General features: G+C 67.4%; 47 protein-coding genes, 3 tRNA genes and 6 pseudogenes (2 of these 56 only partly in view). 29 read left to right on the top strand and 27 right to left on the bottom strand.

Features of this window, described 5'->3' with window-relative positions; genetic code table 11:
- The 3 genes from ACZ1HC_RS09465 to ACZ1HC_RS09475 form a co-directional block, all read left to right on the top strand.
- Window positions 1-763 carry the 3' portion of an MFS transporter gene (locus ACZ1HC_RS09465; RefSeq protein WP_472699760.1) on the top strand. The gene continues 500 nt to the left of window position 1, outside the view, so only the last 763 of its 1,263 coding nucleotides appear in the window; its start codon lies off the left edge, out of view; it ends in the stop codon at window positions 761-763.
- 67 nt (window positions 764-830) lie between these two features.
- Window positions 831-2,222, top strand: a complete 1,392-nt coding sequence (gene lpdA / locus ACZ1HC_RS09470) for a dihydrolipoyl dehydrogenase (RefSeq protein WP_472699761.1) — start codon at window positions 831-833, stop codon at window positions 2,220-2,222.
- Window positions 2,223-2,330: 108 nt separating this feature from the next.
- The gene (locus tag ACZ1HC_RS09475; protein ID WP_472699762.1) at window positions 2,331-4,622 is read left to right on the top strand and encodes a glycosyl hydrolase family 28-related protein; all 2,292 of its coding nucleotides are present in this window, start codon (window positions 2,331-2,333) and stop codon (window positions 4,620-4,622) included.
- A gap of 411 nt (window positions 4,623-5,033) precedes the next feature.
- On the opposite strand, the gene ACZ1HC_RS09480 is transcribed toward ACZ1HC_RS09475, so the two are convergent.
- From ACZ1HC_RS09480 to ACZ1HC_RS09500, 5 genes are all read right to left on the bottom strand, one after another.
- Window positions 5,034-5,423, bottom strand: coding sequence for an AAA+ family ATPase (locus tag ACZ1HC_RS09480; RefSeq protein WP_472699763.1), 390 nt, complete (start codon window positions 5,421-5,423; stop codon window positions 5,034-5,036).
- 138 nt (window positions 5,424-5,561) lie between these two features.
- Entirely contained in the window at window positions 5,562-5,765 is a 204-nt protein-coding gene (locus ACZ1HC_RS09485; protein WP_374300879.1) for a hypothetical protein, read from the bottom strand.
- Window positions 5,766-5,963: 198 nt separating this feature from the next.
- Entirely contained in the window at window positions 5,964-6,746 is a 783-nt protein-coding gene (locus ACZ1HC_RS09490) for a metal ABC transporter permease (RefSeq protein ID WP_472699764.1), read from the bottom strand.
- Entirely contained in the window at window positions 6,746-7,495 is a 750-nt protein-coding gene (locus tag ACZ1HC_RS09495) for a metal ABC transporter ATP-binding protein (RefSeq protein ID WP_472699765.1), read from the bottom strand. The genes ACZ1HC_RS09490 and ACZ1HC_RS09495 overlap by 1 nt, the downstream gene beginning before the upstream one ends.
- Window positions 7,492-7,986, bottom strand: coding sequence for a Fur family transcriptional regulator (locus ACZ1HC_RS09500; RefSeq protein ID WP_472699766.1), 495 nt, complete (start codon window positions 7,984-7,986; stop codon window positions 7,492-7,494). The genes ACZ1HC_RS09495 and ACZ1HC_RS09500 overlap by 4 nt, the downstream gene beginning before the upstream one ends.
- A gap of 90 nt (window positions 7,987-8,076) precedes the next feature.
- Here ACZ1HC_RS09500 and ACZ1HC_RS09505 point away from each other — a divergent pair, with 90 nt between their 5' ends.
- Together ACZ1HC_RS09505 and hemP are read left to right on the top strand one after the other, a co-directional pair.
- Window positions 8,077-9,003, top strand: a complete 927-nt coding sequence (locus ACZ1HC_RS09505) for a zinc ABC transporter substrate-binding protein (protein WP_472699767.1) — start codon at window positions 8,077-8,079, stop codon at window positions 9,001-9,003.
- Window positions 9,004-9,096: 93 nt separating this feature from the next.
- Entirely contained in the window at window positions 9,097-9,273 is a 177-nt protein-coding gene (gene hemP, locus ACZ1HC_RS09510; RefSeq protein ID WP_472699768.1) for a hemin uptake protein HemP, read from the top strand.
- Window positions 9,274-9,300: 27 nt separating this feature from the next.
- On the opposite strand, the gene ACZ1HC_RS09515 is transcribed toward hemP, so the two are convergent.
- Complete coding sequence (locus tag ACZ1HC_RS09515) at window positions 9,301-10,770, bottom strand: pseudouridine synthase (protein WP_472699769.1); 1,470 nt, start codon at window positions 10,768-10,770, stop codon at window positions 9,301-9,303.
- A gap of 80 nt (window positions 10,771-10,850) precedes the next feature.
- On the opposite strand from ACZ1HC_RS09515, the gene ACZ1HC_RS09520 reads away from it, so the two are divergent.
- On the top strand, window positions 10,851-11,333 hold the full coding sequence (locus ACZ1HC_RS09520; RefSeq protein ID WP_472699770.1) for a nucleoside deaminase: 483 nt from the start codon (window positions 10,851-10,853) through the stop codon (window positions 11,331-11,333).
- 40 nt (window positions 11,334-11,373) lie between these two features.
- Window positions 11,374-11,447, top strand: a tRNA-Gly gene (locus ACZ1HC_RS09525).
- 41 nt (window positions 11,448-11,488) lie between these two features.
- Here the strand turns inward: ACZ1HC_RS09525 and ACZ1HC_RS09530 are convergent.
- The 6 genes and pseudogenes from ACZ1HC_RS09530 to ACZ1HC_RS09555 all read right to left on the bottom strand — a co-directional run bounded on the left by ACZ1HC_RS09530 (window position 11,489) and on the right by ACZ1HC_RS09555 (window position 17,722).
- On the bottom strand, window positions 11,489-11,806 hold the full coding sequence (locus ACZ1HC_RS09530) for a hypothetical protein (protein WP_472699771.1): 318 nt from the start codon (window positions 11,804-11,806) through the stop codon (window positions 11,489-11,491).
- A 64-nt stretch (window positions 11,807-11,870) separates the two neighbouring features.
- Window positions 11,871-12,773, bottom strand: a complete 903-nt coding sequence (gene mmsB / locus ACZ1HC_RS09535; protein ID WP_472699772.1) for a 3-hydroxyisobutyrate dehydrogenase — start codon at window positions 12,771-12,773, stop codon at window positions 11,871-11,873.
- Window positions 12,770-13,825, bottom strand: coding sequence for an enoyl-CoA hydratase/isomerase family protein (locus tag ACZ1HC_RS09540; protein WP_472700819.1), 1,056 nt, complete (start codon window positions 13,823-13,825; stop codon window positions 12,770-12,772). The genes mmsB and ACZ1HC_RS09540 overlap by 4 nt, the downstream gene beginning before the upstream one ends.
- Window positions 13,799-14,926: pseudogene (locus ACZ1HC_RS09545) on the bottom strand (acyl-CoA dehydrogenase family protein); the annotation flags it as partial. The gene ACZ1HC_RS09540 and the pseudogene ACZ1HC_RS09545, both read right to left, overlap by 27 nt.
- A gap of 40 nt (window positions 14,927-14,966) precedes the next feature.
- Entirely contained in the window at window positions 14,967-16,121 is a 1,155-nt protein-coding gene (locus ACZ1HC_RS09550; protein ID WP_472699773.1) for a carboxylate-amine ligase, read from the bottom strand.
- Between the two features lie 101 nt (window positions 16,122-16,222).
- Window positions 16,223-17,722, bottom strand: a complete 1,500-nt coding sequence (locus tag ACZ1HC_RS09555) for a CoA-acylating methylmalonate-semialdehyde dehydrogenase (RefSeq protein ID WP_472699774.1) — start codon at window positions 17,720-17,722, stop codon at window positions 16,223-16,225.
- Window positions 17,723-17,822: 100 nt separating this feature from the next.
- Between ACZ1HC_RS09555 and ACZ1HC_RS09560 the strand changes: the two genes are divergently transcribed.
- The 3 genes from ACZ1HC_RS09560 to coaD all read left to right on the top strand — a co-directional run bounded on the left by ACZ1HC_RS09560 (window position 17,823) and on the right by coaD (window position 19,831).
- Window positions 17,823-18,734: a LysR family transcriptional regulator gene (locus ACZ1HC_RS09560; RefSeq protein ID WP_472699775.1), complete on the top strand. Its 912-nt coding sequence runs from the start codon at window positions 17,823-17,825 to the stop codon at window positions 18,732-18,734.
- 59 nt (window positions 18,735-18,793) lie between these two features.
- The gene (locus tag ACZ1HC_RS09565; protein ID WP_472699776.1) at window positions 18,794-19,255 is read left to right on the top strand and encodes a CBS domain-containing protein; all 462 of its coding nucleotides are present in this window, start codon (window positions 18,794-18,796) and stop codon (window positions 19,253-19,255) included.
- 81 nt (window positions 19,256-19,336) lie between these two features.
- Window positions 19,337-19,831 carry a pantetheine-phosphate adenylyltransferase gene (gene coaD, locus ACZ1HC_RS09570; protein WP_472699777.1) on the top strand — a complete coding sequence of 165 codons (495 nt, stop codon included), beginning with the start codon at window positions 19,337-19,339 and terminating at the stop codon, window positions 19,829-19,831.
- Between the two features lie 41 nt (window positions 19,832-19,872).
- Here the strand turns inward: coaD and ACZ1HC_RS09575 are convergent, their stop codons facing one another.
- The 5 genes and pseudogenes from ACZ1HC_RS09575 to ACZ1HC_RS09595 all read right to left on the bottom strand — a co-directional run bounded on the left by ACZ1HC_RS09575 (window position 19,873) and on the right by ACZ1HC_RS09595 (window position 24,984).
- Entirely contained in the window at window positions 19,873-20,595 is a 723-nt protein-coding gene (locus tag ACZ1HC_RS09575; protein ID WP_472699778.1) for an SDR family oxidoreductase, read from the bottom strand.
- A gap of 1 nt (window position 20,596) precedes the next feature.
- Complete coding sequence (locus ACZ1HC_RS09580) at window positions 20,597-21,445, bottom strand: fumarylacetoacetate hydrolase family protein (RefSeq protein WP_472699779.1); 849 nt, start codon at window positions 21,443-21,445, stop codon at window positions 20,597-20,599.
- Between the two features lie 177 nt (window positions 21,446-21,622).
- Window positions 21,623-22,126 carry a bactofilin family protein gene (locus ACZ1HC_RS09585; protein WP_472699780.1) on the bottom strand — a complete coding sequence of 168 codons (504 nt, stop codon included), beginning with the start codon at window positions 22,124-22,126 and terminating at the stop codon, window positions 21,623-21,625.
- Window positions 22,116-23,400: pseudogene (locus ACZ1HC_RS09590) on the bottom strand (DUF5930 domain-containing protein). The gene ACZ1HC_RS09585 and the pseudogene ACZ1HC_RS09590 overlap by 11 nt, the downstream one beginning before the upstream one ends.
- 186 nt (window positions 23,401-23,586) lie before the next feature.
- A complete protein-coding gene (locus ACZ1HC_RS09595; protein ID WP_472699781.1) occupies window positions 23,587-24,984 on the bottom strand; it encodes a helix-turn-helix domain-containing protein in 1,398 nt (465 codons plus the stop codon).
- Between the two features lie 176 nt (window positions 24,985-25,160).
- Between ACZ1HC_RS09595 and ACZ1HC_RS09600 the strand changes: the two genes are divergently transcribed.
- The 10 genes from ACZ1HC_RS09600 (at window position 25,161) to ACZ1HC_RS09645 (ending at window position 33,215) form a co-directional block, all read left to right on the top strand.
- Window positions 25,161-26,432: a short-chain fatty acyl-CoA regulator family protein gene (locus ACZ1HC_RS09600; RefSeq protein ID WP_472699782.1), complete on the top strand. Its 1,272-nt coding sequence runs from the start codon at window positions 25,161-25,163 to the stop codon at window positions 26,430-26,432.
- Between the two features lie 63 nt (window positions 26,433-26,495).
- The gene (locus ACZ1HC_RS09605) at window positions 26,496-26,852 is read left to right on the top strand and encodes a response regulator transcription factor (RefSeq protein WP_472699783.1); all 357 of its coding nucleotides are present in this window, start codon (window positions 26,496-26,498) and stop codon (window positions 26,850-26,852) included.
- 5 nt (window positions 26,853-26,857) lie between these two features.
- Window positions 26,858-27,139 carry a hypothetical protein gene (locus tag ACZ1HC_RS09610; RefSeq protein ID WP_472699784.1) on the top strand — a complete coding sequence of 94 codons (282 nt, stop codon included), beginning with the start codon at window positions 26,858-26,860 and terminating at the stop codon, window positions 27,137-27,139.
- A complete protein-coding gene (locus ACZ1HC_RS09615) occupies window positions 27,129-29,783 on the top strand; it encodes an ATP-binding protein (protein WP_472699785.1) in 2,655 nt (884 codons plus the stop codon). The genes ACZ1HC_RS09610 and ACZ1HC_RS09615 overlap by 11 nt, the downstream gene beginning before the upstream one ends.
- Before the next feature lie 87 nt (window positions 29,784-29,870).
- The gene (locus ACZ1HC_RS09620; RefSeq protein WP_472699786.1) at window positions 29,871-30,920 is read left to right on the top strand and encodes a FliM/FliN family flagellar motor C-terminal domain-containing protein; all 1,050 of its coding nucleotides are present in this window, start codon (window positions 29,871-29,873) and stop codon (window positions 30,918-30,920) included.
- 86 nt (window positions 30,921-31,006) lie between these two features.
- The gene (gene infA / locus ACZ1HC_RS09625) at window positions 31,007-31,225 is read left to right on the top strand and encodes a translation initiation factor IF-1 (protein WP_036636451.1); all 219 of its coding nucleotides are present in this window, start codon (window positions 31,007-31,009) and stop codon (window positions 31,223-31,225) included.
- Window positions 31,226-31,238: 13 nt separating this feature from the next.
- Window positions 31,239-31,847 carry a Maf family protein gene (locus ACZ1HC_RS09630; RefSeq protein ID WP_472699787.1) on the top strand — a complete coding sequence of 203 codons (609 nt, stop codon included), beginning with the start codon at window positions 31,239-31,241 and terminating at the stop codon, window positions 31,845-31,847.
- Window positions 31,844-32,893, top strand: a complete 1,050-nt coding sequence (locus ACZ1HC_RS09635; RefSeq protein WP_472699788.1) for a ribonuclease E/G — start codon at window positions 31,844-31,846, stop codon at window positions 32,891-32,893. The genes ACZ1HC_RS09630 and ACZ1HC_RS09635 overlap by 4 nt, the downstream gene beginning before the upstream one ends.
- On the top strand, window positions 32,893-33,099 hold the full coding sequence (locus tag ACZ1HC_RS09640; protein ID WP_472699789.1) for a DNA gyrase inhibitor YacG: 207 nt from the start codon (window positions 32,893-32,895) through the stop codon (window positions 33,097-33,099). Before ACZ1HC_RS09635 ends, ACZ1HC_RS09640 begins: the two co-directional genes overlap by 1 nt.
- A 40-nt stretch (window positions 33,100-33,139) precedes the next feature.
- Window positions 33,140-33,215, top strand: a tRNA-Phe gene (locus ACZ1HC_RS09645).
- 279 nt (window positions 33,216-33,494) lie between these two features.
- On the opposite strand, the gene ACZ1HC_RS09650 is transcribed toward ACZ1HC_RS09645, so the two are convergent.
- From ACZ1HC_RS09650 to ACZ1HC_RS09665, 4 genes and pseudogenes are all read right to left on the bottom strand, one after another.
- A complete protein-coding gene (locus ACZ1HC_RS09650) occupies window positions 33,495-34,208 on the bottom strand; it encodes a hypothetical protein (RefSeq protein ID WP_472699790.1) in 714 nt (237 codons plus the stop codon).
- A 29-nt stretch (window positions 34,209-34,237) separates the two neighbouring features.
- The gene (locus tag ACZ1HC_RS09655) at window positions 34,238-35,998 is read right to left on the bottom strand and encodes a hypothetical protein (protein ID WP_472699791.1); all 1,761 of its coding nucleotides are present in this window, start codon (window positions 35,996-35,998) and stop codon (window positions 34,238-34,240) included.
- Window positions 35,999-37,208: 1,210 nt separating this feature from the next.
- On the bottom strand, window positions 37,209-37,865 hold the full coding sequence (locus ACZ1HC_RS09660; protein ID WP_472700820.1) for a PBECR2 nuclease fold domain-containing protein: 657 nt from the start codon (window positions 37,863-37,865) through the stop codon (window positions 37,209-37,211).
- A 997-nt stretch (window positions 37,866-38,862) separates the two neighbouring features.
- Window positions 38,863-39,510: pseudogene (locus ACZ1HC_RS09665) on the bottom strand (phage portal protein family protein); the annotation flags it as partial.
- On the opposite strand from ACZ1HC_RS09665, the gene ACZ1HC_RS09670 reads away from it, so the two are divergent.
- Both ACZ1HC_RS09670 and ACZ1HC_RS09675 read left to right on the top strand, forming a co-directional pair.
- A complete protein-coding gene (locus tag ACZ1HC_RS09670; RefSeq protein ID WP_472699792.1) occupies window positions 39,404-39,676 on the top strand; it encodes a type II secretion system F family protein in 273 nt (90 codons plus the stop codon). The pseudogene ACZ1HC_RS09665 and the gene ACZ1HC_RS09670 sit on opposite strands and share 107 nt — an antisense overlap.
- Before the next feature lie 11 nt (window positions 39,677-39,687).
- Complete coding sequence (locus ACZ1HC_RS09675; protein WP_472699793.1) at window positions 39,688-40,119, top strand: hypothetical protein; 432 nt, start codon at window positions 39,688-39,690, stop codon at window positions 40,117-40,119.
- 646 nt (window positions 40,120-40,765) lie between these two features.
- Here the strand turns inward: ACZ1HC_RS09675 and ACZ1HC_RS09680 are convergent.
- Window positions 40,766-40,993 carry a hypothetical protein gene (locus ACZ1HC_RS09680; protein WP_472699794.1) on the bottom strand — a complete coding sequence of 76 codons (228 nt, stop codon included), beginning with the start codon at window positions 40,991-40,993 and terminating at the stop codon, window positions 40,766-40,768.
- Between the two features lie 644 nt (window positions 40,994-41,637).
- Between ACZ1HC_RS09680 and ACZ1HC_RS09685 the strand changes: the two genes are divergently transcribed.
- The 4 genes and pseudogenes from ACZ1HC_RS09685 to ACZ1HC_RS09700 all read left to right on the top strand — a co-directional run bounded on the left by ACZ1HC_RS09685 (window position 41,638) and on the right by ACZ1HC_RS09700 (window position 48,005).
- A complete protein-coding gene (locus ACZ1HC_RS09685) occupies window positions 41,638-44,316 on the top strand; it encodes an AMP-binding protein (protein WP_472699795.1) in 2,679 nt (892 codons plus the stop codon).
- A 372-nt stretch (window positions 44,317-44,688) separates the two neighbouring features.
- A pseudogene (locus tag ACZ1HC_RS09690) lies at window positions 44,689-45,887 on the top strand (IS256 family transposase).
- Window positions 45,888-46,305: 418 nt separating this feature from the next.
- Window positions 46,306-46,659 (top strand): annotated as a pseudogene (locus tag ACZ1HC_RS09695) (transposase); the annotation flags it as partial.
- Window positions 46,660-46,806: 147 nt separating this feature from the next.
- Window positions 46,807-48,005, top strand: a pseudogene (locus ACZ1HC_RS09700) (IS256 family transposase).
- 354 nt (window positions 48,006-48,359) lie between these two features.
- Here ACZ1HC_RS09700 and tnpC read toward each other — a convergent pair.
- Genes tnpC through tnpA form a run of 3 tightly spaced genes read right to left on the bottom strand, consistent with a single transcriptional unit; the run spans window position 48,360 to window position 50,784 of the window.
- Window positions 48,360-49,982, bottom strand: a complete 1,623-nt coding sequence (tnpC, locus tag ACZ1HC_RS09705) for an IS66 family transposase (RefSeq protein ID WP_472699796.1) — start codon at window positions 49,980-49,982, stop codon at window positions 48,360-48,362.
- 59 nt (window positions 49,983-50,041) lie between these two features.
- Window positions 50,042-50,392 (bottom strand): IS66 family insertion sequence element accessory protein TnpB, encoded by a 351-nt coding sequence (gene tnpB / locus ACZ1HC_RS09710; protein WP_472699603.1) that lies wholly within the window; start codon window positions 50,390-50,392, stop codon window positions 50,042-50,044.
- Entirely contained in the window at window positions 50,389-50,784 is a 396-nt protein-coding gene (tnpA, locus tag ACZ1HC_RS09715) for an IS66-like element accessory protein TnpA (RefSeq protein ID WP_472699017.1), read from the bottom strand. The genes tnpB and tnpA overlap by 4 nt, the downstream gene beginning before the upstream one ends.
- Before the next feature lie 64 nt (window positions 50,785-50,848).
- Here tnpA and ACZ1HC_RS09720 point away from each other — a divergent pair, with 64 nt between their 5' ends.
- Together ACZ1HC_RS09720 and ACZ1HC_RS09725 are read left to right on the top strand one after the other, a co-directional pair.
- On the top strand, window positions 50,849-51,214 hold the full coding sequence (locus ACZ1HC_RS09720) for a hypothetical protein (protein WP_472699797.1): 366 nt from the start codon (window positions 50,849-50,851) through the stop codon (window positions 51,212-51,214).
- A gap of 169 nt (window positions 51,215-51,383) precedes the next feature.
- Window positions 51,384-52,153, top strand: a protein-coding gene (locus ACZ1HC_RS09725; protein ID WP_472699015.1) for an IS5 family transposase whose coding sequence is annotated in 2 segments (ribosomal slippage) — window positions 51,384-51,720 and window positions 51,720-52,153 — 771 coding nt in all. Because the reading frame shifts where the segments join, the coding sequence is not laid out codon by codon here.
- A 189-nt stretch (window positions 52,154-52,342) separates the two neighbouring features.
- Here the strand turns inward: ACZ1HC_RS09725 and ACZ1HC_RS09730 are convergent.
- A complete protein-coding gene (locus tag ACZ1HC_RS09730) occupies window positions 52,343-53,530 on the bottom strand; it encodes an AIPR family protein (protein WP_472699798.1) in 1,188 nt (395 codons plus the stop codon).
- A gap of 852 nt (window positions 53,531-54,382) precedes the next feature.
- Window positions 54,383-54,458 (bottom strand) — tRNA-Ala (locus tag ACZ1HC_RS09735).
- 380 nt (window positions 54,459-54,838) lie between these two features.
- Here ACZ1HC_RS09735 and ACZ1HC_RS09740 point away from each other — a divergent pair.
- Window positions 54,839-55,060, top strand: partial view of an HdeD family acid-resistance protein gene (locus tag ACZ1HC_RS09740; protein ID WP_472699799.1) — the 5' portion only. The gene runs 387 nt beyond the window's last position; only the first 222 of its 609 coding nucleotides appear in the window; the start codon lies at window positions 54,839-54,841; the stop codon falls past the right edge of the window.

Consider the following 55,060-nt stretch of genomic DNA (forward strand, 5'->3'; position numbering starts at 1 on the left):
GGTGTCCTTCGCCTTCATGCCGATCCTGCTGTCCGCGCGGCCCGCGCCGCAGTTCCAGACCATCAAGCGCATGAGCTTTCGCCGCCTGTATCAGGCATCCCCGCTGGGCTGCGTGGGGATATTCCTGATGGGCGGGGTCTTCGCGGTGCTGTCGGGGATGTCGTCCGTCTGGGGCGCCAGCATCGGCCTGTCGGTGGCGCAGATCTCGCTGTTCGTGGCGGCCAGCTACGCGGGCGGGCTGGTGCTGCAATATCCGCTGGGCTGGATCTCGGACCGCTACGACCGGCGCCGGCTGGTGCTGATGCTGGCGGCGGTGGGCGCGGCGACCGGGCTTGCGGTGATCGTGGCCCAGCCGGGAACGCTGGGGCTGGTGATCGCCGGGGCGCTGATGGGCGGCGTCGCCAACCCGATCTACGCGCTGCTGCTGGCCTATACCAACGACTACCTGGACCAGTCCGACATGGCCTCGGCCTCGGCGGGGCTGCTGTTCATCTATGGCATCGGCTCGATGGGCGGGCCGATCATCACCGGCTGGCTGATGGAGGTCATCGGCCCGGACGGGTTCTGGGTCTATATGGGGGTGCTGCTGGCGCTGCTGACCGTCTATGCCGGCTGGCGCACGACGCGGCGCCGCGCCCTGACGCCCGAGGAGCAGGGCAGCTTCGCCGTCATCACCCCCAACGCCACCCCCATCGCCGTCGAGGCCGCCCTGGACGAAAAGCAGTCCGATCCGTCCGAACGGCGGTCGGCCAACGCGGCGTGACCGGGCTGCTTGTTCGCCTGGGCCGAATGATTTAACGCTGAACCATCGTGACCTGACGGGGGAAGCTATGGCCCAGAATTTCGACATGGTGGTGATCGGCGCCGGTCCCGGCGGCTATGTCGCCGCGATCCGGGGCGCTCAGTTGGGCCTGAAGGTGGCCTGCATCGAGCGCGAGCATCTGGGTGGCATCTGCCTCAACTGGGGCTGCATCCCGACCAAGGCGCTGCTGCGGTCGGCCGAGGTGTTCCACCTGATGCACCGCGCCAAGGACTTCGGGCTGAAGGCCGAGGGCATCGGCTTCGACCTCGAGAAGGTCGTGCAGCGGTCGCGCGGGGTAGCCAAGCAGCTGACCGGCGGCATCGGGCACCTGTTCAAGAAGAACAAGGTCACCACCATCATGGGCGAGGCGCGGCTGACGGCCCCCGGCACCGTCAGCGTCAGGACCGACAAGGGCACCGAGGAGGTCACCGCGAAGAACATCGTCCTGGCCACCGGCGCGCGCGCCCGCGAACTGCCGGGGCTGGAGCCGGACGGCAAGCTGGTCTGGAACTACAAGCACGCGCTTATGCCGCCGCACATGCCCAGGAAGCTGCTGGTCATCGGCTCGGGCGCCATCGGCATCGAGTTCGCCAGCTTCTTCAACACGCTGGGCGCCGAGACCACGGTGGTCGAGGTGATGGACCGCGTGCTGCCCGTCGAGGATGCCGAGATCAGCGCCTTCGCCAAGAAGCAGTTCGTCAAGCAGGGCATGACGATCCTGGAAAAGGCCACGGTCAAGGCCCTGGACCGCAAGGGCGGCACGGTGACCGCGCATATCGAGACCGGCGGCAAGACCCGGATGCAGGACTTCGACACGGTGATTTCCGCCGTGGGCATCGTCGGCAACGTCGAGGATCTGGGGCTCGAGGATCTGGGCGTCAAGATCGACCGCACCCATGTCCTGACCGACGAATACTGCCGCACCGGGGTCGAGGGGCTTTTTGCCATCGGCGACGTGGCGGGCGCGCCGTGGCTGGCGCACAAGGCCAGCCATGAAGGGGTGATGGTGGCCGAACTGATCGCCGGCGGGCATCCCCATCCGGTGAAGCCCAGCAGCATCGCGGGCTGCACCTATTGCCACCCGCAGGTGGCCTCCGTCGGCCTGACCGAGGCCAAGGCCAAGGAACTGGGCCATCAGGTGAAGGTCGGCCGCTTCCCCTTCGTGGGCAACGGCAAGGCCATCGCCCTGGGCGAGCCCGAGGGCATGATCAAGACCGTCTTCGATGCCGAGACCGGCGAATTGCTGGGCGCGCACATGGTGGGCGCCGAGGTGACGGAACTGATCCAGGGCTATGTCATCGGCCGCCAGCTCGAGACGACCGAGCAGGATCTGATGGAGACCGTCTTCCCCCATCCCACCCTGTCCGAGATGATGCACGAATCCGTCCTGGACGCCTATGGCCGGGCGATCCATTTCTGAAAGCGTTGCGCGGGGCGTGGCCGCAACGCCCGCCCCGTCAAGACGGCGTTAACCGTTCGGTAACTATCCCTTCACCCATGCGCCTGCCGCGGCTGAGGGAGATAGGTCATGAACATCGCGATCACCAACGGGCTTTTGCTGATGCCGCCCGCCTTCCGGGGCGGCCTGGGCGCCTGGTCGCGCAGCGACGGCACGCCCGGCAGCCCCAGCTGGGCGTCGGCCGACAACGCAGCGCTTGTTCCCGCCGACCAGGACTTCGGCACCTGCCTCGAGGTGATGAAGCAGCAGACCACCACCAGCGTCCGCTTCATGGGCGAGACGCCGATGATCCCGGGCGTCTATCTGCGCGTCTCGGCCCGCGTCAAGGCGGTGGCCGGGGCGCTGTGTTCGGCGCGGATCGCCGGCTGGGCGGGCAACGGCTCGCGCGCGCATGTGACCGGCCTGGTCGAGGTCGGGCCGACCGTGCCCCTGACCGCCTATGGCGAGGTGGTCGAGATCAGCGCCATCGTCGGCGTCGGATCGCGGCGCGGCGTGGACATGGCCTGGGGCACGGTGCCCGTCTATGGCCACTTCGGGCTGGATCTGGTGGGCGCGAACGGCGGCGCCTTCCGCATCGAATCGGTGCGCATCGAGGACGTGACCGCGGCCTTCATCCCGTCGCTGATCGACTGGGTGGACGTGCGCGACTTCGGGGCGCGGGGCGACAACGCCACCAACGACCGCGCGGCCTTCGTCGCCGCCGACCAGGCCGCCAAGGGCGGCTCGATCCTGGTGCCCGAGGGGACCTTCTTCATCAGCGGCGATCTGGGCATCAACAGCCCCATCCGCTTCAAGGGCACCATCCGCACGCCGGTGGACACGCGGGTGTCCTTCCTGCAAGGCTTCGACTTCCCGACCTATGCCGCCGCCTTCGGGGACGAGACCCTGGGCATGAAGAAGGCCCTTCAGGCGCTGTTCGGCTATACCGACCACGTGTCGCTGGACCTGTGCGGGCGGCGCGTCGATCTGCTGGAACCGCTGGTCGTGGACGCCTTCGCGCCGGATCTGGCGGGCTTTGCCAACCGCCGCGTGATCTGCAACGGCTCGATCAGCGCCAAGGCCGGGCCCGCCTGGGACACCGGCCGCTGGACCAGCACCGCCAGCTATGACCCCGACCGGCCGCTGCTGCTGACCAACGTCGCCAACGTCGCCGCGATCGAGGTCGGCAGCCGCGTCATCGGCCCGGGCGTCGGGCGCGAGGTCTATGTCGGCGCCCGCGACATCGCCGCCCGCAGCCTGACCCTGTCGCAGCCGCTCTATGGCGGGGCGGGGACGCGCAGCTACAGCTTCGAGCGCTATCGCTATCTGTTCGATTTCTCGGGGGCCGAACTGTCGCGGCTGAACTTCGTCGATCTGGACCTGAACTGCGAGGGCGTCGCCAGCGGCATCATGCTGCCGCCCAAGGGCGAGATGATCGCGCTGCGCGACTGCTATGTGACCAGGCCCAGGGACCGCGGCATCACCTCGATCGGGCGGGGCTGCCAGGATCTGCTGGTGGACCGGTGCCAGTTCCTGTCCAACGAGATGGACCTGCCCGCCCAGAGCCGCACCACCATCGCCCTGAACGTCAACGCCAACGACGTGAAGATCCGCGACAACCGCTTCGTCCGCTTCGCGCATTTCCTGGTGGCCGATGGCGGCGGGCACATCATTTCGGGCAACCACTGGTTCCAGGGCGACGGATCGGGCGACGGGCTGCGCTATGCGGGGCTGGTGCTGACGCAGCCCAACGTGCAGACCACGATCAACGGCAACTACATCGACAACGCCTCGATCGAATGGACCAACGAACACAGCGCCCGGCCCGACTTCACCGGCAACGAGTTCAGCTTCGGCGGGCTGACCATCACCGGCAACACCTGCCTGTGTTCCAACACCGCGGCCTGGTTCACCTGGCTGACGGTCAAGCCCTATGGCAGCGGCCATTTCATCCACGGCCTGACGGTGACCAGCAACGTCTTCAAGGCGCTCTACGGCGAGGTCGAGCGGATCGAGCGCGTCGATACCGCCATCGCCGATCTGGACTACAACAACATGCGCAACCTGCAGTTCGAGGGGAACACCTTCAACGGCGTGAAAACCTACGTCTCGAACCCGCTGATGGTGCAGCATAACCAGGCCTCAGCCTCGGCGGCGTGGACGCTGCCGGTGATCGAGGGGCTGCCCTTCAAGGGATGGGCGAAGTCGGTGCAGTCGGTGGTGGCGGAAAGCGCCATCGTCAACGGCTCGGGCGCGCAGGTCGATGCCGCGCCCTGGGTGCAGACCGAGATCGGCACGACCCGCCGCCAGATCCGTCTGAACTGGCCCATGGCGGTGCGGGGCAGGGTCACGGTCTATGCGCGGATGGACCGCCCGCAATAGCGTGCCCCTTCCCGCCGGGCCACAGGCCGCCGCGATCCGTCGCGGCGGTCTTGTGCGTGACGGGGCCCGGCCGGTCAGCGGGCGCGGGCCTTCCAGGCCGACCACAGGCCCAGCCCGATGGCGACATAGGCCCGCGTTGACCAGCAGGCCCGCGACGATCTGCCGGGCCAGCGGCTCGGGCCGGGGGGTGGTGCCGGTCAGCGGAATGATGACGGCGACGAAAACCGCGCCTGCGGCCAGGGGCAGCGCCATGCCGGTGATCGGCCGGTTGCGCAGCGTCGTCAGCAGCAGCGCGATCAGCAGCCCGATGCGAAAGACGTCCCCCGCCTGCGCCGCCAGCAAGTCACCCATGCGCCCCGTTCCCCTGCCTTTTCCGCAGCCTAGCGCGGGCGTCGGGTCCAGGTCCAGATCCTAGAGCGAGATTTCCGGTTGATCGGGATCCACCGGCACGGCGGGAGCCGGGTCGTCCTGCCGCGGCGCCAGATCGTCCAGCGGCGGGGCGGGCGGCGCATCGGCCTTGCGCCGGATCAGGATGTCGCCGTTCTCCAGCCGCTGCGGCCGGTCGTAATTGGCGAGGTCGTCCACCAGCACCGCCAGATCCTCCAGCACCGGTGCCAGTTCCCCCAACGCGCCGCCCATGTCCTGGCCCAGCCGGTCAAGCTGGGGGCCAAGTTCGGTCCACAGGTTCCGGCCGATGATGCCAAGCCCCCGTTCGATGAGGCCGAGGCCCTCCTGCGTGTCGGATTGCGCCAGGGCCGCCGGGGGAAAGGCCAGCAGGCCCAGGATCAGAAACCGGCGCATGATGATCCCCCCAGCCCGCCCGTTGGATGCGGGTCATGCTACGCCCGCGCCGCGGCCCTGTCGAGCCGCGCAAAGAAAAAGGGCCGGCCCAAGGCCAGCCCTTTGTATCCTGAACGGAACCCGGGTTCCGTCTGGACATCAGCTGTCGTCGTCGTCCGAAGCAACGGCGGCGATGACGCCCAGCAGCAGCAGGGCGGGGACAACCAGGCCGGCGTTGGTCGAAGCGGGTTGCTCTTCCACAACGACGGGCTCGACGTCGACGACGGGGGCGACATAGCCACCGGCCAGAGCCGAGGAGGCGGTCAGGCCGAGAGCGGCAGCGAAGGTAGCGAATTTGGTCATGATCATGCTCCGTTTCGTTGAAGGCTGCCGTCACCGGCAACATCGAGGCGACAGTTACACAATCCCTAGACGTTTGAAAGCTGCATTGGTTCAAATCCGTCGCGGGTTCATGCCGACTGTTGCATATTGGCCAACCCCTCTGCGCAACCTTGGTTCCGGGGCCCGAAAGGGTGCCGCCAGAGGTGTTGCAATCCTGCACTAGCTGCGCCGAACCGCTTGGGAAACCATGAAAAAGCCCGCCGCCGCCGCGATGATCGACGGCCCCGCCGGCGTGTCCAGATGCAGGCTTGCCCACAGGCCCGCCATCACCGACAGCGCGGCCACCAGGATGGCCGTTCCGGCCATGCCTTCAGGGCTGCGCGACAATCCGCGGGCGGCTGCCGCGGGGACGATCAGCATGGCCGAAATCAGCAGGGATCCGACCACTCGAATCGACAGCGCGACCATGATCGCCAGGGCGACCGACAGGACCAGCCGTTCCACCCGGGGGCTGATGCCCGCAGCCATCGCCAGCTCCTCGTTCAGGGATGCCGTCAGCAGCCGCTGCCAGCGCCAGGCCAGCAGCGCCAGGACGCCCGCCGCCCCCGCCCAGATCAGGGCTAGGTCGCCCCGGCCCACCGCCAGGATGTCGCCGAAGAGATAGGCCGACAGGTCCGACCGCGCCGAGGGCACGAAGCTGATCGCCACCAGCCCGACCGCCAGCGCCGAATGGGACAGCACCCCCAGCATCGTGTCCATCGCCTGTCCCCGCGACACCAGGGCCGAGATCGCCGCGGCCATCGCCGTCGCCACCAGGATGGTGCCCGCATAGATCGAGATCTGGAAGGCCAGGCTGATCGCCACCCCCAGGATCGCCGCATGGGCGGTGGCGTCGCCGAAATAGGCCATGCGCCGCCAGACGACCAGGCTGCCCAGTGGGCCCGCCACCGCCGCGATGCCCAGCCCCGCCAGCATCGCCCGCACGAAGAAGTCGTCCAGCATCAATGGGTTCCGGCGTGAAGGTAGCGGTGGTGGTCGTGGTCGTGGTCGTGGTGGTGCCGGTAGAGGGCCAGCGTCCCCTCGGCCTCGGCCTCGAACAGGGCGCGGTATTCGGGGGCGCTGCTGACATGCTGGGGCGTGCCCTCGCAGCAGACATGGCCGTTGAGGCAGATCACCCGGTCGGACGCGCGCATCACCACCAGAAGATCGTGGCTGACCATCAGCACGGCGGCGCCGGTCTGGCGGCGCACCTCCTCGATCAGCTTGTAGAAGGCGACGATGCCGGGCTGGTCAAGCCCCTGCGTCGGCTCGTCCAGGACCAGCAGCGCGGGGTCGTGCAGCAGGGCGCGGGCCAGCAGCACCCGCTGGAACTGGCCGCCTGACAACTGCGACAGTGGCCGCGACTCCAGCCCCTCGACGCCGGTGCGCGCCAGGGCCAGGCTTGCCTCGGGGTCGCCCACGCGGCGGGGCAGGGACAGGAAGCGCCGCACGGTCATCGGGATCGTCGGCTCCACCTGCACGCGCTGCGGGACATAGCCGATGCGCAGCCCCGGCTGGCGCGTCACGCGCCCTGCGGCAAGCGGCATGTGCCCCAGAAGCGCGCGCACCAGCGACGACTTGCCCGAGCCGTTGGGCCCGACGACGGTGACGATCTCGCCGGCGCGGATCCGGAAATCGACGCCCTCGAGGACGGTCTCGGTCCCGCCGGGGCGCAGGATGGTCAGGCCCTCGGCCCGGATCAGCGCGGTCATGGCCGCGCCGCCCGCGCGCAGGCCGGGCACAGTCCCAGCGCCTCGATCGTGACGCGTTCGACCAGAAAGCCGGTTTCCGTGGCAAGGCCCGTCAGGGCATCGCGCACCGGCGCGGCGGGCAGTTCGGCCAGCGTGCCGCAGGCCCGGCAGATCAGGAAGGCGGGGGCGTGATCCTGGCCGGGATGCAGGCAGGCGGCGAAGGCGTTCAGCCGCTGCAGCCGGTGCGCCAGCCCCTGTTCCACCAGGAAATCCAGCGCCCGATAGGCGACCGGCGGCTGGCGGCCGAAACCTTCGGCGGCCAGCCGGTCCAGCACCTCGTAGGCGCCCATCGCGCGGTGCGATTCCAGCAGGATCTCCAGCGTGCGCCGCCGCACCGGGGTCAGCCGGGCGCCGTTCTCGGCCAAGCGCCCGTGGGCCTGGTCAAGGGCGCGGGCCTCGCAGGCGCGGTGGTCGTGGGGCGCGAAGGCCGAGAGGGGATCGGGATCGGGCAAGGCTGTTACTTTATCACATTCCAGTTGACTTGTTATCTTGTAACATGAAAGGAAGCCCACCACAACGAACCGACCGAACGAGGTGATCCGATGCGCATGACGCTTTTTGCCCTTGGCCTTCTGGCCGCCGGCCCGGTCCTGGCCGCGCCGCCGCAGGTGGTCGCGGACACGCCGGTGACGGCGTCCCTGGTGCAGCAGGTGCTGGGCGATCTGGGACAGGTGCAGGTGCTGCTGCCCAAGGGGTCAAGCGCGCATCATCACCAGATGCGGGCGTCGGATGCGCGGGCGCTGCAAGAGGCCGGGTTGCTGGTCTGGACCGGACCCGGCCTGACGCCGTGGCTGGAACGCGCGGCCTCCTCGGTCGCGGGGGACGTGGCGCAGCTGCGCCTGCTGGAGGTGCCGGGCACGCATCTGCGGGAATACGGCGCGGGCCATGAGGGCCACGCGGAGGGGGACCACGACCACGCGCCGGACGGGGAACCGGATCCCGGCCATGCCGATGTCGATCCCCATGCCTGGCTGGACCCGGCGAACGCGCGGGTCTGGGTGACGGCCATCGCCGATGCGCTGGCAGAGGCGGATCCGGGCAATGCCGAGGCCTACAGGCGCAACGCGGCGGCGGCTGCGGGCGGGATCGACAGCTTGGATCGCGATCTGCGCGCCCGCCTTCAGCCCCACGCCAAGCAGGGCTTCGTCGTCTTTCACGATGCCTATGGCTATTTCACCGACCACTTCGGCCTGACGCCGGCGGTCGCGGTGACGCTGGGGGATGCGACCGCGCCCTCGGCCGCGCGGCTGGACGAGATCCGGGCGCGCATCGCCGGTTCCGGGGCGGCCTGCGCCTTCCCCGAACAGGGCAGCGACCCGAAACTGGTCGAGGCCGCGATCGAGGGCAGCCCGGTGCGGATCGGACAGCCGCTGTCCCCGGAAGGCAGCGACCTCGAGGCGGGTCCGCAGCTTTACGGCCAGGTCATGACCCGGATGGCGGATGCCATCGCGGACTGCCTGGCAGGCTGACGCCGGGGGCTTCGGGAAACCCGACTCATTTAGTTTGACATTCCCAACTGAACTTGTCAGGTTTGTGGACAGACCCATCCCCAGGAGGCGATCATGACCGCAGCCCGTCCCGCAGACTTCACCCAGCCGGCCACCAGCGTCCTGGCGCGGCTTCCGCAGCACGACGCCACCCAGCTGACCCGCGGCGGCAACCAGGCGCTGATCGTCCTGGACGACCAGATCTATCAGCTGCGCATCACGCGGGCCGGCAAGCTGATCCTGACGAAGTAAATCCCCCGCCGGCGGCGGGGCAGGCCGTCAGGCGCGCGGCTTTCCGGCGCCCGGACGGCCGCCCGGCTTGCCCGAAAAGCGCGGCCGGTCGCCGCCGGCCGCGCCGCCGCGCGCCGGCTTGGGACCGCCGGGCTTGCCGAAGGGCTTGCGGTCGCCGCCCGGCTTGCCGCCCGGACGCGGTCCGTCGCCCCGGGGCTTGAAGCCGCCCTCGGCCCGGTCGGTGCGCGGCTTGAACCCCTTGGCGCCGGGTTTTCCCTCGCCCCGGGGCTTGAAGCCCGCCTTGGCATCCTCGCCGTCGCCCCGGGGCTTGAAGCCGCCTTCAGGCCGGTCGCTCCGGGGCTTGAAGCCCTCTTCCGTGCGGTCGCCGCGCCGCTTGAACCCGCCTTCCGCACGGTCGCCACGGGGTTTGAAACCCCGTTCTCCCTCGGGGCGGTCGCCGCGGGGCTTGAAGCTGCCTTCGGGGCGGTCGCCGCGCGGCTTGTGGCCGGGCTTGTCAGCCTGAGCGTGGCGAGCGGGCTTGCCGGGGCGCGGGCGATCCTCGGCGCCGTCGCGGTCGGCGCGCGGCCTGTCGGACCAGGTCCGCGCGGGGCGGTCGTCGCCGTCGTGGGGGCGGTCCTTGCCGCCGGCGCTGCGGAAGCTGCGGGGGCGGGCCTCGGCGTCGTCGCGGCGCGGGCCGCGCGCGCCTTCGGCGCCGCGGGGCCGCATCTGGCGTTCCTTGGGGGCGCTGTCCTCGCCGGTCAGCAGCCCGCCTAGCTGGTCGCGCAGCACGCGGCGCTTGACCTCGACCACCTGGTTCTTTTCCATCCCGGTCAGCTTGAACGGGCCATAGCCGATGCGGATCAACCGGTTCACCTGCAGCCCGACATGGGCCATGGCGCGGCGGATCTCTCGGTTCCTGCCCTCGCGGATGCCGACGGTCAGCCAGGCGTTGGCGCCCTGCTGGCTGTCCAGCTTGATCTCCATCGGGGCGAAATCCTCGCCGTCGATGGTGGCGCCGCGGCGCAGCGGGGCGAAGGTCATGTCGCTGGGCGTGCCGTTCACCCGCACCCGATAGCGCCGCAGCCAGCCGGTCGAGGGCAGTTCCAGCCGCCGCTTCAATTCGCCGTCGTTGGTCAGCAGCAGCAGCCCTTCCGAGTTGAGGTCCAGCCGCCCCACCGTCATCACGCGCGGCAGGTCGCGGGGCAGGGCGTCGAAGACCGTCTGCCGGCCCTTCTCGTCGGATTCGGTGGTCACCAGGCCCAGCGGCTTGTAATACAGCCACAGCCGGGTTTCCTGCGGCTCTTCCAGCTTCTTGCCGTCCACCAGGATGCGGTCGCCGGGCAGCACGTCAAGCGCCGGGCTGTCGATGGTCCGGCCGTTGACCGACACGCGGCCTTCCAGGATCATCCGCTCGGCCTCGCGGCGGCTGGCGACGCCGGCGCGGGCCATCACCTTGGCGATGCGGTCCGCAGAGCGATCGGCGGATGCCGGGCGGCTGTCGTCGGGGGTGTCGGTCATGGCGATCTCTCCTGCGCATCGCTGCGGTGGCAAAGCCGCGCTTCTACCGGGCGCGGACGGGCAAGGAAAGGGCGACTTGCATGGCTGCCGCGCCCTTGCGACAAGCGGGCATGAGCCGCTTCACCTCTCATATGGGCCTGGCGCTGGATCAGGCAAGGGCCGCGGCCCGGCGGGGCGAGGTGCCGGTGGGCGCGGTGGTGGTCGCGCCGGACGGGCAGGTGGTCGCCGCTGCGGGCAACCGGACGCGCGAACTGTCCGATCCCACCGCCCATGCCGAGATCCTGGCGATCCGTGAGGCCTGCCGGGCCGCAGGGTCCCAGCGCCTGCCCGACCACGACCTGTGGGTGACGCTGGAGCCCTGTCCGATGTGCGCCGCAGCCATCGCCGCGGCGCGGATCGGGCGGCTGTATTACGGGGCGGGCGACGCGCGCATGGGCGGGGTCCGGCACGGCGCCCGGGTCTTCGACCATCCCCAGTGCCATCACCGTCCGCAGGTCTATGACGGGATCGGCGCCGAGCAGGCGCGGGCGCTGCTGCAGGGGTTCTTCCAGACGCGCCGATGACGGTTGCGCGGCCTGCCGGCTTTGCCTATACGAGTGCCATGCGGGTGTAGCTCAATGGTAGAGCAGCAGCCTTCCAAGCTGAATACGTGGGTTCGATTCCCATCACCCGCTCCAGCCCCCACCGTCTTCCGAACGACCCCTTGGGGAGGCGGGCTTCAGGGATGCGCGGCCAGGCTGTCGTCGGCCAGGCTGTTCCGGCGCAGGATCGACTGCAATTCCATTGTCTCGGAACTGACGCGGACCAGGTGCCCGTTGACGATCGCATAGCGGCTGCCGGGCAGTTCGGACCCCAGGCCGTAGCGGCCGGGCTTTTCGATGAAGCGGACGGAATCGGCGGGCAGGACCATCCCCGGCACCAGGGGTTCGGCCGCGTCCAGAGCGGGCTGCGCCTGGACGGAACTCTGGTCCAGATACAGCGCGCCTGCCGAAACCGTCAGGCCGATCGCCGCTGCCGCGGCCATTGCGACCATCATCACCCTGTCCATCACCGTCGCGCCACTTCGCCTGTCCGTGTGATGGAAAACCGGGATGGAAGCCTTACGGTTCCGTCGAAGGCGTCACGGAACCGTCACCAAGCCGATTTTTCGCGACGAAGCGTGGCAACATTGCCGAAAAGTCGCGCCCGCGCCCGTCCTCGTGTTCGACGAACTGGTGATACAGCTGCCGCGCAAGCGCGCCCATCGGCGTGTCCGCCCCGGCCGACGACGCCGCCGCCTGCGCCAGGTTCAGGTCCTTGAGCATCAGTTCCGCCGCGAAGCCCGGCTTGTAGTCGTTATCCGCGGGCGAGGTCGGCCCGACCCCGGGGGCGGGGCAATAGGCGTTCATCGACCAGCTGTAGCCCGACGAGGTGGAAACCACGTCGAACATCTTCTGCCGGTCGAGGCCCAGCCGGTCGGCAAGGGCGAAGGCCTCGCAGGTGACGATCATGGTCACGCCCAGGATCATGTTGTTGCAGATCTTGGCGGCCTGCCCGGCCCCCGAGGCGCCGCAATGGACGGCTTTCTGGCCCATGATGTCGAACAGCGGCCGCACCGTGGCGAAGGCCGCGTCCGATCCGCCCACCATGAAGGTCAGCGTGCCGGCCTGCGCGCCGCCGATCCCGCCCGATACCGGCGCATCCAGCGCCTCGAGGCCGGCCGCGCGGGCCTGATCGGCCACCGCGCGGGCGCTGTCCACGTCCACCGTCGAACAGTCGCACAGCACCGCGCCCGGCTTCATCGCCGGGATCACCTGATCGGCTACGCTCCGCAGGATCTGGCCGTTGGGCAGCATGGTGATGACCACGTCCGCGTCCCCTGCCGCGGCGGCGGCGCTGTCGGCCAGGGTCAGGCCCTCGGGGCGGGCGACGGTGTCGAAGCCCGTCACCCGGTGCCCGGCCTTCGCCAGGTTCAGCGCCATCGGCGCGCCCATGTTGCCAAGTCCGATGAAGGCGATGTTCATGCCCGTTCCTCCCATGTCAGTTCGTTCGGCCCCAGGGGCGCCAGCAGCGCGGCGACATGGCCGGGGCTGGCATCGGCCGTCCACCGGGGCTTGCGGTCCTTGTCGATGATCTGCGCCCGGACGCCTTCAAGAAAGTCGGTCTCCTGCGTCGCGCGCCAGGTGAAGCGGTATTCGCGCGCCAGCGAATCCTGCATCCGGTCGTCGTCCCGCGCCGCCCGGACCATCGCCAGCCCCGCCGCCATCGACAGGGGAGAGTTGGCCGCGAGGATCTTCAGCGTCTGCGCGTCCCCGTCCTGTTCAAGCGCGTCGATGATGTCGGCCACGCCGTCCTTCGCGAAGGCCGACAGGTCCATCGTCCGCAGCGGGGCGCTGGGCGCGTCCTGGCCCTCGATCAGCGAGACGTCGCCGCTGTCCTCGAGCCGGGCGATCAGGTCGGGCCAGTCGGCCTCGGGCAGGTAGATGTCGGCAAAGCCCGCATGGATCGCGTCGCCCGCGCCCATCCGCGCGCCCGTCAGCGCCAGGTATTCGCCGATCCGCCCCGGCGCGCGCGACAAAAGCCAGGTTCCCCCGACGTCCGGGATCAGGCCGATGCCGGATTCGGGCATGGCGATCTGCGTGCTGTCGCCGACGATGCGGTGGCTGGCGTGCCCGCCCACGCCGACACCGCCGCCCATCACGAAGCCCTGCATGAAGGCGACGACGGGTTTCGGATAATCCGCGATCGCCGCGTTCATGCGGTATTCGTCGGAAAAGAACCGCCGCCCGGTGTCGTGGTCGCCCGCCAGCGCCGCGCGATAGACCGCGGCGATGTCTCCGCCCGCGCAGAAGGCCCGCTCGCCCTCGGCGTCGATGATGACAAGCGCCACCTCGGGGTCGTCGCGCCAGGCGTCCAGGGCGCGGTGGATCGCCACCGCCATGTCGTGGCTCAGCGCGTTCAGCGCCTTGGGGCGGGTGAAGGTGATGCGCCCGGCGCGGCCGCGCTTGCGGATGTTCAGGTCTTCCACGTCGTTACCCCGTTCCGCCAGCATCGCCCGGGCGACGATCAGGCGCATGATCTCGTTGGTGCCTTCCAGGATCTGGTGAACGCGCAGGTCGCGCACGATCTTCTCGATCCCGTAGTCGGCCAGATAGCCATAGCCGCCGTGCAGCTGCAGGCACTGGTTGGCGACCTCGAAGGCGTGGTCGGTGACGTGCAGCTTGGCCATCGCGCAGAAGCGGGTGGCGTCCCGCGCCCCGCTGTCCAGCTTCCAGGCCGCCTGGCGCAGGAAGATCCGCGCCGATTGCAGCGCGGTTTCCATCTCGGCCAGGCGGAACTGCAGCGCCTGGAACTGGTCCAGGCTTTGCCCGAAGGCGCGGCGTTCGCCCATATAGGCCAGCGTCGCGTCAAGCGCCGCCTGCGCGCCCCCCAGCGCCGCCGCCGAGATGTTCAGCCGCCCCCCGTCCAGCCCGGCCATCGCATAGGCGAAGCCGCGGCCTTCCTCGCCCAGCAGGTTGTCGGCGGGAATGTCGCAGTCGTCGAACTGCACCTGCGCGGTGGGCTGGGCGCGCCAGCCCATCTTGTCCTCGGGGGCGCCGAAGGACAGGCCCGGCGTGCCGTCGGGCACGATCACCGCGCTGATGCCCCGCGGGCCGTCGCCGCCGGTGCGGACCATCGCCACATAGGCATCCGAATAGCCCCCGCCCGAGATGAAGGCCTTGGTCCCGTTCAGCCGCCAGCCGGCATCGGTCCGTTCCGCCCGCGTCCGCAGCGCGGCGGCGTCCGATCCGCTGCCGGGTTCGGTCAGGGCATAGCTGAAGACCGTCTCCATGCTGCACAGGCCCGGCAGCCAGCGGGCCTTCGTGGCGTCCGATCCGAACTTGTCGATCATGCCGCCGCACATGTTGTGGATCGACAGGAAGGCCGCGACCGAGGGGCAGGCCATCGCCAGCGCCTCGAAGACCAGCGTCGCGTCAAGCCGCGACAGGCCCGCGCCGCCGTAATCCTCGGACACGTAGAGCCCGCCGAAGCCCAGCTGGGCCACGTCGGCCCAAAGGTCGCGGGGGATGGTGCCCAGGGCCTCCCATTGCCGGGCATGGGGGGCGATGCGGTCCTGGCCGAACGCGCGCGCCATCTCGAAGATGGCCTGTTGTTCCTCAGTCAGCGCGAAGTCCATGATGTCATCCCCGGCGTCGTTGAACATGCGTTTGATTGCCTCAGGTCGTGGCCGCTGGCAAGGGTTCCAGACCAAGGTGGAACTCGGCCACAAGATGGCGCACCACCTCGACCATCGCCTCATTGCGGGTGGCGCCTGCGGCCATGGCGCGCGCCAGCACGGCGCGCTGGCGCGCGGCCGACCCGCCCTCGGCGACGATCTGGCGGGTCCGGGCGATCTGGGGCTGGCTGCCCAGGGCGTCGGCATCGGGGCCGACAAGGGCCAGCCAGTCCTCGGCCGCGCGGGCGAAAGGCAGGATCCGTCCGGCGCCGAAGTCGATGGGCCCTTCGGCAAGGCCGTGGCGCGCGGCGCGCCAGCGGTTCTCGGCCAGCAGGAATGGATCGTATTGCCGCCACTGCTGGTTCTGCCGCGACAGGCGCCACAGCATCCGCAGCGTGGCCTGGATCAGCGCGGCCAGGGTGATGGTGTCGTCCAGCCGGGGCGAGGCGTCGCAGATCCGCGTCTCCAGCGTCGGGAACCGCGACGAGGGGCGCAGGTCCCACCAGATCTTGCTGCTGTCCTCGATCACGCCCAGATCGGCCAGCACCCGGACCGACCGTTCGAAGTCGTCCCAGCTTGCGAATTGCGGGGGCAGCCCGGTCCGCGGCATCCCGCCGAAGACCGTGGTGCGATAGGAGGCAAGCCCGGTATCGCTGCCCTGCCAGAACGGGCTGGAGGCCGACAGCGCCAGCAGATGCGGCAGGAAATAGGCCATCTGGTTCATCAGGTCGATGCGCTGCGCGCGCGACGGGATACCCACGTGCACGTGCATCCCGCAGACCAGCATCCGCCGCGACACCGCCCCCAGGGTGCGCGACAGGTCGTGATAGCGGTCCTTGTCGGTGTGGAACTGGTCGCGCCAGCTTGCGAAGGGGTGGCACGATGCGGAAATCGGCGCCAGCCCGTGATCGCCCGCGATTCGCGCCACCGTGCGGCGCAGATGGGCCAGGTGGGCGCGCGCCCCGGCGATGCCGGCGCAAACGGGGGTGCCGACCTCGATCTGGCAGCGCAGGAATTCGGGGCTGACGCTGTCGCCCAGGGCCTCGCGGCAGGCGGCCATCAGCCCGTCCGGGGCCGGAGCCAGATCGCCCGAGCGGGGATCGACGAGAAGGTATTCCTCCTCGATGCCAAGGGTGAAGTCGGGATCGTCGGGCATGGGCTTCCTCTGCTGGCCGCGCGGATGGGACCGCAGACCGGCCGGCGATGCAAGGGACCGGATGACGAAGGGCGGGGATCGTCCCCGCCCCCGGTGCCTCGTCAGTCCATGGCGCGGAAGTTGAACTCCCCGCCTTCCTTGATGCCGGACGGCCAGCGGGCCGTGACGGTCTTGGTGCGCGTGTAGAAGCGGAAGGCGTCGGGGCCGTGCTGGTTCAGGTCGCCGAAGCCCGACTTCTTCCAGCCGCCGAAGGTGTGGTAGGCCAGCGGCACCGGGATCGGCACGTTGATGCCCACCATGCCGATGTTGATGCGGCTGGCGAAATCGCGCGCCGTGTCGCCGTCGCGGGTATAGATCGCGGTGCCGTTGCCGTATTCGTGGCTCATCGCCAGGCCGATGGCTTCCTCGTAGGAGCCGGCGCGGACGGTGGACAGGACGGGGCCGAAGATTTCCTTGCGGTAGATGTCCATGTCGGGCGTCACGCGGTCGAACAGGTGCGGGCCGACGAAGAAGCCGTTCTCGTAGCCCTGCAGGCTGAAGTCGCGGCCGTCCACGACCAGTTCCGCGCCCTGGTCGATGCCCGACTGCACCAGGCGCAGGATGTTTTCCTTGGCGGCGGCAGTCACCACCGGGCCATAGTCCACGTCGTTGCCGGCGGTATAGGGGCCGACCTTCAGCTTCTCGATCCGCGGGACCAGCCGTTCGATCAGCGCGTCGGCGGTCTTTTCGCCCACCGGAACGGCGACCGAGATCGCCATGCAGCGTTCGCCCGCCGCCCCGTAGCCCGCGCCCACCAGGGCGTCGGCGGCCTGGTCCATGTCGGCGTCCGGCATGATGATCATGTGGTTCTTGGCGCCGCCGAAGCACTGCGCGCGCTTGCCCGTCGCCGCCGCGCGTTCATAGATGTATTGCGCGATCGGCGTCGAGCCGACGAAGCCCACGGCCTGGATCACCGGGTTGTCCAGGATCGCGTCCACGCTTTCCTTGTCGCCGTTCACGACCTGCAGCACGCCGTCGGGCAGGCCGGCCTCTTGCAGCAGCGCGGCCAGCATCAGCGGAACCGAGGGGTCGCGTTCGGACGGCTTGAGGATCATCGCGTTGCCGGCGGCAAGCGCGGGGCCCATCTTCCACAGGGGGATCATGGCCGGGAAGTTGAAGGGGGTGATGCCCGCCACCACGCCCAGCGGCTGGCGCATGGAATACATGTCGATGCCGGGACCGGCGCTGTCGGTGAATTCGCCCTTCAGCAGATGCGGCGCGCCGATGCAGAACTCGATCACCTCGAGCCCGCGCTGCACGTCGCCCCGGGCGTCGGGCAGGGTCTTGCCGTGTTCGCTGGACAGGGCCTCGGCCAGCTTGTCCATGTCGCGGTTGATGAGGCGCACGAACTCCATCATCACGCGGGCGCGGCGCTGCGGGTTGGTGGCGCCCCAGCCGACCTGCGCCTGGGCGGCGCGGTCCACGGCGTGGTCAAGCTCGGCCCGGGTGGCCAGCGACAGCTTCGCCTGAACCTCGCCGGTGGCGGGGTTGAAGACATCGCTGAAGCGGCCCGAGGTTCCCCGGTATTCCTTGCCGTCGATCCAGTGGTGAATCTCTCTCATCGCATCCTCCTTGGTTGGGGGCAGCCTAGCCTTGCGGATTTGCCGGATAAAGAGGAAGGATGGCAAAGACGTTTTGCGGATCTGCAAAGGGGGCGGCGCGATGGACTGGGACGACCTGCGCATCTTCCTGGCGGTGGCGCGCACCGAAAGCCTGTCGGGGGCGGGCCGCAGGCTGGGGATGGACGCCTCGACCATCGGCAGGCGGATCGCCCGGCTGGAACGGGCGGTGGGGGCGGCGCTGTTTGCCAAGACCCCGCAGGGCTATGTCCTGACCGCCGAGGGCGCGCGGCTGGTCGCCCCGGCCGAGGCGGCCGAGCAGGGCGCCAACGCCGCCGCCGAGGCGGTCGGCCGCGAGGCGGGGCTTGCCGGGCAGTTCCGCATCGGCGCGCCGGACGGCTGCGCCAACTACCTGCTGCCGCAGGTCGCGCGCGATCTCTGCGCCGCCCATCCGGGGCTGGAGATCCAGATCGTCGCCCTGCCGCGCGTCGTGAACCTGACCAAGCGCGAGGCCGACATGGCGGTGGCCGTGTCCCCGCCGGACACGGGGCGGCTGACGGTGCAGCGGCTGACCGATTACCACCTGCACCTGGCCGCGCATGGCGATTACCTGCGGGCCGCCCCGCCGATCCGCGACCTGCCCGACCTGCGCGGGCACCGGATGATCGGCTATATCCCCGACATGATCTTCGACCGGGAACTGGACTATCTGTCCGAAACCGGGGTGCAGGTCGCGGCGATCACCTCGAACTCGGTCTCGGTGCAGATGCAGGCGATCCGGGCGGGGGCGGGCCTGGGGATCGTCCACGACTTCGCCATCCCCTTCGCGCCGGGGGTGCGGCTGGTCCTGCCCGACCGGATCGCCCTGAAGCGCAGCTTCTGGTTGATCCGCCACGCCGACGACCGCGCCTCGCGCCGGCTGTCGCTGTTGGCCGACCTGTTGGCCCAGGGGCTGCGGGCCGAGGTCGCGCGCCTGGAATCGCAGCTTTCCGCCCCGCGCCTTCGTCGGGCTTGACGGAACCCGATTCCGGGAAAAGGATGGATCCAGCGCGTCGCCACCGGAGGGAATGCACCATGCTTGTCAATCAGCTGCTGTCGATGAAATCGGGGTCGGGCAAGCCGGGAATCGAGGCGCGGACCATCGTGACCATCCGTCCCGACGCAACCCTTGCGGATGCAGCCAGGATACTGTCCGAACAGCGCATCGGCGCGGTGGTGGTATCCGAGGACGGCCGCAAGCCGCAGGGGATCCTGTCGGAACGAGACATCGTGCGCCAGCTTGGCGCGCGCGGCCCCGGCATCCTCGGGACCCCCATCTCGCAGGTCATGACGCGCGAGGTGCAGACCTGCGAGATGAGCGACGACGCCCTGGTGATCCTTGAGCGCATGACCCAGGGCCGCTTCCGCCACATGCCGGTGGTGGATCGCGACGGCAACATGCTGGGCGTGGTGTCCATCGGCGACGCGGTCAGCGGGCGGCTGAAGGAGCTCGCGGCCGAAAAGGATGCGCTGACCGGGATGATCATGGGCGCCTGACGCCCGGTCCTGCAAGTGCTTGCAATTTGACGGGCGATCGGCTTTTCCTGCGGGGGCAGGCAAGCACAAGGACGCCCGTCGATGCGCATCGGTCTTTATCCCGGCACCTTCGATCCGATCACGCTGGGCCATGTCGACATCATCCAGCGGGCGATGGCGCTGGTGGACCGGCTGGTGATCGGCGTCGCCATCAATCGCGACAAGAAGCCGCTGTTCGACCTGGAGGAGCGGGTGTCGATGGTGCAGGCGGAATGCGACCAGATCGCCAGCCGCACCGGCGGGCAGATCGTCGTCCACCCGTTCGAGAACCTGCTGATCGACTGCGCCCGCGATGTCGGCGCGCAGGTCATCGTGCGCGGCCTGCGCGCGGTCGCGGATTTCGAATACGAATTCCAGATGGTCGGCATGAACCGCGCCCTGGATGCCAGCATCGAGACGGTGTTCATGATGGCCGATGCCCGCCGGCAGGCCATCGCCTCGAAGCTGGTCAAGGAAATCGCCCGCCTGGGCGGGGACGTGTCGAAATTCGTCACCCCTCCGGTCCGCCAGGCGCTGGACGACCGCTTCCGCGGCTAGGGTTCCGAAGACCCTGCGCGCGTGGCCCGGCGGCGCGGGGATCAGCCGCGCCCGATGAAGGGCATGTTGGTCGCCATGACGGTCATGAACTGGACATTGGCGCCCTTGGGCAGGCTGGCCATGTGCAGCACGGCATCGGCGACCACCGCCACATCCATCTGCGGTTCCGGGTCCGGCGCCTGGGTGCTGACCTGCGCCAGAAGAGCGGTGGCGGCGTTGCCGATGTCGATCTGTCCGCAGGCGATGTCGAAGGGCCGGCCATCCAGCGACAGGGATTTCGTCAGCCCGGTCACGGCGTGCTTCGAGGCCGTATAGGCGATCGAGCCGGGCCGCGGCGCATGGGCGGCGATCGAGCCGTTGTTGATGATCCGCCCGCCCTGCGGCTGCTGCGCGCGCATCAGCCGGAAAGCCGCGCGGGCGCACAGGAACATCCCGGTCACGTTGGTGGCGATCACCGCGCGGAAGATGCCGGGGTCCAGCTGGTCCGGGGTGGCGGGGTCGGCGCCGCGCCCGGCATTGTTGAACAGGACGTCGATCCGCCCCCATTCGGCATGGACCCGGTCGAAGGCGGCATCCACGGCAGCCTCGTCGGTGACGTCGCAGGGCAGGATCAGGGCGGGGTTGCCGGCGGCGGCCTCGCGCAGCGCCTCGGGCCGGCGCCCCAGAAGCGCGACCCGCCAGCCCTCCGCCAGGAAGCGCCGCGCCGTGGCCCGGCCGATGCCGCTGCCGGCGCCGGTGACGACGATGGTCCGCGTCCCGGTCACGTCAGATCACCCTCTGGCGCTGCTGGCCCAACCCCTCGATGCCCAGGCGCATGACCTGCCCGCGCCGCAGGAAGACCGGCGGCTTCTGCCCCATGCCGACGCCCGGCGGCGTGCCGGTGGCGATCACGTCGCCGGGATGCAGGGTGGCAAAGCGGGACGCATAGGCCACGATCTCCTCGGGTCCGAAGACCATCGTCGCGGTGCTGCCGTCCTGGAAGCGGCGGCCGTCCACCTCGAGCCACAGGGGCAGGGCGCGCGGATCGGGGATCTCGTCGGCGGTGACAAGCCAGGGGCCGATCGGGCCGAAGCCGTCATAGCCCTTGCCCTTGTCCCAGCTTCCCCCGCGCCGCAACTGCCAGTCGCGTTCGCTGATGTCGTTGACCACGCAGTAGCCGGCGATATGGGCCGCGGCGCGGTCCGGGCCGATCTGGCGGCCGCCGTCGCCGATGACGATGCCCAGTTCCACCTCCCAGTCGGTGGCGGCTGAATCGGGGGGCAGGGCCAGATCGTCGTCCGGCCCGGCGATGCAGCTGGTCCACTTGGTGAACAGGATCGGCTCGGTCGGGACATCCATGCCGGACTCGGCGGCATGATCGGCATAGTTCAGCCCCACGGCCAGGAACTTGCCGACGCCGCCCACGCAGGCGCCAAGACGCAGATCCTGCTGCGGCACACCGGGGACCAAGGGCAGCGAGGCCGGGTCGATGGCGCGCAGCGCGTCCAGGCCGCGGGCCGTCAGGCAGGCGCCGTCGATGTCGCCCAGATGGCCCGACAGGTCGCGCACCCGCCCCTCGCCGTCCAGAAGCCCAGGCCGTTCGGCGCCCTTCGCGCCGTATCTGACAAGTTTCATGCATCCCCCTGATCGAAAGCCTGCCGACAGCCGGCGCGGCACACGCCGGGCGTTCCGGCGGCGCCGGTGCCGCCGTCTCGGGCCGGCCCGGGCATTTGGGCCTGTCCGCGCCCCGGGGTCAAGCCGGCGGCCGTGACGCCACCGCGGCGCAGGGCGGAACGGCGCGTCGAAGCGGCCCTATTCCGTGGCGGGCGGGGCCAGCTTCCGGGTCGGGCCGTTGGCCAGAGGGTCTTCCTGCCGCTGGACCGAGCCTTCGAAATGCGCGCCGGATTCGATCGCGATGGTCTTGTGGATGATGTCGCCCTCGACCCGCGCGCTGGCCGACAGGCGCACCTTGAGGCCGCGGACGCGCCCCACCACCCGGCCGTTCACCACCACCTCGTCGCCCACGATTTCGCCGCGGATGGTGGCGCTTTCGCCGATCACCAGCTGATGGGCGCGGATGTCGCCTTCAAGCGTGCCCTCGATCTGGATGTCGCCGTCGGTGCGGATGTTGCCCACCACCGTCAGATCCGAGGACAGGATGGACGGCGTCGTGCGCCGCGCGACCGGGGCCGCGGGGTTGTCCGTGCGCTCTGGCTGATGGGGTGCGGGGGCGGGGGCGGCGGCGGCTTCGGATCCCGGCGCCGCGGGCGCGGGGGGCGTTTGCGGTTTTTCGGTGACGCGGGTCTTACTGAACATTGCTTGCAGCCTTGATGAAGCTCATCGGGTCAACCGCCCGACCCTTCATGCGCACCTCGTAATGCAGATGCGGCCCGGTCGAGCGTCCGGTATTGCCCATATCACCGATCAGCTCGCCTTGCGACACCCTTTGGCCGGTCTTCACGCAGAATCCGCGACAGGTGGCCATAGCGCGTCTCGACGCCCAGTTCGTGCCGGATCTTGATGAGATTGCCGTAGGCGCCCATCCGGCCGGCGAAGATCACCACCCCGTCGCCCGTCGCGTGGATCGGCGTGCCGACCGGTGCGGCCATGTCGACCCCCTCGTGCGAGCGGCCCCAGCGGCGCCCGAAGCCCGAGGAATAGCGGAACGACTGCTTGACCGGCATCGCCAGCGGCAGCTTCTCCATGGCGATGCGGTAGGTGTTCATCTGGTCCAGCGTGACGATGATCTGGTTGGCCTTGGTCTCGGAATTGGCCAGCGCCGCGTCGCCGCGGGTCGAATAGGCCATCGGCGTCAGCGGGCCGCCCTGGCCGGAATAGCCTTCGCGGATGGTTTCCAGAACGTCGTCGGGATCCATGCCCACCGACCGGAACACCTGGTCCAGCGGCTCGACCGAGATCGTCACGGCGTTTTCCAGCTGGGTCAGGATTTCGTCGTTGCGCGCCAGGATCTGCTCGCGCTCGATCGCGAGTTCGTCGGCGGTGCGGCGGGCCTCGCGGGCCTGCTGGACGGCGTCGGCACGCTCGTCGGCGGTCTGGCGCAGCTCGCCGGTCAGGATGTCCAGCGCGGCGGTCACGTCCGCCTCGTGGGCCGGGGATCCGGCGCCGGTGGCCTGGGCCAGGGCGCTGTCGCGGTCGTCGATGGCGCCGCGCAGGGTGGACTGCAGGGCGGTCAGCCCCGTCTCCAGCTCGCGCCGCCGCTCCTCGGAGGCCAGAAGCTGGCTCTGCATCTGCGACACCTGGTCGAGCGCCAGTGCAAAGCGGTTCTGCGCCGCCAGGGCCTCGGCCGCGCGGGCGTCGCGTTCCCGGGACAGTTCGCTCAGCCGCTGTTCGAAGGCGGCCTGGGTGCGAGTGATCTGGTCGCGGGGCGAGGTGCCCGCGCTCAGCGCGTCGATCGCCAGCACCGAACTGGCCACCAGCGTCCAGGCGAAGGCCAGGGTGACGCCGCACAACCCGATCAGCTGGGTCAGGGGCCGCAGGCGGACATACCGGCTGTCGTCGTCCGATCGCAGGAACAGCCGTTTTTCGGGCAGGATGCGTTCAAGCGAGGCGTTCAGGCGGTTTGTCAGCATCGGCAAGTCAGGTCCCCCGTCGGCGCGCCCGATCCGAGTCGAGCGATCTTGTTCCGGTCGGCCTTGGGTAAATCGGATGTGTGCCTTCCTGGCAACAAGCCCTCTGATTGTGGTTCCCTTCATGCGCGGAACCTTGCCCCGGCGGGCAGAAATCCGCCGAGAGGCACCAGATGCAGCAGGCCGGCGTCAACCGATCTCATAGGGTAGGGGTCCATTGCGATCCTGCGGAATGTGCAGCGGCCGGTCGATCGGCGGAACCGACCGCTGGTGGCAATCGGGCCGCGGGCAGATGCGGCAGGAAATGCCGATCGGCTCGAAGGCCCGGGGCTTGGTCAGATCCAGCCCGTCGGCATAGACGACGCTGCCGGCATGGGAAATCTCGCAGCCCAGGCCGATGGCGAAGCGGCGGACCGGGGCGTTGAAGGCGCCGGCGTGCTTGGACACGTCGCGCGACATCAGCAGATAGCGGATCCCGTCGGGGGTTTCGGCCAGCTGGCGCAGGAAGCGGCCCGGCTGCTCGAAGGCCTGGTGGACGTTCCACAGCGGGCAGGCGCCGCCGAAGCGGGCGAATTGCAGGCGCGTGGCGGAATGGCGCTTGGTGATCGTGCCGGCCTGATCGACGCGCACGAAGAAGAACGGCACCCCCTTGGCCCCCGGCCTTTGCAGCGTGGACAGCCGGTGCGCCACCTGTTCCAGCGAGGCGTCGAACAGATGCGCCAGCCGTTCCAGGTCGTGCCGTTCGGCCTGCGCCGCGGCCAGGAAGGCGCGGTAGGGCATCAGCGCCGCCCCGGCGAAGTAGTTGGCAAGCCCCACCCGCGCCACCTCGCGGGCGGTCTGGCTGCGGAACCGCGCCAGATCCAGCGTCGCGTCCAGCAGGTCGGCCTGCCGTTCCAGGGCCACCAGATGCAGCAGCTGGAACAGCTGCGTGGGCCGTTCGGCGGCGGCGTTGACCTGCACCTCGGTCCCGGTGCGGCGGAAGACGGCGTTGGCGGGCAGTTCGGCGCGCGTCACGCGGATGCCGCGCTGCGCCAGGGCCGCGACGCCCGCCTGCCACGGGTCGAGGCGCTGGCCCGCGGGGCAGGCAAAGCGTTCGGCCGCCCGGTCCACCGCGTCGATGTAGTTGTCGCAATAGTGGAAGAAGTCGCGCACTTCCTCCCACGGGGTGGAGAGCGCGTTCTGGCCCGCCGCGCCGATCGCCTCGTCCAGGGCGGCCAGGCGTTCCTGGCCCTGGCGGTGGGCGCGATACAGATCCAGGAAGGCGCGGGCCAGGACCGGCGCGTTGGTGGCGGCAAGGCGCAGGTCGGCCAGCGGCGGGGCGGCGTCGAACAGCGGATCGGCCAGCGCCTCCTGCATGTCGATGACCATGCGTTCGGCGTCGCCGGCGGCAAGCGTCGTCAGATCGACGCCGAATTCCTGGGCCAGCCGCAGCAGCACCCCGGCCGAGATCGGCCTGTGGTTGTTTTCCATCTGCGACAGATAGGGCAGCGACACCCCCAGCCGTTCGGCGAAGCGCCGCTGGGTCAGCCCGCTGCGGGCCCGCGTCTCGCGCAGCGACGTGCCGGCATAGATCTTCTGCATGGCCATGATCGGATCCCCCTTTTGCAAAAGCTGCATTAGCTTTTGCAAAGCGGCCAGGACAAGGGCCGCGAGAGGCGGGACGGGGGCAGGCCGGGTCAGGATCATCGGGTCATCGTGGCGCAAAATCCCTAAGATATGGTTGCGGCTTGCGCGGCGCCGCGCGGCGCTGTTTCATCCCGGCCATGAAGCAGCGCCCCGAAGGCCGCATCCTGACTGGAACCCGGATCCGCGAACGGCGGCTGGCGCTGTCGCGGCGGCAGGCGGACGTGGCGCGCGCGGCCGGAATCTCGGCCGCCTATCTGAACCTGATCGAACACAACCGCCGCCCGGTGGGCGATCGTCTGGTGCTGCGCCTTGCCGCCGCGCTCGACGTGTCGGCGGCGGAACTGGCCGAGGGCCGCGAGGAGGCGCAGATGGCCGCCCTGCGCGAGGCCGCGGTGCGCCTTCCGGGCGATGTCGGCCCGGAACTGGACCAGGCGCCCGAACTGCTGGCGCGCTTTCCGGGCTGGGCTGCGGCGCTGATCGCCACCGCGCGGCGGGCGGACGCGCTGGAGCGCCAGCTTGTCACGCTGTCCGACCGGATGCGGCAGGACCCCTATCTGCTGACCACGCTGCACGAGGTGCTGTCGGCGGTGACCTCGGTGCGCTCGACGGCCTCGATCCTGGCCGAAGAGGGCGAGATCCCCCCCGACTGGCGCGCGCGCTTCCACGCCAATCTGGACCAGGACAGCCTGCGCCTTTCCACCACCGCCCAGGCGCTTGTCGCCTATCTCGACAGCTTCGAGGCCCAGGACGCGATCTTCACCCCGCAGGAGGAGGTCGAGGCCTGGCTCGCGGCGGGCGCCCCGCCCGTGGCCGAGGCGGGGCAGCTGGCCTCGGACGCCGCCCGCGCCCTGGCCCGCGCCCATCTGCTGCGCATGGAGGAGGAGCGCGCGGCCCTGCCCGACGCCGCCCTGGCGGCGGCCGCGGACGAAGAGCCCGATCCCCTGCGCATGGCCGACCGGCTGCGCCAGCCGCTGGATCTGGTGATGCGGCGGCTGGCGGAACTGCGGCCCGCGGGCTTCGCCACCGCCGGCCTTCTGGTCTGCGACGGATCGGGGGCGCTGACGCTGCGCCGGCCGGCGCCGGGCTTTCCCCTGCCGCGGCCCGGCGACGCCTGCCCCCTGTGGCCGCTGTTCCAGGCCCTTGCCGCCCCGCAGACCGCCATCGCCCGGCTGGTCGAGGCGCCGTCGGGGCGTCGGTTCCGCACCCTGTCGCTGGCCACCCGCCACCAGCCCCTGGGCGTGGACGGGCCGGTTCTGACGCGCGCGCAGATGCTGATCCTGCCCGAGGATCCGGGCCTGCCGCAGGGGCCGGATCTGCTGATCGGCCCCGCCTGCCGGATCTGCCCGCGGTCCCGCTGCGTCGCGCGGCGCGAGCCGTCGATCCTGGCCCTGTCGGAAGACAGGCTTTGACAGGCGCCGCCGGCTGGCCCCATTATCGCCCAAACGCTTGGGGAGAGGGGGCCTCGGCGCCGAATGCTTGACATCCTGATGATCGAGGATGAGCCCAACATCGCCGAGGCGGTGCATTTCATCCTGTCCCGCGAGGGCTGGCGGGTCGCGCTTCACGCCGACGGCCAGGGCGGGATCGAGGCGATCCGCGGGACCAAGCCGCGGCTGGTGATCCTGGACGTGATGCTGCCGCACCGGTCCGGGACCGAGATCCTGGCGGAACTGCGCGGCGACAGCGACCGGGGGCTTGCGGCGACGCCGGTGCTGATGCTGACGGCGCGCGGGCAGGATCCGCTGTCCCTGCCGCAGGCGGATGCGGTTCTGGCCAAGCCTTTCGCCAACGACGACCTGCGCGCGATGGTGCGCCGGATGCTGAACTGACCGTGATGCCCGACCGGCCGCTGTTTCTCGAACGCGCCTCGTTCCGCCGCCGGCGGCTGGGCGACGCGGCGCGGGTCCTGCCGGTGCTGGCGGCGCTGCTGCTGCTGGTGCCGGTGTGGTGGGTTCCCGCCGAGGTCAGCTTCGCGGCCGGCGCGGTCTGGCTGTTCGCGCTGTGGGCGGGCCTGATCCTGGCGGTCTGGGCGCTGCACCGGGCCTTGCGCGGCGCCGATGCCGGTGGCCCGGGCGCGGCCGCGGTCATCGCGCCGGACGACGACGATGCCCTTTGAGGCGCTTGTCGCGGGCTGCCTGGCCTATGTCGCGCTGATGTTCGGCGTGGCCTTCGCCGCCGACCGCGCCGCGTCCCGGGGCCGGGTGCGGTGGCTGGACCACCCCGCCGTCTATACCCTGTCGCTGTCGGTCTATTGCTCGGCCTGGACCTTCTATGGGGCGGTCGGCTATGCCAGCCGCTCGGGGCTGGAATTCGCGACGATCTATCTGGGGCCGACGGTGGTGTTCTGCGGCGCCTGGTGGGGGCTGCGGCGGCTGGTGCGGGTGGCGCGGATGCACCATGTCACCTCGATCGCCGACCTGATCTCGGCGCGGTTCGGCAAGTCGAACCGGCTGGCCGCCCTGGTCACGCTGATCGCGGTGATCGCGGCCACCCCCTATGTCGCGCTGCAGTTGCAATCGGTCAGCCTGTCCTTTGAGGTCTTCGCCACCGACAGCCTGACCGACATCCCGATGGCCGGAAGCGGGGGGACGGCGCTGTGGGTGGCGGCGGGGCTGGCGCTGTTCACCATCGTCTTCGGCACCCGCAACCTGGCCGCCGACGAACGCCACCACGGCGTCGTCACCGCCATCGCGCTCGAGGCGGTGGTGAAGCTGATGGCCTTTCTGGCGCTTGGCGTCTTCGTCGTCTGGGGGCTGGCCGATGGCCCCGCCGACATGCTGGACCGGATCGGCCGGGCGGCCGAGGACCATCGGGGCTGGCTTCTGAAGCCCGACCGCTGGACCGCCCTGATCGTCGTGTCGGGCGCCGCCATCGTCGCCCTGCCGCGCATGTTCCAGGTGCTGGTGGTCGAGGCCGCCGACGAAGATCGGCTGGCCACCGCCGGCTGGGCCTTTCCCGCCTACCTCTTGGCGATGTCGCTGTTCGTGCTGCCGATCGCGGTGATGGGACAGGAACTTCTGCCCGCCGACGCCAACCCCGATCTCTACGTCCTGACGCTGCCCGCCGCGGCGGGGCAGAACTGGCTGGCCTTCCTGGTCTTTCTGGGCGGATTCTCGGCGGCGACCTCGATGGTGGTGGTCTGCACCATCGCGCTGGCGACCATGATCTCGAACCACTGGCTGGTGCCGCTGTGGCTGATCCTGCGCCGCAAGCCGCAGACGGGCGACCCCGAGGATCTGCGCGGCTTCGTGCTGAACGCCCGGCGGCTGGCGATCCTGGCGGTCATGGCGGTGGGCTGGGTCTATTACCGCGCCACGGGCGGCACGGCGGCGCTGGCGTCGATGGGGCTGGTGGCCTTCACCGGCGTGGCGCAGGTGCTGCCCGCGATGATCGGCGGGATGGTGTGGCGCGGGGCCAACCGGCAGGGCGCCTATGCGGGGGTGGGGGCGGGGTTCGCGCTGTGGCTGGCGCTGATCTTCCTGCCGTCGCTGGGCATCGGCCGGACGCCGGCGCTGCCCCCGGGCGTCGATCCGCTGGCCTTCGCGATCTGCCTGTCGCTGGCGCTGAACACCCTGGCCTTCATCGGCTTCTCGATCTTCGGGATGCCCGACCCGGTCGAACGCCTGCAGGGCCTGTCCTTCGTCAGCGCCGTCGATCCCGTGCGCCACGGCCGGATGCCGCGCGGCGCCGACCAGGTCGAGCCGCTGCTGGTCATGGCCCGCCGCGTCTGGGGGTCCGAGGACGCGCTGCGCTTCTTCCGGTCCGAGGCGGCGGCGCAGGGCAGGTCGGGCTATCTGCCCGACATGACGCCGCGGTTCCTGACCCGGCTTGAGCGGCGGCTGGCGGGATCCATCGGCGCGGCCGCCGCCCATGCCATGATCGACAGCGTGGCCGGCGGATCGGAACTGACCGTCTCGGACCTGATGCAGGTCGCGACCGAGGCGCAGCGCGCCAAGGAGGAGACGCAGCGGCTGGAAACCGCCCGCGCCGAGCTGGCCCGCACCGCCACCCAGCTGCGCGAGGCGAACGAGAAGCTGACCGCCCTTTCGATCCAGAAGGACGCCTTCCTGGGCCAGATCAGCCACGAGCTGCGCACGCCCATGACCTCGGTCCGCGCCTTTTCCGAGATCCTGCGCTCGCCCGATCTGTCGGACGCGGACCGGGCGCGCTTCGCCGGGATCATCTACGACGAATCCGGCCGGCTGACGCGGCTGCTGGACGACCTGCTGGACCTGTCGGTGCTGGAAAGCGGGCAGGCGCAGCTGTCGGTCGCGCCGGCCAACCTGCACGACCTGATCGACCGGGCGCTGTCGGCCGCCTCGGCCACCCGCCCCGAGCGGGCCTTCCGCATCGACCGCGAGCCGCTGGCCGAATATGTCGGCATCATCACCGATGCCGACCGGCTGCTGCAGGTGCTCATCAACGTCATCAGCAACGCCCGCAAATACTGCGACGCCGAGCCTCCGGTCCTGTCGATCCGCGTCCGCCGCAGCCTGCGCGGCGGGGCGCAGATCGACATCATCGACAACGGATCGGGGATCGACGCCGCCCGCCAGTCGCTGATCTTCGAGAAGTTCTCGCGCCTGAACGACCCGGCGCGCGCGGGCGGCGCGGGGCTGGGGCTGGCGATCTGCAAGCAGATCATGGCCAACCTGGGGGGCGAGATCACCTATCTGCCCGGGCAGGGCGGCGCGGCCTTCCGCATCGTCTTGCCGCGCCGGCCGCCGGTTCCGCTCAGGTCGGATCTGCGCCGCGCATAAACCCTTTATCAACCGCTTCTTGGCAGATTGCGGATCAGGCGGTTTCGATTCGGGGCGAACATGGCGCAGACTGGTCAGGCGGAACTGTTGCGGACGCTGCTTCGGGCGCGTGGCGGCGATGCCGGCAGGCCCGCCCGCCTGCCGCAGCCGCAACCCCTGTCGCCGGCCCGCGCCGCCGCGAACGCCGTCGCGCGCGCCGCCGAACGGCTGTACCGGCTGCCCGTCCTGCCGGTCCGCGTCGATCCGGGCACCGTGACGCTGGCCGAACTTCCCGAACTGCTGCCCGAACAGGCGCTGCTGGCGATCCTGCAGGGTCCGGGCGACCAGATCGGCGTCATGGCGCTGAGCTTCGAGACGGTGACCGCGCTGATCGAGGTGCAGGCCCTGGGCCGCGTCACCGCGCGCCCCAGCGAAAGGCGCCGGCTGACCCGCAGCGACGCGGCGATCTGCGTCGATTTCGTCAACGCCCTGATGGCCGAACTGGCGACCGAGATGGCCTCGGTCGAAGGGTTCGGCGCCGTGCAGGGCTATCGCTATGCCACCTTTCTGGACGATCCCCGGCCGATGATCCTGATGCTCGAGGATCGTCCCTATCGCAGCCTGTCCTGCGACCTGCGCTTCGGGGCCGGCGAAACCCGCGACGGCCAGATCCTTCTCGCCCTGCCGGCCAAGGCCGAGGCGCGCGCCGCGCAAGCCACCCAGCCCCAGCTGGCGGCGCCCGCCCCGCCCTCGGCCGGGGCCGAGACGCTGGCGTCCGCGGTCGCGGCCGCCCCGGTCGATGTGGTCGGGGTCCTCTGTCGCCGCACGATGACGCTGGGCGAACTGCGCGGCCTGGTCCCGGGCAGGCTGATGCCGCTGCCCCGGGTCTCGCTGGCCGAGGCGCGGCTGGAAACCCGCGACGGCCAGCTGCTGGCCACCGGCAAGCTGGGCGAGGCCGAAGGCTGCCACGCCCTGCGCCTGCACGATCCCGCGCAACCCGCAGCCAGCCAGCGGATGGATCCGATCGTGCCCGCGGCCGGGGTGCCGCCGCCCGATCTGGCCGCGGCCGATCCCTTCCGCGCCGCGCCCGCCGCGCAGGACGATGGGTCCAGGGGCACTATGCGCCAGGGTGCCGGGGCACGGGCCGCCGGCGCGTGAAATGCTCTTTGCCCTTGAAATCCCGGCGGTGGGGTTCCATTTAACCCCGGTCCCGAATCAGGCGGGTCGATCACGATGGAGTCGTCATGGCCAAGGAAGAAATGCTCGAATTCCCCGGCGTCGTGAAGGAACTCCTGCCGAATGCGACGTTCAGGGTCGAGCTGGAAAACGGCCATGAGATCATCGCGCATATGGCAGGAAAGATGCGAAAGAACCGCATCCGCGTTCTTGCCGGGGACAAGGTGCAGGTCGAGATGAACACCTACGACCTGTCCAAGGGACGGATCAATTACCGCTTCAAGTGACGGGGACGCCGCGATGGCCGCGCCCCCTCCGCCTTTGCCGCGCCCGCGTCTGATCCTGGGATCGGCCAGTCCGCGGCGCCTGGATCTGCTGGCGCAGATCGGCATCGTCCCCGACGAGGTCCGCAGCGCCGACATCGACGAAACCCCTCTCAGGAACGAACCGGCCCGCGATTACGTCCGGCGTATCGCGCTTGCCAAGGCGCAGGCCTTCGACCTGGCCGGCTCTGACGTGCTTCTATGCGCTGACACCACCGTGGCGGTGGGCCGCCGGATCCTGGGCAAACCCGCCTCGCGGGCCGAGGCGGCGGGCTTCATGCGCCTGATGTCGGGCCGGCGCCACCGCGTGCTGACGGCCGTGGTGCTGCGCGAGCGCGCCCGCCTGCGCCACCGCCTGGTCGAGACGACCGTGCGGATGCGGCCGATCGCTGCGGCCGAACTGGAAGCCTATCTGGACATGAACGACTGGCAGGGCAAGGCGGGCGGATACGCCATCCAGGGCGCGGCCGCGGCCTTCATCCCGTGGATCCAGGGCTCGTTCTCGTCGGTGGTGGGCCTGCCGCTGTCGGAAACCGCCGCCATGCTGTCGGCCAGCGGCATCACCATGAAGGAGCCCCGATCATGAAGGGACGTCAGGTCGTTCTGGGCCAGCTTTTCGGAGCCGAGGCCGCCGCCCTCCTGCAGGACGGGATGCTGATCGACCTGCTGGTGGATGCCGGCGCCCTGGCCCCGCTGGTGCCGGGCGACATTTGCCGGGGCGTGGTCGAACGCCTGATGAAGGGGCAGGGCGGGGTGTTCCTGCGCCTGCCCGACGGTCAGCGCGGCTACCTGCGCGAAAGGTCCGGCTTGCGCGAGGGGCAGTCGCTGCTGGTGCAGGTGACGGGCGTGGCCGAGCCGGGCAAGGCCATCCCGGTGACCTCGCGCATCCTGTTGCGGGGCCGGCACGTGCTGGTGACGCCGGGCGCCCCCGGCATCAACGTCTCGCGCCGCATCCGCGATGGCGATGCCCGCGCCCGCCTGACGGATCTGGGCGCTGCCGCATCGCCACCGGCGGACACCGGCATCATCCTCCGCAGCGCCGCCGAACAGGCCGGGGATGACCGCGTCGCCGAGGAACTGCGGGACCTTCTGGACCTGTCGGCGCGCCTCGCCGGCGAGGTGTCGGGCGGTCCCGAACTGCTGCTGGCCGCGGCCTCTCCCCACGAGCAGGCCTGGATGGACTGGGCCGATCCCGAACCCGACGCCGTCGAGGAAGGCCCCGGCAGCTTCGAGCGCTGCGGTGTCCTCGAGGCGGTGGACGCGCTTCTGTCGCCCGAGGTGGCGCTGCCCGGCGGCGCCCATGCCGCGATCGAACCCACCCGCGCCCTTCTGGCCATCGACGTGAACACCGGCCAGGACGCCAGCCCCGCCGCCGCGCTGAAGGCCAATATCGCGCTGGCCCGCGACCTGCCGCGGCAACTGCGCCTGCGGGGCCTGGGCGGACAGGTGGTGGTCGACTTCGCGCCGGTCCCCAAGCGCGACCGCGCCACCCTGGACCAGGTGCTTCGGGCCGCCTTCAAGGGCGAAAGCGCGGAAACCTCGCTGATCGGCTGGACGGTGATGGGCCTTTACGAGATCAACCGCAAGCGCGACCGCATCCCGTTGCAGCGCCTGGCGCAGGAGGCCGGCTGATGGCCTGTCCGATCTGCAACAGGCCGGGCGTGCCGGCCTACCGGCCCTTCTGTTCGAAACGCTGCGCCGACATTGACCTGGGCCGCTGGCTGCGGGGCGATTACGTGATCCCGGGCCAGCCGCAGGACGATCTGTCGTCCGACCCTGACCCGGAAGGCGAAAAAAACCCCGGCGGGGGTCTGGACAGCGGCCCCAAGCGTCCGTAAACACCGCCTCACGCCCCGCGCCGCAAGGCCGCGTCAGGTTGCCCGGATAGCTCAGTTGGTAGAGCAGCGGATTGAAAATCCGCGTGTCGGTGGTTCGAATCCGCCTCCGGGCACCAAAAAATTCAAGCGTTTGCTGGTAGAGGCTGGGTAGGCTCGTGATAATGCAGGGATGCGTTACTTCAGGGCTGCTTCCGCGCTACTGTTGTGGCCGCGCACGAGCTTCTGTGTGGCCGCGCACTAGCTTCTGGACAAACGTGCACTAGCTTCTGGACGAAAATTTTTCACGCCAGGAATTTTTTCTCGTCAGGATCGGACGACTGACAGGGAGCCTGATCGAAATCCTGACAGCCGGAAGGGGGCCAGCCGGCCCCCTTCGATGTTGCGCTCTCATCGGGTCAACTGATCACCACCGTGACGGCGGTCGCGGTCTTGTTGACGACGGCTGACCGCCCGGTGCCAAGGCCGGTGATCTGCTGGCTGGCGAAGCTCCCGTTGATCGTGTTCGCCTCGATCAGGGGATAGGTTCCAACCGCGACGCCGGTCAGATCCAGCGCCAGGGGACCGGCCAGCGTCACGGTCACCGCGACGGTCGGATCGGGGTTGTCGCCGCGCCGCTTGAACTTGCGGAGCCGGGGCAGCTTGCCGGCTACCGCGGCCATCGACAGGGTGCCGTTCAGCGTCAGGCTGGCGCTGCCCGTGCCGTCCCAGCCCGCCCAGCACTTGTCGCCCGCCACATGCAGGCGCTTGCCGGCCGGGATGGTCAGGGCCGGTCCGAACAGGGCCTCGGCATCCCCGGAGACTTCGACGCCGCCGGTGGCTGCGGCGGTCAGGGCCAGGCGCCCGCCCTGGGCCATGTAGTCGATGCCGGTCGCCGCCGGGGCGTAGAACTGCCCCGACGTGCGCACCCGGACCTGGCCGGTATCGCCGGCCGCATAGGCCGTGGCGGTCAGCTTGCCCGAGGTGACGTCCAGGATGCCGCCCCGCAGGCGCAGGCTGGCCACCGAGACGGTCTCCTCGCCGAAGCGCACGAAGTTGCCGTGCAGGTCCACGGTATCCCCGTTGATCGGCAGATCGCCGGTGGACCAGTTCAGGCGGTTGGCCCACAGCATCCCCTCGCCGCGCAGATCCGGCTTGAAGATCAGGAAGCTGTCGTCGTCCGAGGCGGGACGTGGAAGCCGAAGGCGGTGCGGAAATATGCCAGCAGCGAGGCCATCTCGGCGCGGTATTGCGTGGGCGTCAGCGACCGCCAGAAATTCATGTAGTCGGCGATGGTGGCGCCCGGCTTGTTCAGGCGGCTGGCGGCATAGGCTTGGATCGTCGTCTGATCCAGCGTCGCCGGGTTCAGGCCGCCCAGGTTGCGGTCCTGGCTGTTCCAGCCCCGAACCCGCGTGTTGTCGAACATGTGCGGACGCCCTGGATCGACCGTAAGCGACACACCGCCCTTCGGCTTGGCCGCCTGCTCGGCAGCATCGGCGGGGTTCGCCCGGTGACACACGATGTTGTCCACCGCCGCGCTCTCCACCCCTGTCAGGTCGTAGCCCCAGTTGTAGCCCCCGGTCTGCCACGCGGACAGCCGGTAGCCGGCCGAGGTGACGAGGTTGCCCATGAACAGCATGTGTTCGCCGACCCAGCCCGCGTCCTTGTAGTTGCCGCCCAGGTGGTTTCCGGCGATGTTGTTGTCGAGCATCACGCAGTCGATGACCTGTCCGCCCGGACGGATCATCAGGCCCATCGAGGCAGAGCGCGCGGACATGGTGCGCCGCACCTTCACGTCGCGGGCGCTGGACTGCACATAGAGGTTGTGGCTGTACATGTTGGGGGGCTGCGGCTTGGTCGGGTCGCCCGCGATCGGGTCATAGCCGTCCTGCCAGCCATTGTGGTCGAACAGCGCGTCCATGATCAGCACATGCTTCGTCTGGTGGACGAACATGCCGCTGACCCGCGTGGCGCTGTTGTGCCAGGTGGGCCCATTGGTGCCCTGATAGGGCTCGTCATGGGCATCCAGGTGCTTGGTGCGGTAGAAGGTGACGTATTCCGGCCCCTGCACGTTCGGCTCGCCCACCGTCTGGCCGTCCGCGATCAGCACGCGCTTGCCGGAGATCAGGTCAACGCCATTGACATCGAGGCCCAGGACGACGAAATGCCCGCCGCTGTCGGAGGCCCGGATCGCGGTGGTCTTGGGGTTGGCGCCGGTGCCGTAGGCCGTCGCCACGCAGGGGTGAATGAAGCTCTCGCCCGTCACATACCGCTGCATCACGGCGTTCGTCATGTCCCGATAGTCGTATCCGCGCTCCAGCAGCAGCCAGTGCGACTGCGGGGTGGAGTTTCGCGTCAGGTGTTCCCAAAACGGAAAACCGACCGTCTTTGCAAAGGCCTTCGCGGGCGTGCTGCCATAGACCGGATTGGCGGCCAGCCAGGTATTCGTGACGGTGGCTTCCGTCACCCCAGCCTCGGCCGCGATCATCGCGACGGTGTAGCCCTGCGCGCCCGCCGTCACATGGACCTTGCGGTGGTTGCGTCCCGGCTCGATGACCAGGGTGCCGTTGGCGTCGGTCTCCAGCATGAAGAACTCGCCGTCACCCCAGCCCGCGGCCTGGCTGCGCGGCTCGACGGAATAGCCCTCCAGAATACCCGATGCGTTCACCTGCGAGACAATGGCACGCCCGGGCACCGCCACGCTGTTCAAGAGCAGCGTCCGGGTGCCGTCGTGCTGCACCACGGGGGCGACGCCCTCGTAGGACGCCCCTACCGTGACAGGGTTGACGCGACCCGCCCTGACGCGATCGGCGTATTGGGCGATGCCCCACAGGCCCACCGTCCGGGTGTCCTGCCGGGTGCCCTGGGTGGCCTTCACGGCCACGCCGGGCTGGGCGTTTCGGGTGGTGATGGTGATGGTCATACCAGGTTGCCTTCTGCAAAGTTGTCCAGCTCGTAGCCGATGGTGTTCGAGTAAACGGCCTTGGCAATGCCGCCCCGGCCGGTGCGGGCAGCGACGGTCTTCTGGCCGACCAGTTCCTCGTTGACGGTGATCCGGGCGGTGGTGCCGTCCAGCTCGAGCCGCAGACGCCGCACCTCGTCATTCTCCTCGACGTGCAGGTGGCTCGGCAGCGCCCAGGATCCCAGAACCGTGCGCGTCCAGGTGCTTGTCAGCGCCGTGACTTCGAACAGAACCGCGCTTTGGGCAGGAACGAACACCTCTCCAAGGGTGTAATCCTGGGTGGAGATGGCGGCGTAGTAGCTTTTCTTGTCGGTGGCGCTGATACCGACGGCGACACCCAGACCCATGTGGAAATCGGCCAGCGCGACATCCTTGAACAGGATGTCGGACACGGCGAAATGCCGCTGGCTGGGGGCGTTGCCGCGCGCCTGCAGGCTGTAGCGGTTCATAGCGTCGAGAGTATCCCAAGGACCAATTCGGGCACCATTAGCCGTGCTGGTGCCCGAATTGGCGATGACCTCCCAGGCCCTGCCGCTCTCGCCAACATAGGTGCCGATGTTCTGCGTCTGTGCGCCGTTGGTCTTGTTGAAGGCGTCGATCAGCTCGATGGGCATCCGCGCCGACCGGGACTGCGCCTGCCGCCCTGCCTGGGTGGCAGTCTCGCGCACGGACACGTCGCTGGTCAGCCCCGCGACCGTGTAGGTTATGCCGGTCTGCCCGGCGATCACCGTGCCTGTGCCATGCAGCCATTCGCGCTGGATCGTGACCGGGCCGTGCTCGGCCTTCGAGAGCCAGAACTCCGGGAGGGCCGTCAGGACGTTGCCCTCCGAAGGCGTCCCGGAGGCCCGGATGCCGTTCATCGGCACAGGTGCGGCATCGAGTGCGGCATCAAGCGCCGCGTAGGACGGCCAGCTCCGCGTCAGCGTGCCATGGTCGGGCGAGGACACCTCGACCGCCACCGCCCCCGAAGCCGCTTCGTCGAAATGCAGCGAGATCGTGGCGCCCGGCTCGTTGACCGCCAGTTCGCCGGTGCCCGGCTGAACAGCCGCCGCAACGCCATAGGTGATGGCCACTTCGATGCTGCTGTCCCCGGCCCCGCGGGCGATGAGCGGGATCTGGGTGATCGCCCGCACCGCGTCGGCGCTGAAGATGGCTCCCCGGGTGCCTTTCGTCACCCCGGGAATGGCCTCAGGCGGCAGATCGTAGGACAGGGCATGGTCGAAGAAGTCGTCGAACTCGACGACCACAAGGGCGCAAACGCTCCCCGATTGCGCTTGTCCACCTTCCACAAGCCGGACCGGTCCCTGAAGAACCCGTCCGAGATCGGGACGCGCATGCCCGTCGGATCCTCCCAGAGGACCGCCCGGCCGATATCGGCGCCGAAGGGTTCCAGGAAGGCCCGGACGCAGTCCTCCGGGGGCAGATCGTCGGCCAGCGGCTTGGCCGTGAAGGACCGCGCCGAGGCCACCAGGTCGGCCAGGGGCGATGGCTGGTCGATGATCACCGCATGGCGGCCTTCGTGGATCAGGCCGCCGCCTTCCTCCACCAGGGCGGACGGGACCAGCCCCCGCTCCCACAAGTCGCCGGGCATGTGGTCCCAGCCGTAGCCGGTCCCCTCGGGGAGCTGGACGGTGGTGCCGGTGGCCTGGTGGGTATAGGGTCGCCTGACGATCTCGGGTGACGGGTCCGGCCTGGTCTTGCCCATGCGGCGCAGATCGCCCCGTGACAGGCTGTGGACGCCGCAGCTGCACACCCAGTCGTTCGGCGGGTAATAGACGTCCCACCACGGATCGTCCCAGGCCAGGACAAGCCCGTCGAGATCCCACATGCTGCGGGCGCGGGTTCCTGGGCACCCGAATGTCGGCGTGCCGGTACATCCAGAAGGGCCGCAGCTTGACCATGTCGGGATCGCGCATCTGCTTCAACCGGCCGGCCATGTAGCTGGTGCGGATGTTGGTCTCGAAGATCGTGCGGATGCGCCATTGCCGCCCGCCGTTGTAGGACCAGCCGTAGGTCTCGACCAGGCGGTCGAACTCCGCCGCGAAGGCCTTGATGTCGTAAGTCCGCGCGCCCTCGATCACCGCCGCATGGAATTCCTCGAGCATGGCCATGTCGGTCACGCCTGCCACGACGAAGGCGCGGTCGTGATCGCCGTGCATGGCGTCCGTCCAGGCGCGGGTCGGCTTGCCGCGCTTCTGTGTCAGATACGCGATCTGTTCGGCGAATTCCTGACGGAACAGGTCCGGCTCCGCAAAGGCAGCCCGGTCGTCGGCATCGGCCAAGGCCGCCTCGCGCCCCTCCAGCCCGGCTACCTGCAGTGTCTGGTCCAGCAGGCGCGCCAGGGCGTCGGGGCTCCAGCGCGCCGCCAGTTCCAGCAGGTTCCGGCCCGCCTGCACGAAGTCCTCGGCCTCGGTGACGGCCTTGCGCACCGCAGCAATCCGGCGTTCGAACTGACCGCGGGCCGCCGCGACGGCCGCGTCCGTCAGCCTTTCGACGGCCCCGCCCGGTTCAGCGAAGCAGACGTGCCGATGCGCCAGGCTTTTTTTAGGCCCGCCCACCGAGAACGACGCCCGGCCCTCGACGGCCAGCGGATCGGCCTGCTCGACCTCTCCCAACGCGTGGCGCGCGGCCAGCAATGCCTCGATCGTGCGGTCCGACAGCTGGTCGGTGATCTCGAAGGACAAGATGTAGTCGCGCGCGACCTCCTCGTCCTCGAAGCCGGCAGAGGCCGCGACGATGGTGCGGATGGCCCGGCTGACCGCCTCGGCCGCGACAGCCTTCGTCTGGCGGGTGGCCGCCAGGGCGTCCTCGTTCTTGGGGCGCGGACGCCAGACGGTGGGCAGGGCGGCGCCCGGCAGGTTGTAATCGACGATCCACCGGATCAGCTGGTCGCGCAGCGTCTCCGAGAGCAGGTCGGCATCGCTGTCGACCAGCATCTCCTGGTGGACCTCGCCCAGGGCGCGGTTGCCCCCGGACTCGCCCACCTGGGTGGTCAGCGTCTCGCCGGTGACGCAGATCGAGATCTGCCGGTCCCAGTAGGCCAGCCACTGCTCGTAGGTCACGCTGCCCGAGCGCGAGGCCTCCAGGAACTCGAGGTCGGTGCCGATCGGCACGGTGATCGCCGAGGAGGTCCGGGCACTGGCCAGGGTGTTGAGGAGCCGGTTCTGCTCGTCGCTCAGCGTGCCGTAGGGGGTCTTGCCGACCAGGGTCGGCCCGGCGAACTTCTCGAGGAAATGTGCCCAGAAGGCCACGCCCTCGCGCTTGAACAGCACCGCCCAGAACAGCCGGGTGCCGAGGCCCAGGCCATAGGGGTTGTTGCCCTTCACGCCATGGCGGTGGACCAGGAACTTGCGGGGCGGCAGGGCGATGACCGAAGCGCTGGCGAACCTGTCCACGGTGTTGCGCGAACGCAGGAAGATGCGCGGCAAGATCAAGGCCATGAGCGCAGAGGCTAAGGCTTCCGCCGGGATCATCGGGTCCCTGCCGCCCGTTGTGGCCGGCGTGCTTTACCTCACCAGCCCGCAATACATCTCGCTGTTGTTCACGACGCCGCTGGGACAGGTGGTGCTGGGGGTCTGCGCGCTGTGGATGGCGATCGGGGTTCTGGTGATGCGCGCCATGATCAACTTCGACTTCTGACCGAGGCTCCGATGATTTCCGAGTCCATCCCGTTCCCGCAAGAGGTCGTCGCGGCGCTCATGACCGGCCTTGCCGTGTTCTGCGGGACAATCAGCCTGGCCTGGCCCTATCTGTCGCCGGACCTGCGCGGCCGGCGCATGCGTCAGCTTGCCCAGGCTTGGCAGAGAAGCCAGCGCAGCGGGCTGGTCCAGCCGGCTGGAAAACCAAAACGCTCCCTTCTCAGCAGCGAACCGAGGCGGATCTACGCGATCATCGTCCGCCGTCTCAACTTGGCCCGTCATCTCAAGGACGGGCCCACGGTGCAGATGCTGCAGATGGCCGGATTTCGTGGGCGTGCGCCGGTCATCACCTTCCTGGCTATGCGGGTCCTGATGCCGCTGACCATGCTGGGGATCAGCGCCTTCTATAAAGGCACGCGCTTCCACATCAATCCTTTGCGCTGATGAACATGATCCCGCTCCGCCGGTCAAAGAGCCCGCGCGCCGCAAGGGGAGACTGCGCGGCTCGTGGCCTGCGGCAGCCGGGCGAACGGCCCCGGACGCCGCGACAAATCGCCACCGGACGACCGCCGCGATATCAGGTCAGCGCCCTGAGCTGGTCGATGTCCAGCTTCGGCGTACGATGCAGCAACGAGGCCGGATAGCTCTTGTCCTTTACCAGCCGGACAATTTCGAAGTCAGGTTCCAGAGTCTTCAGGGAGCGGAATGCCTCCCATGCCTTGTCGAACCTTTTCTGGTGGGCGTAAAGGCCGATCAGATATGGGAAGGCATCCTTCCCCTAACTCTCGCCAACTTGTCCTGGGTTGTCCGGCTGCTTCGCGATTTCGCTGGAGAAAGGGGACAAAGCTATATGTTCGGTCTTGCCACTACCTGTTCCGGTGGCATGGCAGGAGGTCATTAACCGTGGCGGGATGCGTGCAATGAGGTCAGTGAGCGGCACGGGTGGATCCACGCGGTTGAGTTTGGCCGTTTCCATCAGGTGGAAGCAATGGCCGCGGTCATCCGCGTGCCTCAAAGTTCTTGAAGGGGCGGTCCTTCCGCTCCAGGGGGTTTCGGCGGCAGCCATATAATGCCGCCGCCGGAAGCAGCATCAACAGGTCATCAGGCGAGTGTCTAGTGCCAGTAGTTTGCCCTTGGAAGCTCCCAGATTGCCTGCCTTGTCGCCGCCAAATACTGAACTTGCCGGAACTCCAATCAGGAAGACACCCAGAGCGTCGCCGGTCGCTGCGTTGTTTTGGGCTTGGGAGAGTGCCTGCACTTCGGCAGCAATGCCCACGCGTTCGGCGCGAGCCTGCTTGCAGTCGAGGTGCGCAAACATGTTTGCCGGCATAGGCACGGGGGCGACGCTATCAGCGCGGGGCGCACAAGCAGTGATAGCGAGCGCAGAGGCGGCAAGAGCCGCAAAGGCAGTAAAACGGTTCAATGAGTTTCTCCAAGGATCGAACCAGCTATTAGCTGGAGTGGGTGCGAAGTTTCGCGGATCGCGGTTTCACCAGTGGCTTATCGCAAGAAACTTGTACGGCTTTAACTTGTACCCCCGCCTTAACAGCGATGGGGAAAATTCCTCCAATTTTAGCGGCCTCCGGAAAAAAGCGTAACCTGAAGACGCCGCGCAGCCTGTCCTATATTCAGCGGTCTTGGAAGTGCTTGCCGAAGTAGGGTTCAGACATACTGCAGAAGGGTTTGCGTCGGCTGCACCGACACGGTTAATAAGCTCGGATTTTGATGTCAGAGCAGGTTCCAGCAGGAACAGAGATGACAGGACGCCGACAAGACCAGCCGTTATGGCTTTTCAATCAAGATTCCCCGACCACACCTGACCATTTATACATATAGACTGCCGGCTACTACTCGGCCTTTTATGGAAGTTGCCCATAGCCCCTCCTGAGGGATGCGGGTAGAATATTGGCATGATTTATTGCAGCGCGGCATGTGTCAGCGTCGGCTGGTTTTAAAGAGGGCATGGTGGAAGATTACAAGTTTTCCGATAATAATTTATTTTCCCTGTCCTCGGTCCAATCCCTTCCAGCCCAGAACAGCCTGAGCTTCCTGAAATCGGTCTTCAACTGTTGGGCTGAAGGGCAGCCGTTCGCGATCACCCGCGACCCCCTTGCCCTGGAGAGACTGGGACTTCATGTCAGGAAGGCTCCGGATCTTGAACCGCAACTGACAGGTTGGGGGCGCTTTCAGCATATACCCCGATTTGAAGACCATCCGGCGCAAATCACTTTCAGCTCGGGCACGGAAGGACGGGCCAAGGCGATCCTGCTGAGTCATCGCAATTTGGCTGATGTGGTTTTCCGCCTCAACAGCATCATGAAAGTCACGGGAGAGATCCGTGAGTATATCGGCGTGCCGGTTTCCTACTCTTTCGGCCTTGGCCGTGCGCGGGCAGTGGCTGCAGCGGGGGGTGCCTTTTTCCTGCCGGAGCGGTTTGATCCCCTGCAGATCCGCGACATGCTTGCAGCGGACGAGATCAACGCGATCTCGGCGGTTCCCAGTCTGTGGCGGACTATCCTGACGGATCCGGAGGTGATCGGGTCCGAAGGCGCGAAGATCCGCTGGATCGAGATCGGCAGCCAATACATGGCGGCGGCTGACAAGCTGGCAATGCGCCGGCTCTTTCCGAATGCCCGGATCGTACAGCATTACGGACTGACAGAAGCGTCCCGCACCAGCTTTCTGGACATCACCGATGCCCCCGAATCTGCCTTGGAATCAGTCGGAACGGTGACGGGCGGAACCGAACTGCGCATCGCCGACGAAGGGGCGATCGCGATCCGCGGCGACCATGTTGCCTTGGGTCAAGTCACCGAGGGAGGCGTGATCCAGCCCCTGACGGACGGCGACGGGTGGCTGGTCACCCGCGATCGGGGTGAAATCCGGGACGGGTGGCTTTACTACCTGGGCCGGCTGGACGACCAGATCAACCTGGCCGGCATCAAGATAGGGGCCGAGGCGATCGAAGCCGAGGTTCGGGCCTTGCTGCCTGCGGCACGAGACCACTTCGCCATCGCCCCGGTGGCCGACCCGGCCCGGGGTGAAGCCGTGCTGCTGGCCATCGAGAGCGAGGCGGACGATCATGCGCTGCTGATCGAGGAAGCCGCGCGGCTCGCCATGCGCCGGCGCGGGGTGCAGGTGGGACAGGGGGCAGGCGCGGCCCTGAAAGTCCTCCGGGTCGAGCGATTGCCGCGCACTGCCACCAACAAGATCCAGCGACGCGAGATTGCGCAACGCTGGCAGGCCGATGACGCTGCGGGGTTTTCCCAGGCATCCGCCATCAACCCGGTCGATCCGTCCATGGAACTGACCGCGGACGAGGCCCGTCTGGCAGGCGTCTGGGCCCGCGTCATCGGGTCCGAGAATCTGCTGCCACAAGCCAGCTTCTACGACGCGGGCGGGGACTCCCTCAGTTCGGTCCAGATCGGTTTGGTGATGGAGCGCGAGAAGCTGCCTCGGGCCGTCGTCCGCGCCACCTTGGAGGGCCGCAGCCTCCGCGAAACTGCCAGGCTGATGTCCGTTCAGGACGAAATGGCGGCCGGGATGGTGGCCTCTGCCGCGCCGCAGGTCGGGGCACTGCCCGATGCGGTTCGGCGCAGCTGGGCCATCACCATGACCCGCGCACTCATGGCTGTGTCGGTGGTGATCTCGCACTGGGGGCCAGGCCTGTTCGAACGTCTCGGGTCAGGCCAGAGAGCCGAAAGCGTGCTGGCCATGATCTATCGTGCCGGAACCCCGGGCTTCGCTGCCGTTTTCGGAATTGGAATCGGCTACTTCATGCTCCCGGATTTCGCGCGCAAGCGAGCCTCGGTGTTGCAGCGCCTTGGGGCATCGTTCCGGCTGGTCATGATGGGCATGGTGCTGATCGCCCTCGTCAAGCTGGCCAACCTGGCAGTACGCGGTGACGATATCGAAGGGCTTCCGATCGCCCACGCCTTCTACGGGGTGCTGGGGTATTACGCGCTCATGTTGGGCACGGCGCGTTGGTGGCTGCCCGCTTTGGCCCGCTTGCGTCATCCCGTGCTGTGGCTTTTGACGGGCCTGCCGATCCTGTGGCTGCTGTGGCAGATCGTGCCCGGGTTCCTGCCCGGGGACCAGTTGCAATCCGTTCTGGAATGGCCGCGCCTGATGCTGGTGGCCGGTTACAACGTCTTCAAGCTGACGTCGGTCGCCGCGGCAGGCATGGCCGTCGGGGTCTGGCTGTACTGGCGCAAGGATAGCGCAAAGGCTGCCCGTCTCCTGGCGGTGGCAGGTATCCTGGGTGCCGCGCTGACCGTGATGGCCTCTCTCGAGGCCTACGGGCCCGACGTGTTCCTGCTGCGGGAAGGCGTCTTCTTCACCTCGCTGCCGGGGCTGGTCTTTTATCTGTCGGCCGCAGTGGCTTCGGTCGGAATGTTCTTGGCGCTGCTTCTGGCATGGGAGAGCCTGGGCGCAGCCTTGCGCCTGCCGCTGAAGCTTCTTGTGGTTGTAGGTGGGCTGGCGCTGCCGATCTATGTCTTTCACGGATTGGTCATTCCCGGACGCGACCTTCTGGTGGCTTTCGGTGTGCCCGGTTCTGCTGCCTTGATGACAACCATGGGCGCGTTCGTGGGCGTCATGGGTTACGCAGGTCGCCGGCTTTGGCGAATGTATTCTGGCTGACGATAGGGGCTCTGTTGCACAGATCGGGCAACGCTCGGAGCCCGTATGGACCTATCCTGCGACCTGTGGAACGGCTGTGCCAAGGGCGGCCGGTCCAGGCCGATCGACCGCAGCAGGCTCTCGGCGACCCGGTCGTCTGTTGCGGCTCCAGGCCCAAGACGATCGTCATGGTCAGGCAGGTCTGGAACGCAGCGCCACTGCAAGCTGGCTGGCGCTCGCGCTTGCGGGCTGTGTCCCATGTGGTGGTGTAGGAGGCCGCGCGCGGAGCCTTTGGCGTAGCGCAGCGCGCGGCCGTAGGTAACGCTGGCGGTCATCGCCGATCTTCGGAGTAGGTTTGGGTTGCAAGACCTGAAACCTGGAATGGAGACGACGATGACCAATGACAGAATGGCGCTAATCGAGCTGGTTGAGAAGCAGGCTGATGGCGATCTCGTGCGCGAGATGCTGGCCTTTGCGGCCGAGCGGATCATGGAAGCCGAAGTTGAGGCGCGGACAGGGGCTGCCAAGGGGGCGCGAACGCCCCTGCGGGAGGTTCAGCGCAACGGATACCGTGACCGCGATTGGGACACCCGTGCCGGGCGGATCACGCTGGAGATCCCGAAGCTCCGGAAGGGCAGCTACTTTCCCAGCTTTCTGGAACCGCGCCGCACAGCCGAGAAGGCCTTGGTGGCGGTGATCCAGGAAGCCTATGTTCACGGTGTCTCAACCCGCTCGGTCGACGACCTGGTCAAGGCCATGGGCGCAGGCGGCATGTCCAAAAGCCAGGTCAGCCGCCTCTGCGCCGAGATCGACGAGCGGGTGAATGCGTTCCTGAGCCGTCCGTTGGAGGGCGCTTGGCCCTACCTGTGGCTCGACGCGACCTACCTGAAGGTGCGCGAAGGCGGGCGGATTGTCAGCCATGCCGTGATAATCGCTGTCGCCGTGAACGAGGATGGCAAGCGCGAGGTGCTGGGGGTCGCGACTGGCCTCTCTGAGGCCGAGGCGTTCTGGATGAAGTTCCTGCGCTCCTTAGCCGACCGCGGTTTGCGCGGCGTGAAGCTGGTAATCGCCGACGACCACAAGGGTCTGCGGGCCGCCGCGCGCCGGGTCTTCAACGCAACCCACCAGAGATGCCGGGTTCATTGGATGCGCAACGCCTTGGCCCATGCTCCAGCCAAGAGCCGCACCGCCATGGCGGCGATGCTGAAGACGATCTTCGCTCGAGGCAAACCAAGGCCGAGGCGGAAAAGCAGTGGGATATCGTCGCGGATGCGTTGCGTGAGAAGCAGTCGAAGCTGGGCGCCCTGATGGACGCCTCCCGTGACGACGTGCTGGCCTACATGTCCTTCCCCCGCGAACACTGGGCTCAGATCGCCAGCACAAATCCACTGGAACGGGTGAACCGCGAGGTGAAGCGACGCGCTGACGTGATCGGCATCTTTCCGAACGATGATGCAGTCATTCGTCTCGTCGGCGCGCTGATGCTCGAGACAAACGACGAGTGGACCGTCGCCCGGCGCTATATGAGCCTTGAAACGCTCGCCCGCGTCACCGACAATCCCAACGTCAGGCTGCCCGCCGTGGCATCCTGATCGAACCCTAATCTTTCCGGGGGTCGGCGCTCATACACCATGCCCTGGGGCACTATCCGCTTGCGGGTGGGGGCGGCTTTCCAAGTGATGGGAAGACCGAACCAGATCGTCAGCGCAATTTAATGGGAATATCTGGTGGAGCCAAGGGGAGGCGAACCTGAGCAGGCGTAACCCTCTAAAGCACTTGAATAATTGCATTTTGCGATGCATTTGTGTGGGGTAAGCGTGTGGGGGACGGCCTGTGGCAGACTATGTCAATCAACGAAGACGGGGGCTGTGTCCCATGTGGTGGTGTAGGAGGCCGCGCGCGGAGCCTTTGGCGTAGCGCAGCGCGCGGCCGTAGGTAACGCTGGCGGTCATCGCCGATCTTCGGAGTAGGTTTGGGTTGCAAGACCTGAAACCTGGAATGGAGACGACGATGACCAATGACAGAATGGCGCTAATCGAGCTGGTTGAGAAGCAGGCTGATGGCGATCTCGTGCGCGAGATGCTGGCCTTTGCGGCCGAGCGGATCATGGAAGCCGAAGTTGAGGCGCGGACAGGGGCTGCCAAGGGGGCGCGAACGCCCCTGCGGGAGGTTCAGCGCAACGGATACCGTGACCGCGATTGGGACACCCGTGCCGGGCGGATCACGCTGGAGATCCCGAAGCTCCGGAAGGGCAGCTACTTTCCCAGCTTTCTGGAACCGCGCCGCACAGCCGAGAAGGCCTTGGTGGCGGTGATCCAGGAAGCCTATGTTCACGGTGTCTCAACCCGCTCGGTCGACGACCTGGGGCTGTGTCCCATGTGGTGGTGTAGGAGGCCGCGCGCGGAGCCTTTGGCGTAGCGCAGCGCGCGGCCGTAGGTAACGCTGGCGGTCATCGCCGATCTTCGGAGTAGGTTTGGGTTGCAAGACCTGAAACCTGGAATGGAGACGACGATGACCAATGACAGAATGGCGCTAATCGAGCTGGTTGAGAAGCAGGCTGATGGCGATCTCGTGCGCGAGATGCTGGCCTTTGCGGCCGAGCGGATCATGGAAGCCGAAGTTGAGGCGCGGACAGGGGCTGCCAAGGGGGCGCGAACGCCCCTGCGGGAGGTTCAGCGCAACGGATACCGTGACCGCGATTGGGACACCCGTGCCGGGCGGATCACGCTGGAGATCCCGAAGCTCCGGAAGGGCAGCTACTTTCCCAGCTTTCTGGAACCGCGCCGCACAGCCGAGAAGGCCTTGGTGGCGGTGATCCAGGAAGCCTATGTTCACGGTGTCTCAACCCGCTCGGTCGACGACCTGGTCAAGGCCATGGGCGCAGGCGGCATGTCCAAAAGCCAGGTCAGCCGCCTCTGCGCCGAGATCGACGAGCGGGTGAATGCGTTCCTGAGCCGTCCGTTGGAGGGCGCTTGGCCCTACCTGTGGCTCGACGCGACCTACCTGAAGGTGCGCGAAGGCGGGCGGATTGTCAGCCATGCCGTGATAATCGCTGTCGCCGTGAACGAGGATGGCAAGCGCGAGGTGCTGGGGGTCGCGACTGGCCTCTCTGAGGCCGAGGCGTTCTGGATGAAGTTCCTGCGCTCCTTAGCCGACCGCGGTTTGCGCGGCGTGAAGCTGGTAATCGCCGACGACCACAAGGGTCTGCGGGCCGCCGCGCGCCGGGTCTTCAACGCAACCCACCAGAGATGCCGGGTTCATTGGATGCGCAACGCCTTGGCCCATGCTCCAGCCAAGAGCCGCACCGCCATGGCGGCGATGCTGAAGACGATCTTCGCTCGAGGCAAACCAAGGCCGAGGCGGAAAAGCAGTGGGATATCGTCGCGGATGCGTTGCGTGAGAAGCAGTCGAAGCTGGGCGCCCTGATGGACGCCTCCCGTGACGACGTGCTGGCCTACATGTCCTTCCCCCGCGAACACTGGGCTCAGATCGCCAGCACAAATCCACTGGAACGGGTGAACCGCGAGGTGAAGCGACGCGCTGACGTGATCGGCATCTTTCCGAACGATGATGCAGTCATTCGTCTCGTCGGCGCGCTGATGCTCGAGACAAACGACGAGTGGACCGTCGCCCGGCGCTATATGAGCCTTGAAACGCTCGCCCGCGTCACCGACAATCCCAACGTCAGGCTGCCCGCCGTGGCATCCTGATCGAACCCTAATCTTTCCGGGGGTCGGCGCTCATACACCATGCCCTGGGGCACTATCAACTGTGCCGACAGCGAAGACTTCGACTTCAACAAAGGCGGTCGTCTTTATGGTGACTTCCAGGACATGAGCCGTGAGGCACGGCGGAGCATCCTAATCGACGGTCAGACTGTTGTTGAGCTAGACCTTAAGGCATCGCAGCTAACCATCCTCTATGGCATCACCAAGACACCGATGCCGGAGGGCGATCCTTACCACATAGACGGGATACCGCGATCAATCGTGAAGGCCATTGTGACTGCCATGATTGGTCTTGGGCATACCCGTATCATGGTAAGCATCCGGCGTAGGCGGCGGTCATGCAGCGAGTTGGCGCTCCGATGGCTGCCACGTCCATGGCAGAAGGTCCTGCACGCGTGAAGCCGTTGTGTTGGGGAGCTTGGCAAGGACGTCGGCGAGCCAAGCCTGCGGGTCGATGCCGTTCATCTTGGCGGTGACGATCAGAGAATACATGAAGGCGGCGCGGTCTGGGCCGCGCTCGGATCCAGCGAAGAGCCAGGACTTCCGTCCCAGCGCGATACCGCGCAGTGCGCGCTCGGCCGCGTTGTTTGTCAGGCAGACGCGCCCATCCTCGAGGAAGAGCGTGAAGGCGTCCCATCGGTTCTTCTTGAACATGTAGGCGATCGCCTTGGCGACGGGGTTGTGCTTCGACATGGTTCCCTGTTCGGCCCGCATCCAGTCGTGCAGCTCCTCGACCAGGGGGCGGACCAGCCGGTGCCGGGCGTCGAGCCGGCTGGCGATGTCCAGACCGTTGATCTGACGCTCGATATCGAAGATGGCGTCGATCTTCCTCACGGCTTCCAGCGCGACAGGCGATATGTCGTGCGCGGGCTTCTTCTGACGGGCATTTTCCTTGATGTCGGCGAGCTCGAAGAGCTTCCGTCGGGCATGGCTCCAGCACAGGGCGCTCAGCACGGCCCCCGGATCACGATCACCGCGATAGAGGTCGTTGTAGCCACCATAGGCATCGGCCTGGAGAACGCCCTGCCACCCCGCAAGATGCCGGTTCGGATGCGCCATCTCCCTGTCGCGCGAGAAGTGGAACAGCGCGGCCGGTGGCGCGCCGCCGCCAAAGGGCCGGTCGTCGCGGACATAGGTCCAGAGCCGCGCTGTCTGCGTCCCTCCCTTCGCGAGGAGGGGGACCGTTGTGTCGTCGCCGTGGAGGCGCTCGGCCGCCAGAACATGGTTCCGGATCAGGGCGTGGATAGGTGCCAGAGCCGCGGTGCAGGCCCCGACCTGGTCGGCCAGCGTCGAGAGGCTGAGATCGACGCCTTCCTTTGCATAGCGTTCTGCCTGTCGGTTGAGCGGCTGATGCTGACCGAACTTCTCGAACAGAACCATCGCCAGCAGGTTCGGTCCAGCCCATCCCCGCGGCGCGGGATGGAAGGGCGCCGGCGGCTGGCTGATCTTCTCGCAGGCCCGGCAGGTGAACTTCTCACGCACCGTCTGGATCACCTTCCACTGACGCGGGATGACCTCGAGCGTCTCGGTAATGTCCTCACCCATCTTCACGATACGGTCCGAGCCACAGCAGGAGCACGCTGTCGGTGCCTCGATCACCACCCGCTCGCGCGGCAGATGGTCCGGGAACGGCTTGCGCACCGGGCGGCGACGCTCGAACCCGGCGACCGCCGTGGTCTTCGCCTTCCCGGCGGCAATCTCGTCCTCGGTGGCGGCGGCCTCGAGTTCCTCGAGCTGCAGCTCCATCTGGTCGATCAGGCGGGCGCGGCGCTCGGCGCTATGGCCGTAGTGGTCGCGCCGGAGCCTGGCGATCTCCAGCTTGAGGTGTTTGATCATCGCTTCCGAGGTGGAGACCACCGCCCGGGCCTGCGCCAGTTCGCTCTCGGCGGCCTCGGCACGGGCTTGCGACGCCGCAAGTGCGGCACGCAGTCGGGCAATCTCGGAAGCGGTATCGGACATGCCCGAAGCATACCTCGAGCTGGCGAAACGCCCAACAAAATATGGGCTTTCGCAAACTATTATCCCGCCTTTGTCGGGCGTTGTGTCCACCGCGGATTGCGCCAGTCCATCCCTTCCAGAAGATAGCCGAGTTGCGCCGCCGAGATCTGCACGGCCTCGCCGGTGCCGCTGCTCGGCCAGATGAACTTCCCGGCCTCCAGCCGCTTGGTATAGAGCGACATGCCGACGCCGTCGTGCCAGAGCAGCTTGACCAGGTCGCCCTTGCGACCGCGAAAGCAGAATATCTCGCCCGCATGTGGATCGCGCCCCAGACCCTGCTGCACCGTCAACGCCAAGGTGTTCATGCCGCGCCGCATGTCGGTGACCCCGCCAGCGATCCACACGCGCACCCCCGCCGGGAAGGCGATCATCGGCCCTCGATAACCAGCAGGAGCCGGGCTAATGCGTCCGGGTCCACCGACGAGGACACGAGCAGGCGCCGTCCGTTCCGCAGAACGATCTCGAGCTGGACGTCGGGGGCCGGCTGCCGCGGCGACTGCGCATCAATGTCCGGCGCCATCTTCACCGGCACGAAAGCAGGACCGCTTGCGATCGCAAGTTCGCCGTTCCGATACTGTCGCCGCCAGACGGTCAGCAGTGAACGCGAGATACCATGCCGCCGCGCCGTCGCGGTGACCTGGCGAGACCCCCGATGGCTTTCCTCGACCACCCGGATCTTGTCCGCGTCGCTCCAGTGCCGCCGCCGCGGCGCGTCCTCGGCGGACAGGATCTCGATCTGGGGTGTGAACGTAAGGTCGACCATAAGGTCGGACTTATCATCCCCCACAGCGCCCCGTCAGACGGCCCCCGCCGAAGGGTTACGTATCATGCGCTGGCCGACGGAGAGCAAGAGACGCCTCATGGATGAACTTGGGAGCGAACAGCCAATGACCTCCAGGACTTTCGGCAAACTCTACCCGATCAAGGCCACAGCAGCGGTGGTGTTGAAGCGGCATCCGGTCCTGTATCACCTGTCGCCTGGCAAGTTAGACTGGGCAGACCTTCAGTTCATTGAAAGCGAGGTGCTGATTTCAGCCATTCTTCAGCTTGGAGAAGACTGCGGCATCCCGGCTCTGCCGATCCATGACAGCATCATCGTTCCAGAGAAGGACGTGGTCATTGGGCGCATGTGCCTGTCTGGGGCATTCAACCGGAAGGTAAGGCGCACCCCGGTTATCGAGATGAAGGAGTGAAGGGGGGAGGGCACGGGCCCTGGAGGGATAGGGTGGGTTTGTTGATGAATTGCAGCAGCCAACCCATGACCCCTAGAGGAGCTTAGAGGAACCTAGGGTCAGGACCCATTAATCGGCTTGCGGTCGCCTTGGCTGCGTGATTCACGCTCCCGAACTGATGGGGGCAATGATGAGCAATCTTTTCTGGCTGACCGACGAGCAGATGGAGCGTTTGAAGCCGTTCTTTCCGAGGAGTCATGGCAAGCCGCGGGTTGATGATCGTCGGGTCTTGAGCGGCATAATCTTCATCAATCGTAATGGGTTGAGATGGTGCGATGCGCCGCGTGAATATGGACCTCCGAAGACGCTCTACAACCGATGGAAGCGGTGGGGCGACATGGGAGTCTTCGCCAGGATGATGGAAGGACTGGCCTCCGAGGGTGCCGAGCAGAAGACCATCATGATCGATGCGACCTACCTGAAAGCGCACCGCACGGCTTCGAGCCTGCGGGCGAAAAAGGGGGGCCCGACGACCAGCGCGGACGTTTGATTGGCAGAACGAAGGGCGGGCTCAATACCAAGCTACATGCCGTTACCGACGCCAAGGGACGGCCCCTGAAGTTCTTCATGACCGCGGGCCAAGTGAGTGACTACACCGGAGCCGCCGCCCTGCTGGGCAGCTTGCCCGCTGCCGAGTGGATGATCGCGGATCGCGGTTACGACGCCGACTGGTTCCGGGAAGCGTTGAAAGACAAGGGGATACGCCCTTGCATCCCGGGGCGGAAGTCGCGCGGCAAGGCGGTCCGCTACGACAAGCGGCGCTATCGCCGCCGCAACCGCATCGAGATCATGTTCGGTCGCCTGAAAGACTGGCGCAGGGTCGCAACCCGCTATGACAGATGCGCCAAGACCTTCCTGTCCGCTGTCGCACTCGCGGCAACCATCATGTTCTGGCTTTGAAGATCAATGAGTCTGGACCCTAGGGCATTACCGTGAACGCTAATCCGCTAACCCCTCAAGGGTCTTTTAAAGCTTGTAGGACATCTGTAAGCGGACAAACGAACGCTAGACTTGGCAGTAATCCCATTTGCCTGCCATGCTAAGAGCCTTAGTTGATCCCGCCGGGACTAATCCACGGCGGGGGTCCGTTCAAGAAGCTAGCGCTTGGCGTTGGAGATCACGCTTCGCGACGATATTGTGAAGATTTGCCCAATGGGGTCTGCTCTTTCCAACAGACTGCGGGTTGCGACCCAATTGGTTGCTCATTTCATGTGTAGACTTAAGTAGGGTGAAGGCATCATCCTGCCATGCCTCGAGAACCTCACTGAAGCCATCACGCCACCGCATAACACCAACTTCGTCGTCATATTTAACGAACCAGCGGAAGGCTGCAAGGATTGGATAAAGAGCCCCATTGACCATCCGATACTCAGCTCTCTGGCCCGTAAAGGGGAAATCCCACATACCTTTCGACTTCTTTTCCGAGAAAGCAAGGCCTCCGGCTTTGCCCCCTTCGCTCTTGTCATTCCAGATGTGGTAATAGTCACGGCGTATGATATCGTGAAGCCTCAAGATATCCTTAAGGATGGGGCGCATTCCTTCGAAGCTCTCCGCTTTCTGTTCGAACGCCTTCAGAGCAACTGACTTCTTCTCATACCCGTATACTGGATGGTCATCACCCTCATTGGGGTGAAGGCTAACGTTGAACATCGCAAGTAGACTTACCAAGTCCCGTGCGTCGTATTCACCAGGATCATTCTCCGACCAGGCAATCTTGCCATAGTAAGGGGCTGTCCGAATTTCGTCTTTGATCCACTGAAACGCATTCGCCAAGTTGTCTAGGCTCATATCCTGAACCTGAACGGATGTATTCAATCCGCCCGCAATCTCTGGTATCCACATGTCAGGAACCCCAACGCGCACTTCAACTGTGACGTATTGATCTTCAGGCAGATCGGGGCTGGCTTGCGCCTCAGTTATTAGCGTGTATGTGTGACCCCCATCCAGGATGCCGTGCACGCCATCGACCATAGCAATCTCGTAAGTGTCCTTCGCTAGAACATTCACGCTCTGTGCAACGATCGTAATTCCTTTATTCTTCAGGTGAAATGTGCCGGGTTCGCAGTCTTGATTGAACAGGCTCGCCTTAACCCGCTGATAGACTCGTTTGCTAGTTTTGGGACGACGAGCATTGGGATCAAGGGGAATGCCAGAAGGCAATGACTTCACGGGAACTACAAAGATGTGTCGTTCTAAGCCGTGCGTGTCCTTGAAATTAGGGTCCGGAATACGACGCGAAAGCGGCGCGACGATTGTCGCGCTGTTGATGCTGGCCATGCCAACTCTCCTAAGTGATGCAGTCTCCGACTGCTCATGGGTGTTACCGCCGTGCCGCCATCCAGCGACCGACTCATCAACGCTGCCATACTGCCGTAAGACTAGCAAGAGCGTTTTCTGCGCGATTATCGAAGAACATGCGGGGCTTGGGCAGCGTTCACGACCCATTCCGTTGTTTACAGTGCTAAGAGCGGACGAGAGCCGTATTCTAAGCAGACGTGATTGTAGAACATTGAGGCTGTGGCCTCGTCCACATCCATGTCCGACACTCTGCCTTGCCTAGCGACCGATTGCCTCGGCAACATCTGGGTGCTCCGACGTCTCTAAGCCGGCCCCTCATGGCATGGCGGAAGCTGTGAAGGGTCTTAACTTCGCTGACTAGCTTGTTGTCCTTGAGCCACTTGTTGATAGCCGCTGACGCCGACGCCGCATTGACCGGGGTGTCAGGCTTGCTCGGAGCGAAAGCCGGAAAGAGCAGATCGCCTTTTGTCTTCGTGCCCAGTTGGCTGCCCACGACGCCTCACCCACCAGAGGGACCTTGCGTTCGGAGGCGCTGGTCTTCACCCGCCGAAGGTCATGAGGCTTGATGATGGCGTGGGGAATGGCAGCGTCTAGAACAACGTCTGACTTCCGGAGGGCGATGATTTCTGCGAGCCGAGCCCCCGTGTCTGAGATCATGGCTATCTCCAAACGCAAAGGATGTTGAACGGCTATACCTGATCACCCCCGCCTCACATTGACCGCCCAATATGCCCAGTATGTGGAGCATGTGTGGGGTAAACGTGTGGGGGAACAGCGGACGGTCCTCCAATTAATCCAATAGCCTCAATCGTTTACGAGAGTTATTGAATTTGGTGGAGCCAAGGGGAGTCGAACCCCTGACCTCTTGAATGCCATTCAAGCGCTCTACCAACTGAGCTATGGCCCCACCGGAGGTCTGCAGGGTCTGCCGACCTTGCGTGAGCGGTCTATAGGGTCGGGCGAAACGGCGCGCAAGCGGAAAATGTGCCCGTTTTGGAAGTTTGCCGGCGGTGCCGCAGGGCGCGCCGTGGGCTCTGGTCCCCCTGATCTTGTCCCAGCGTCGCGGGTCTTCCCGGGTCGCTGGACGGCTCATGTCTGGCGGCCCGTTCTTGACAGACGGGCCGCGGCGCCAATCTTTTTCATGCGTGTAACGGGATCTTTCGGGCGTGCTGCCGCGGGGGTAGGGGATCGGGAACCGGACCTTCCCCGGCAGGCGTTCCTGCGGCGGGGCCAAGAGATCCCGGGCGGCCCGTCCGCCGCCGGCACCAAGGAAAGGAGGATGATACCATGACCGATCGCGTTCTTGGGGCAGACATGATCTGCTCACTGTCGCGCAACTGGTGGGCCTTCGTCCTGCGAGGCGTGGTTGCGCTGATCATCGCCGTGCTGGCCTGGCTGATGCCGGCCGGGGCGGTGATTGCCCTGACACTGGTCTTCGGCGCTTTCGCCTTCGCCGATGGGGTCTTCGGCCTGATTTCGGCGGTTCGCAACATGCGCAAGGGCGAACGG

This window comes from Paracoccus sp. BR5-17 (assembly GCF_055693925.1).

Bases quoted from the DNA above. Each gene is read 5' to 3' on its own strand.
- ACZ1HC_RS09480 (WP_472699763.1), bottom strand. From the start codon at position 5,423: ATGCGCCGGTTTCTGATCCTGGGCCTGCTGGCCTTTCCCCCGGCGGCC.
- ACZ1HC_RS09635 (WP_472699788.1), top strand. From the start codon at position 31,844: ATGAAGGGACGTCAGGTCGTTCTGGGCCAGCTTTTCGGAGCCGAGGCC.
- ACZ1HC_RS09680 (WP_472699794.1), bottom strand. From the start codon at position 40,993: ATGTTTGCGCACCTCGACTGCAAGCAGGCTCGCGCCGAACGCGTGGGC.
- mmsB (WP_472699772.1), bottom strand. From the start codon at position 12,773: ATGAACATCGCCTTCATCGGACTTGGCAACATGGGCGCGCCGATGGCG.
- ACZ1HC_RS09600 (WP_472699782.1), top strand. From the start codon at position 25,161: ATGAAGCAGCGCCCCGAAGGCCGCATCCTGACTGGAACCCGGATCCGC.
- ACZ1HC_RS09595 (WP_472699781.1), bottom strand. From the start codon at position 24,984: ATGGCCATGCAGAAGATCTATGCCGGCACGTCGCTGCGCGAGACGCGG.
- ACZ1HC_RS09550 (WP_472699773.1), bottom strand. From the start codon at position 16,121: ATGCCCGACGATCCCGACTTCACCCTTGGCATCGAGGAGGAATACCTT.
- ACZ1HC_RS09505 (WP_472699767.1), top strand. From the start codon at position 8,077: ATGCGCATGACGCTTTTTGCCCTTGGCCTTCTGGCCGCCGGCCCGGTC.
- ACZ1HC_RS09485 (WP_374300879.1), bottom strand. From the start codon at position 5,765: ATGACCAAATTCGCTACCTTCGCTGCCGCTCTCGGCCTGACCGCCTCC.
- ACZ1HC_RS09685 (WP_472699795.1), top strand. From the start codon at position 41,638: ATGGTGGAAGATTACAAGTTTTCCGATAATAATTTATTTTCCCTGTCC.
- ACZ1HC_RS09475 (WP_472699762.1), top strand. From the start codon at position 2,331: ATGAACATCGCGATCACCAACGGGCTTTTGCTGATGCCGCCCGCCTTC.
- ACZ1HC_RS09630 (WP_472699787.1), top strand. From the start codon at position 31,239: ATGGCCGCGCCCCCTCCGCCTTTGCCGCGCCCGCGTCTGATCCTGGGA.
- tnpA (WP_472699017.1), bottom strand. From the start codon at position 50,784: ATGGTCGACCTTACGTTCACACCCCAGATCGAGATCCTGTCCGCCGAG.
- ACZ1HC_RS09720 (WP_472699797.1), top strand. From the start codon at position 50,849: ATGCGCTGGCCGACGGAGAGCAAGAGACGCCTCATGGATGAACTTGGG.
- ACZ1HC_RS09675 (WP_472699793.1), top strand. From the start codon at position 39,688: ATGATTTCCGAGTCCATCCCGTTCCCGCAAGAGGTCGTCGCGGCGCTC.
- ACZ1HC_RS09640 (WP_472699789.1), top strand. From the start codon at position 32,893: ATGGCCTGTCCGATCTGCAACAGGCCGGGCGTGCCGGCCTACCGGCCC.
- ACZ1HC_RS09655 (WP_472699791.1), bottom strand. From the start codon at position 35,998: ATGACCATCACCATCACCACCCGAAACGCCCAGCCCGGCGTGGCCGTG.
- ACZ1HC_RS09530 (WP_472699771.1), bottom strand. From the start codon at position 11,806: ATGATGGTCGCAATGGCCGCGGCAGCGGCGATCGGCCTGACGGTTTCG.
- ACZ1HC_RS09520 (WP_472699770.1), top strand. From the start codon at position 10,851: ATGGCTGCCGCGCCCTTGCGACAAGCGGGCATGAGCCGCTTCACCTCT.
- coaD (WP_472699777.1), top strand. From the start codon at position 19,337: ATGCGCATCGGTCTTTATCCCGGCACCTTCGATCCGATCACGCTGGGC.
- ACZ1HC_RS09540 (WP_472700819.1), bottom strand. From the start codon at position 13,825: ATGCGCCTGATCGTCGCCCGGGCGATGCTGGCGGAACGGGGTAACGAC.
- ACZ1HC_RS09605 (WP_472699783.1), top strand. From the start codon at position 26,496: ATGCTTGACATCCTGATGATCGAGGATGAGCCCAACATCGCCGAGGCG.
- ACZ1HC_RS09490 (WP_472699764.1), bottom strand. From the start codon at position 6,746: ATGCTGGACGACTTCTTCGTGCGGGCGATGCTGGCGGGGCTGGGCATC.
- infA (WP_036636451.1), top strand. From the start codon at position 31,007: ATGGCCAAGGAAGAAATGCTCGAATTCCCCGGCGTCGTGAAGGAACTC.
- ACZ1HC_RS09585 (WP_472699780.1), bottom strand. From the start codon at position 22,126: ATGTTCAGTAAGACCCGCGTCACCGAAAAACCGCAAACGCCCCCCGCG.
- tnpB (WP_472699603.1), bottom strand. From the start codon at position 50,392: ATGATCGCCTTCCCGGCGGGGGTGCGCGTGTGGATCGCTGGCGGGGTC.
- ACZ1HC_RS09495 (WP_472699765.1), bottom strand. From the start codon at position 7,495: ATGACCGCGCTGATCCGGGCCGAGGGCCTGACCATCCTGCGCCCCGGC.
- ACZ1HC_RS09660 (WP_472700820.1), bottom strand. From the start codon at position 37,865: ATGTGGGATCTCGACGGGCTTGTCCTGGCCTGGGACGATCCGTGGTGG.
- ACZ1HC_RS09650 (WP_472699790.1), bottom strand. From the start codon at position 34,208: ATGCTGTGGGCCAACCGCCTGAACTGGTCCACCGGCGATCTGCCGATC.
- ACZ1HC_RS09560 (WP_472699775.1), top strand. From the start codon at position 17,823: ATGGACTGGGACGACCTGCGCATCTTCCTGGCGGTGGCGCGCACCGAA.
- ACZ1HC_RS09730 (WP_472699798.1), bottom strand. From the start codon at position 53,530: ATGGCCAGCATCAACAGCGCGACAATCGTCGCGCCGCTTTCGCGTCGT.
- tnpC (WP_472699796.1), bottom strand. From the start codon at position 49,982: ATGTCCGATACCGCTTCCGAGATTGCCCGACTGCGTGCCGCACTTGCG.
- ACZ1HC_RS09610 (WP_472699784.1), top strand. From the start codon at position 26,858: ATGCCCGACCGGCCGCTGTTTCTCGAACGCGCCTCGTTCCGCCGCCGG.
- hemP (WP_472699768.1), top strand. From the start codon at position 9,097: ATGACCGCAGCCCGTCCCGCAGACTTCACCCAGCCGGCCACCAGCGTC.
- lpdA (WP_472699761.1), top strand. From the start codon at position 831: ATGGCCCAGAATTTCGACATGGTGGTGATCGGCGCCGGTCCCGGCGGC.
- ACZ1HC_RS09580 (WP_472699779.1), bottom strand. From the start codon at position 21,445: ATGAAACTTGTCAGATACGGCGCGAAGGGCGCCGAACGGCCTGGGCTT.
- ACZ1HC_RS09565 (WP_472699776.1), top strand. From the start codon at position 18,794: ATGCTTGTCAATCAGCTGCTGTCGATGAAATCGGGGTCGGGCAAGCCG.
- ACZ1HC_RS09555 (WP_472699774.1), bottom strand. From the start codon at position 17,722: ATGAGAGAGATTCACCACTGGATCGACGGCAAGGAATACCGGGGAACC.
- ACZ1HC_RS09670 (WP_472699792.1), top strand. From the start codon at position 39,404: ATGACCGAAGCGCTGGCGAACCTGTCCACGGTGTTGCGCGAACGCAGG.
- ACZ1HC_RS09515 (WP_472699769.1), bottom strand. From the start codon at position 10,770: ATGACCGACACCCCCGACGACAGCCGCCCGGCATCCGCCGATCGCTCT.
- ACZ1HC_RS09615 (WP_472699785.1), top strand. From the start codon at position 27,129: ATGCCCTTTGAGGCGCTTGTCGCGGGCTGCCTGGCCTATGTCGCGCTG.